Raw genomic sequence first — 57671 nt, 5'->3', positions numbered from 1 at the left:
CCAATTTGAAAAAGCATTCCAAGCAGAGATCGATCATTTTGTAGAATGTGTTCAGACAGGTAAACAGCCTATCAGCCCTGTGGAAGACGGCGTAGAAGTCATGAAAATTCTTCGCGGTATTTATGAATCCGCAAGCACAGGAAAGGAAGTATACCTATGAAACTTGGACTTAGCACATACAGCTTATATCAAGCTCTAAACAAAGGAACGATGACGATTGCAGATGTCATTGATTTTACTGCCGATCATGGCGGAGAACATGTAGAAATCGTACCGCTTGGTTATAACCTGACAGAACAGCCTGAACTGATTGATCTGATCGCTATGAAAGCCGCAGAGCGCGGTCTTGAAATTTCCAACTACGCAACCGGGGCCAATTTCCTTGTAGATCATGAAGAGGCATACCAGCAAGAAATTGCACGCGTGAAAAAAGAAGTCGATATTGCAAACAGGCTCGGCGTGAAACTAATGCGTCATGATGTAGCTTCTTCTCCCGATGTATCTATCGCCAATTTTAATGCAAATCTGGAGCGTCTTGCAGCTGCATGCCGCGAAATTGCGGAATACGCTGGCAAGTACGGTATTACAACAAGTGTGGAGAATCACGGTTATTTCATTCAGCACAGTGACCGGGTTCAGGCCCTGATTCACGCAGTGAATATGCCTAACTTCAAAACGACACTTGATGTAGGTAACTTCCTATGTGCGGATGAACAGCCGCTCGCTGGTGTGAAGAACAACCTTCCTTATGCATCCATTGTGCATATTAAAGACTTCTATGTACGCCCTGCCGGGCAAAATCCAGGCGATGGTTTTTTTAGATCCACTGCCGGTAACTTCCTGCGCGGAGCGGTAGCCGGTCAAGGTGACATTCCCATGCGCGATGTAATCGAATTAGTGAAGTCCTCGGGTTATGACGGATATCTTAGTCTCGAGTTCGAAGGCTTAGAAGACTGCGAATTTGGAGCACGTGTGGGTCTTGCCAATGTGAAGAGATTCTGGGACGAGGCATAAGCTTTTAAGTACTGAAGAACATGTACAATCAATAAGGAGGCATCAGCATGTCTTTTACAAATAAAATAGGAGTCATGTCCGACAGCTTTCAAGTCGGACTGCGAGAAGGACTGCAGAAATCCAAAGAAGTCGGTGCAGAAGGAGTACAAATCTATGCTGTATCCGGCGAAATGTCACCCGAGAACCTATCAACAGCTGCACGTAAAGAACTGAAGAGCTACATTGCAGATCTCGGACTTGAAATATCGGCTCTCTGCGGTGATCTTGGCGGTCATGGATTTCAAGATGCAGCGGTTAATCCTGAAAAAATTGAAAAGTCCAAACGCATTCTTGACCTCGCTGTAGAACTAGGAACGAATGTAGTTACGACACATATCGGTATTGTTCCTGATGATGTAAACGATCCGATCTACGCTGTGATGCAATCTGCCTGTGAGGAACTTGGCGTCTATGCGAAGAGTTTGAACGCCTACTTTGCCATTGAGACGGGTCCTGAGCGCTCTGCTCATCTCAAAGGCTTCCTTGATACACTCAGTACAAACGGCGTATCCGTTAACTTTGACCCGGCAAACATGGTCATGGTAACAGGCGATGATCCGGTGGAAGGCGTCAAGATCCTGAAAGATTACATCGTCCATACCCATGTGAAAGACGGCAGACAAATAAGACCCACCCATCCCAAAGAGGTCTATGGTTACCTTGGATACGAAGGCATGACGCATGAGAAAATTGCAGAAATGGCTTCTTCCGGCGCCTCTTTCCTGGAAGTTCCACTAGGCGAAGGCCAAGTTAATTTTGATGCGTACTTTGCTGCGCTGCAAGAGATTGGATATAAAGGCTATCTCACGATTGAGCGTGAAGTGGGTGCTTCACCAGAAGAAGATATTCGGAAAGCCGTTCAGTTTATTAAAAAGTATCGCGGGTACTGAATCTGAAGGCTGGCTTTCTGCGCTATGTGTGCGAAGGGTCTGGTCGATCGTCGTTGCCACTTGGAAAGGAAACTTCGTTCCCTTCCCAAATGACAAATACGACCGCTTCGCTTCTCCCTAGCCCCTTTCACCCCCTCCGCGCTGTAGCCAGCTTTTGATATGTTCCATACCTGCTCCCCTTTTCAGTAAACTGAATTTGGGGGAGTAAGTAATAAAGCGCGCAGGACCATGAGGTCCTGCGCGCTTTTTTTATTTTATCCAAAAGAAGGATATGATCGTTGTGCAAAATGTAAAGGGTACCTATAATTTCTTTGGAATGGAGCAAGCACTTAGAAAAAAAGTTCAAACGACCCTTCAAGAAGTCTTTGAGTTATATGACTTTGATTCCATGGATTCCACTATATTGAATGAACTAGACCTTTTGACATCAAAGTATGCAGGTGGCGATGAAATACGGAAAGAAATGTATCAATTCACGGATCAGGGATCTCGGAAAATTGGACTTCGATATGATCTAAATGCTGATACCTTCATTGTATTGAATTCATCAACTCATAGTAATATTTAGAATCACTAGTCTTATTAAGGCTATACCAGGCGTCTAATGTTTTTGGAGAAAACACATCTAAAGCTTTCAAGATGTGTGCAGAAAATTCCAACGGAGCTATTCCAGATGCTGTGATCAGTTTTCCATCAGTTACAGCAGACTCCATTTTGTAATACTTTTCTCCTGTATAAGTGGGACAGATCATTTTAAGGTATTCCAGATCATTGCTTGTATGCCCACGTGAATTCAGCAATCCTATCTGGGCAAGTCCCATTGTAGCACCACAAATCGCTGCAACCCATATACCTTCGCTTAAACACCTCTCTGCAATTTTTAGGAGGGGGTGGTGAATGGTTTCTGTCCATGTATCTCCACCGGGTAAAATCAACAGATCTGATCTTTCAATGCTACACTCATCCAATTTGATGTTAGGCAGTATTGTAAGTCCGCCCATTGTAGTTACTGGAGTCTTATCAATTCCCACGGTAACTATTTTTGATGGGGCCAGCCCCTTTTTATAATATCTTCCCGAGTTCAGTTCGGCAGTTAAATAGCCTATTTCCCAGTCTGCCATTGTGTCAAACACATAAAGATATACCGTATTATTCATTTGCAAGTTCTCCTTATTTTACAATTCATCAAGTGATACAACTATCCAGCGGTAATCAATGATTATCATCATTATAAAATAGCTTCACTGACATCCACTGTCAGTGAAGCTATTAAAGTTGATAATATTCCATTAACTCCGACACAACACCTACAAGTTTTTCCTTCAAACTCTGTGGTTCGATTACTTGAATGGATTTCCCGTAGGATAAGAGAAAATTAGGAACATAGGTATGAAGTGATTTTTCGTCAAGTAAAAAGATTGCTTGATTTGATGTACGCTCTTTCAGATGATGCCCCAAAAACCAATGCAGGCATAAGTCATCCAACGCCTCTGACCTACCTTCGATAATTAAAGCAATTAACCCGTCCTTGCCGACTAAATCAGGTAATAGATTTCGCAAAAAAAATTCCCTAGCCAAAAAAGCTTCGGAACGTTTAAATATGTTTTGAGTACGCTTGATTTGTAAAATTCGTTCTACCCGAAAGCTGCGGATCTCATTTCTCAGGTGGCAAAATGCAACAATATACCATTTATTGTTCCAGTAAACCATTCCATAGGGATCTATAACCCTAGTCTTGGGTTGATCATCACGGCCTGTGCGATAATCAATTTCTACAGAGAATTCGTTTGCTACAGCTTGCTCCAATTCCGCCAATACTGGCTGAATAGAAGGGTCTCCCTTACGGTTTATAACTTCAAATCCAGCTAAATGACGGTTGAGAACACTTTCCTGTTCCTGATTCGAATACATTTTCAATTTGGATGTCGCATTACCTAATGCCTCACTCAAAGGGTATCCGGCTTCTTTTGCAAAAACAGCAGCATGAAGAAGTGCTTTTTTTTCTTCAATATCAAATAGCAGAGGTGCTCTGATAAAATTATTCAGCAAGCTATACCCGCCATTATGACCAGTGTCGGATATTATAGGCACTCCACTGGCACCTAGCGCATCAATATACCGATAGACTGTTCTTATATTTATTTCTAACTTTTCCGCTATTTGTTTTGCGGTCATTTTAACGCCCGAATTCAGCATCCATAGGATTGCCAGCATATTATCGTTTTTCGGCATCACATATACCTCATCTTTTATTAGGACTTCTCTAAATTATTAGCTTAGTGAATCGCCTACATCCCTTTATTCATCAATCTTTCAGCCTTTCAATCCTCACCAATCTGCAATTTTTAACATTGCTGCTTTTACTCTCAACTCAACTTTCTGCTTTACCACAACTCGTGATACAGTTGACCGAGTATGATCTTAAACTAAGCTTCCCAATAGCTTAAAGAAAAAGCAACCGGTCTATTGATCGGTTGCTTACTTTTTCTAATTGAACTATCGCTTCTACGTTTACTTTAATGACTTTTCTCTACTTATCATTGCTTCAAATATTTTTTTGCCTGTAGAGTCTATCATAGTTCCTTGAGAAAGTTCTCTTTTAGTAATCCATTTTTTTAATTGAGCAAAATAATAATCCATAAGAGAATTCGAGAAAAAAGAATAATTTGATAGCAATACAACTCCTACACGGAGTTCCTTGTTGAAAGCTAGATAACTATTAAAACCAGATGTGGCCCCGTTATGCCAAAGGATACCTTTATCTAGAATTTTATCCTCACCCCAGCCAAAATAACGGTTTAAATCTCCGATCCATATAGGGAGATGACTTTTATGTAGTGTAGAGGCTACCAGGTTATCATCATTTAGATTGGCTTGGACAAATAAACTCAAATCTCTAACAGATGACTTAATCCCCCCTGCTCCTTCATATACAGAAAGGTCCCAATGAGGGACTCTTTTCCCAGTTGAAGCATACCCATTCAAAAACCTGCCATTCTGTTCTGAATCAAGCATAACGGCTGTCTCATTCATCTTTAATGGACTCGTTATATATTTTTTCAACAGTTCGTCATACTTACTTCCTGACACCTTACATAAGATATTTCCGAGTAAGCCCATACCCAAATTGGAATATTCAAACGAACCAATGCGATCCGTGTAGTCAGCATTAGATAAAAAAGCAATTAAATCTTCCTCGGTATAAATTGAATAAGGATTCGATCTTTTTTTAGACAAAACATGATTTGTTGCTAATACAGGTAATCCTGAGGTATGAGTAGCAAGATTTTTCAAGGTAATCTTATTCAAATAATCGTTTTTAGTGTTCTGCACGTACTTACCAACCATGTCATCCGAGGAAATCAGTTTTTCCCGTTCCATTTCTAATAAAAGTATGGATGTAAAAACTTTGGTTATGGAGCCGATTTCAAACAACATATTTTCAGGAGGGATCATACTTTTCTTTTTAGTATTACAAAATGAATAGTAATCAATATCTCCCTCCCTAATAATCCCGATACTAAGATGTAAATGTTTCTTATCTTTCGTGTAATCTGATACAAAATTATGTAAATCCTTCATTGTAAAAGTTACTCCTTCTAGTTTTATGATGCTTACATAAATCGAATGTTGAAATCACGTTAATAAACCTATTTTTGTATGTTAAATTATGTATTCGTTTCTATTTCCCTACATACCTGCCGGTTATCAAATTAAAAAGCTACGAAATAGTTAGCTATTAAGCTCTTTGTTTGATTCAAATCCGTGTCTGATCATAAATAAAATGAATCGTTTCCTCATCAGATGTATTCAAGAGAATTTAATAACGACGTCAACTCACTTTCATATCCTATATATGGTAAAATATTCATAATCGATTCAAAAAGGAGGAACATCATGCGTAAAGTTTTCGTTATGAGTATCCTTTTGCTCACCTTCATCCTGTCCGCCTGCTCTTCCAATGACTCTGACCTCAACGATGCAATTAAGGTAGCAAAAGAATACAAAACCACCGAGCTTCAAGCCGATAAACCAGAACCAAATGGAGAAATACCGATAGAGGACATTGAAGCTAAGGAAGATGCGATGAAACCGCTGACGAACTCTAGATTTTTTGAACGGAATAAGAAAAGCCGAGTGTATTCTCGTTCACTCCTCATTGCAAAGATCAAAGAAAGCGAAGTTGTGGTAAGTGATTTGAATTTTACCGAGAAAAATCAATCGGAGAATGAAATAGAGCTCGAGTATTCCGGTCTTATGTCATTTGCCGAAGAGAAAATTGAACTTGAAGGGATTATTACCTTATTACAGGAAAACGATGAATGGAAAGTAAACAATGATGTGTACAACTTTGAAGATCTTATACCGATCATTGACGAATCTATAAGTAAATAAAGAAAGGTAGGATTCTATGAGCCGCTCTTTTGTGTACTACCTGTGGGTAGCCATCATCGGATATCTCGCTGGACCTATTTTATACACAGCTGTACTGCGATTCTTATATCACGAGCCGCTTAGTCAGCAAGAACTATCGACACTTCTTACTTGGACCATCCCTACCTTTTTCACCGTAGGAATCTTGTTATATCTACTTTCCATCATCCTTCTCCGCTCCTTACGTATCTATAATCTACTCACCCAGACGGTGCTGTTTATTCTAGTTGGTATTCTGCCCGCTGCTCTGTTCACACTAGGTGCAGGAATGTTTAGCTATGCTGACATATCGTCACTAATCTCACCAGAAGGTCTGCTTTTTTTCCTATTCTTTTCGAGCATCGGAATTGTCTGCTCCTATGGTGTTTGGCTCGGACATAAGAAACTTAGAAAATCCCCCTTCTATGCTTTATCCGGGGTGTTAATCATCGCTTTTGCAATCCTTATCGTTGTACCACTTGGGTGAGTTTAGTCCATTATAAGAACAACCAAAATCCCCACAAGAAGGTTGATGTCAATTTCCTGACGCACCTTCTTTGCGGGGCTTTGAACCCATTTTTCACATATCTTCGTATGGCTCTGTGTCTACTCCATGAACATAATCACTTAACTGACTATAGATTTGAACAATCTGCTTCATCGGCATTCGCACCAGACCGCTCGAAGAAGGAGCTACAAATTCATGCATCCCGGCTAAAAATGGTTCCGGCTGAAATCCCCAATTTACTTTTGTCCTTTTTGTGTACTGTGCATAGACACCTTTTCCTACAAAACAAGCCACTTCCGGACGATACTTCTCAAGCTTCTGCTTCAAAATTTCTCGTCCTTCTGCATACTCTTCCTTCGTAATATCATCAATGCCAACGGTTGGTCTTGCCACAATATTGGTAAAACCATATCCCAGCTTCAGCAGATCCTGATCTTCTTTTGCCTCATATAGACGCGGTGTCAGTCCCGATTGATGCAAGATCCGATAAAAGTTATTTCTCGGATTGGCATAATGATGTCCAGTCTCGCCTGACTTAATACTCGGATTAAAGCCGATAAATATAATCTGAAGCCCATGCTCCAGATGATCGGATATGGGTTCCATCTGATATCCTGCTCCTTTATTTCTTGAGTCTGCTTATAAATCCTGGTGTTAATAGATTACCCAAGCGAGTCTAAAGATAACGTAGTTGGTTAATTAATACTTACAAAGAACCGTTCATTTCCCGTCCCACAATACTACCAAAATGCTATAATGTAACAAGTGTTTCTGAAAAATTCAGAAAAATGTGAACCTTTTTATAGAAAGAAGCTGAAGAATCTCATGATTTTAGACATCTTGCTTGAAGTAGTCCTACCCGTATTTGTACTGATTGGTGTAGGCTCATTAATGCAGCGCGTGTTTGAACTCGATCTGTATACACTCGCCAAAATCAACTTTTACTTTATTACTCCGGCTGCTGTGTTTATGAGTATGTATTTATCGGAAATGTCCGGTGAACTGCTTGGAACGATAGCCCTCTTTTATGCATTGTACTCCCTTATTCTCTATTTAATCGGCTGCATTGTGGCGAAATCATTTAAATTCAACAAAGGAATGAAGGCTGCTTTTAACAACAGTATTATGCTGGACAATGCAGGAAACTACGGAATGCCGATTAGTGCACTTGTATTCAAAGGCGATCCGCTTGCCGCTTCGATTCAGGCTTTTATTATGTCGATGCAGAGCTTGCTGACGTTTACATATGGGGTGCTTTCGATTCAAGGAGCACAGCTAAAAGGGAACTACCGCAGTCTTATTGTCGGGTTCCTCAAAATGCCTATCCCTTATGCTCTGCTGCTCGGTATTCTATGGAATGCACTGGATGCACCGCTTCCTACTTTTCTGTCGATGCCGTTAACTTACGCTCAGCAGTCCATGGTTGCCGTTGCTCTGTTGACCCTTGGAGCACAGATTGTAAAATATCCGCTTAGACTAGGAAGGATCACCGTATATGTCAGTATGTTCATTCGTTTGCTAATAGCTCCTGTCATCGGCATTGCACTTGTATATCTTCTCGGACTGGAAGGATTGACAGCACAGGCACTGATCATTGCTTCGGGTATGCCGACTGGCGTTAATGCTTCTATCCTAGCAGAAGAGTACCGAAATGAACCTGACTTTGCTGCTCAAACGGTTCTCATCTCTACGCTGTTTAATGTCGTAACGCTGATCGGACTCATTGCCATTGCTCGTACTTTTTAATAACTTGGCAAGCTCGTTTACTCCAAGCGCTTGGCATGTAAAATGTTAAAAAATCCTCTTCCCGTTTCATGGGAAGGGGATTTTTTGTGAAGAAGTCCGGCACCGTCTCTAATAGAGGTCGGATTCTTTTTATGTGAACCGTACTGCATTCATTAGGTCTCTAATGGTTTCGTACCTTCTCGATCATAAAAAAAGGGACCTTTCGCCCAGCTCACAGCAAGATGCATTAGAAGTTCAGTCTTTAGCTGTTCCCTGATCGCAGCATGCTGTTCCTGATCATATAGATTCGTCCATTCATGCGGGTCAGTACTCAGGTGATACAATTCACCTTTTGTTTCATGTACTCTTGATGCGGCCTGAGCGGCAGAACCTTCAATGTACAGAATCAGCTTCCACTCCGCTGTCCGCCACATATATGCTGGTGCTGAGTGAGGTGCGGTTACACCCTTCCCATGAAATTCGCAAAACGTACCGCGATGCCGAATATCACCTAATAGATCCACTCCGGGGAGCATGGGATTAGCTGAAAGTCCTGCTGCACGTGTCAACGTCGGCACAAGATCAACCAGTTCTGCAGGCTCCTGATCCACGGTTCCTCGCTTCTGCTCGGGTAGATAGGTACCTGATAAAATCAAAGGCACCCTCACACTGCTGTCATACAGATTATATTTGGTGAACCGATATTGCCGTTCTGAGAGCATCTCGCCATGATCCGATACAAATACAATGAGCGCATGTTCTAACCTTCCGAGCTGTTTCAGTTTATCTAGAGCAAGTCCGAAATAATGATCGAGCCAGGTACAATTCGCCCAGTATCTAAGTGTAGTCCTTCTCCGCTCTTCGGGACTGCGCTGCTCCCATACCTTTCTCTTATCCAGATAGGACTCACGACTATGTGTATTCAGTTTATCCGCAGCTGCGAGATGGGTATTCTCTTCCTCTGCCCAAGGCGGCTGCGGTATATCCGGAATATCTTTTATGTTATATAAATCTTCAAACTCTTTAGGCACATTGAACCCGGCATGCGGCTTGAGAAAAGACAGGTAAAAAAACAAAGGTCTATCTGAGTCTACTCCCTCTTCTAAAAACTGCAAAGCCTGATCAGCTACCCAGCCATCTCGATGCTGATTCATTCGGATTTGGCTTGTCATTCCGGTATAACCGTTACTATTTTCCTCTCCCCCGCCAAAATCCTTGGTCTCTTCATGATAGGCTTTCAGATCTTCTGGATGAGAGTCCCCCATCATCGTTGCACCCTGTTCATAATGACCACTCTCACGGGATAATCCAATCGATCTTACTTCGAAACCGCGCGAGGAAGGTTCTTCTACACCGTCACTATGATTCCAGTGCGTCTTCCCGAATCCAGCCGTTTGATATCCTGCGCGGTGCATCAGTTCGGGCAGCGGCTCAGATGGCAGCTTATCTTCCTCAAACAACCCGCCATAATTCGTTCGGACTCCAAGCTGTGACGGATAGTACCCCATCATCATGGAACTTCGGCTTGGCGCACACATCGGTGACTGGCAGACTGCATTTTGGTAGGTGATGCCCTCCTCAGCAAGCCGATCTAGATTTGGAGTATGAATATGCTCGTTAAATGTTCCAATACAATCCCAGCGCTGCTGATCTGTCATCAGAAAAATAATATTCGGTTTATGTTGAGACAAGTGACTCCCCCTCTCTTGGCTGCGCCTTACACTAATGAATAGCTGTTCAGATCCTTTCATTGAAGCGTTACTTCGTTCGATTTTTTTCATTCCCTAGTAACTTAAATCTATCGAATCCCCCTGTTTCCTGCAATTGCACATTTTTGTACTAACAGGAATTAAACTATGTTATGTTGGGATGAAGGCATTAGTATGAAATGAATACGACACTGGACTTATGATGAGGATGTGACTTTATTCCATGTTTTCTTGCTCGAATTGTTCCCCTACGGAACTGATCTATGAAATAAAAATGACCGGAGAACACAATCTTGCCGTCATAAAAGATATTATCCATCATCTTTTAGCCCAATCCTCGATCACGCGTTACACTTCTGATACACTGTTCATTCGCGAATCGGAACTAAACAGCCTAAATGACTTTTTTCAGGATCATATGCATTTGGATCATATCAAATTCCGTATCTTTGAGGAGAAGTGGCAACCTTTTCGTAATTGGACTATGATGCAATCCCTGCAGTGGGTAGATGAAATCATTATGCAAAAGCGAATCACCTGTTATGCCCAGCCGATTGTTAACAAAGAAGGATCCATCATGGCTTACGAAATGCTTGCTCGTTTTATTCACGAAGATGGGAAGCTCTTGTCTCCTTTTGAAGTATTTGAAGCAGCAAAAACTCGGGGGCGTCTATATGCTCTGGATCGTCTATGCCGAATGGAATCCGTACGCGCATCAGTCGGCTTGTCTGGATTTATATTCATCAATTTTATTCCAACGTCGATCTATTCTCCTGAGCATTGTTTAACCTCCACTATTCAGACGGCAGAAGAAATCGGTGTCTCTCCCTCCAAATTTGTCTTCGAAGTCGTTGAGACCGAAAAGGTAGATGACTTGGAACATCTGAAGAATATTCTCGGCTTCTACAAAGAACGCGGATTCAAATATGCACTGGACGATGTAGGCGAAGGATATAGTACGATCGAGCTTTTGCGAGAGATTAAACCACACTTTATGAAATTGGATAAGAAATATGTCCAAGGAGTGGCTGGGGACGAAAATAAACAAAAAGTAGCACAGATCATGCTCGAGGCAGCATTACAAGTAGATTCCGTTCCACTTGCCGAAGGTATTGAGGAAGACGAAGATTATGTATGGCTACGTGACCGGGGATTTCTCCTATTCCAGGGATACTTATTCGGACGACCTGCACCTATCCATACCTTTGTTTTATAATTCCACCTATTAAATCCCTGACGAGCCCATGTTCCAGATCACTGGATATGGGTTTTTACGTGTGTTCTGCAACGAAAAGAAATCTCTTCTGACCTCCTTCAATATGTGATAAAAGTCCTTGAAAACCACAAAATGATATGCGTTAAACAACACGAATTTACATGGATGAACCTTACTCAAGATGGTATGATGCAAACACATACTATCCCAACTTAAATAGTGGGCTTTATTAGATTCTCTGAACCCGTTCAGGATAACTCTAAAAAATGTCTGCTCTACTTTTTAATGAAATAGAAGCTCTACATGATAAGGAGGGTTATATATTTATGAAAAAGAAAAAAAGTTCTTCTCTGGTGATGCTCACACTCGCATTCTCCCTTGCCCTCAGTGCATGCGGAGGAGGAAATAGTACTTCTTCCTCGGGAGATCAAGTGAAGATCAGCTTCATTCACTGGAACAGTGATGCAAAAGTATGGAATGAAATTATTAGTAATTTTGAAACCGACAATCCTGGGATTGAAGTATCCATGCAGACGTTTCCTTCGGAACAATACCAGACTACTGCACAAGCGAAGCTAATGGATGGATCGGTTGGTGATGTATTTGCCTCTTTCCCTGGTGCCCAGTTTGAATCCTTGGCTAAAGCAGGAATTTATACCGACCTTACAGGTGAATCTTTTGTGGACAACTACAAACCAGATCTCATTAAATCTGGCGCTAAAGAAGATAAGCAATATGCTCTTCCCTACAATCTGATATATAACATTCCCGTATATAACGTAGGTTTGTTTGAGAAATACGGACTTACTCCCCCTGATGACTGGGAGGGATTCCTTGCTCTATGTGAAAAGCTAAAAAGTGAAGGGATCATCCCGCTCGCTTTCCCCGGCGCCGATATCGGACCTGGACAGTTTATGAACCCGATGATGATGAACAATGCACCGGACGAGGAGATTTTCGCTAAGCTAGAAGCTGGAGATGCAAAACTCACGGATGAATGGTGGGTGAAGACGCTGGCTCAGTTCAAAGAACTGAATGACAAAGGTTACTTCCAGGACGGAGCACTCGGTACGAACACCGATGGAGCGATTGCTCTTTTTGTTCAAGAAAAAGCAGCTATGCTGGCTACAGGATCTTATTCCATGTCAGCCATACTGGCAGGAAATCCAGACCTTAGTCTAAACCTAATTGCTCCGATCACGGTAGCTTCTTCCGAAGCCAAATATGAAGGCATTCATACAACAACCTTTATGCTGGGAGTGAATAGTAAGTCTAAACACCCGGAAGAAGCGAAAAAGTTTCTTGCCTATCTTAGCAGCACAGAGGTTGCGAGCAAGGTAGCCAATGAAACAGAGCAAGATGTTCCTGTAAAAGACATTGAGTATACAGCACCTGCTCTACAGGCGATTAGTGACTGGAGCACGAAAAACACCCGCTTTCAGCCGCGTTATCTCATCAAGAGTATCGAGATTCAAAAAGCCGTAACAAGCTCGATTCAGGAAGTGATTTCAGGTACATCACCGGAGAAAGCTGCTCAAAATGCACAGGTTATCGTGGATCAGCAGCTAAATCAGTAATTATGGGAGTACGTAAATCGATCTATTGGTTCTTCGTTCCCGGTCTGCTTCTTTATCTCACTTTTTTTATCTATCCCACTCTAAAGGGGCTGTATTATTCCTTCACGGATTGGGACGGGATGTCCGAAACATTGAATTTTGTTGGTCTTCGAAACTATGTACATGTAGCGGAGAATACGATTTTTCACAAAGCACTGGGTAATAATCTCAAATTTATGTTTAGTGTCGTTATTGTTCAGACCTTGGTATCCCTTGTACTTGCTCTGCTGTTAGTACGTAATACGAAGGTGAATATCGGACTACGGGCTCTTTATTTTTTCCCAACCATCCTATCATCAGCAGCTGTTGGTTTCATAGGAACTTATCTGTATGATCCTAATTCAGGTTTGTTGAATGCCGTGCTGAATCAGATTGGCTTGTCTTTTCTATCTAATAACTGGCTGGGGGACCCGTCCATCGCAATTTATTCTGTTGCAGGGATTCAGGCGTGGGCACATATTGGGCAGATGATTATTTTATTTGTTGCCGGCCTGCACGGGATACCTGAAGAATTGAATGAAGCTGCGAGGCTGGACGGGGGAAACCGCTGGCAGATATTCCGATTTGTGACTTGGCCTTTACTCGCACCTGCTGCGACGCTGGTCATTGCCTATACGACGATTCAATCATTTAAGGCGTTCGATTTGATCTATGTAATGACTCGTGGCGGCCCTTCTTACTCTACAGAAATTTTGTCAACCTATATCTATTCAGCAGCATTCCAGAATTACAATTTCGGACATGCTTCGGCTGCTTCTATTTATTTCTTAGCTATTATTGCTCTAGTCACATTCGTGCAATTCAAGGCACTCAGGTCCGACAAATTACCAAACTAACGAAAGGAGGAATTCTTTATGGTCTCTCGCTTACTCGGTAAGCTGCTTCTTCTTTTGTATGCAATCATTATTTCGCTTCCACTTTTGATGGTTGCTACAGCAACGATGAAAAACCAGCAGCAGTTCTATATGAATCCACTCGGCCTGCCTTCCTCCTTCTCGCTAGATAACTACCGTAACTTGTTTGTTGACCAGCCGATGATTGCCTATTTCAGCAACAGTATCATCGTTTCATTTACAACGGTACTTTTGCTGCTCATCTTAGCCAGCTTGATTGCCTTTGGACTGTATCGTCTGTCAAATAATATCGCAAAAGCGATCCTGGTTCTGTTTGTGGTAGGTCTCATGGTTCCTTCTCAGGTGAATATGATTCCAATTTACTCTTTTCTCAGAGATATTGGACTTACGAATAGCCGAACAGGACTTATTCTTGTCACGATCTCGCTACTCATGCCATTGTCCGTGTTTATGATTAGCGGGTTTATGAAATCTCTGCCAAGAGAAGTATTTGAATCTGCCAGTATCGATGGGGCAGGCGAAGGAAGAATGTATATGCAGATCGCCATCCCACTATCTGTACCTTACCTCGCTGCAACGGCTACTTTTTTATTCGTATCCGTATGGAATGATCTACTGTTCCCGCTACTGCTCATTACGGACAAATCAAAAATGACACTCCCGCTTGCATTGCTTCAGTTCCAAGGAGAGTATTCCACCAATTATCCGGGACTGCTCACAGGCGTAGTGATCATCTCACTGCCTATGCTGATTATGTTCTTGTTCTTGCAGCGCTTCTTCATATCGGGAATAACTGCGGGCTCATTAAAAGGATAATAAAATAAATACACACAAATACACAAAAAGACAAGCTAAGGAAGCAGATCTGTCGCTTGTCTTTTTGCGTATCTAATCTCCATTTATTACTTTGTATTCGTTAATTTCCTAATCTGGCTCGGCACAGTCTTGCTCTACCTGCTGACGGTACCGTGCAGGAGAAAAGCCAGCATAGTTCTTGAACGCCTTTGAGAAGGAAAATAGATCAGGGTAACCTACTGACTGAGCAATCTCTCCGAGCTTATAAGAGGTATGGATTAACAAGGATTCTGCTTCATTCATCCGCAGCTGCTGCATATATTTCATTGGCGAAATGCCGTAGGTTTTGTGGAATGTTTTCGTAAAATGGGTACGTTCTACTCCGACATAATCAGCTACACTTTTGATCGTGATGCCACCGGCGTAGTGGATTTCAAGATACTCTTTTCCTTTTTGTACCCAAGAGGGTTCTCGAACAATATCCTGGGTTACTGACCTTGGCACCGTCAGAGTAGCAAATACTCGCAATAAGAATGTCAGTCTTTCTAGATCTGAGTAATCTTTTTGTTCGTTGTAACAGGACTGGAACCATTCTTCCATCACATGAACCGTTTCCTCTCTCACACTTTTGCTGCGGTGAGGTCTTGCAGGACTCAGCCCCGTTCTCTCCAGAAGTGACAAGGCCTGCTTACCGTCAAAAGCAAAGAATATTTTGCGCAGAGTACTTGCTTCAGACGTGTAATATTCATGTGTTACTTGAGGAAACAAGCAAAAAAGATCTCCGGGATGGAGTGGATATATTTCCCCGTTCTGAATAAAGGCACCTTCTCCATCCAGTACCATCATTAAATAATAGTAAGGTGTGACGCGCGGTCCAATATGATATCCAGGCTTTGTCTGATTGGCTCCGAGACGAATGGGCCAGGCTGCGCTCGCCTTCTCATAAACCGAGGGATTAAAGAAATGGATTTCCAAAAATTCATGATAATCTTCTTTCATGTTTTGAAACATTGTATCCCTCCCCATACCACAAAATGATAAATTTAACTCCCCTTCTATTGCTATGGTTTCAACTGTAAATCATTGTTAATATTATTATACTATTCCTACCTACTTAGTTGTCATTATTTAATTTCATCATACCGTATCAAATCTGAAAAAGAAAAGTGTTCCTTTAAAAGAAATCGTAATCCCATAGAGATCATCAATATTAAACAGAGGAGATTATAATCATGAGTGAAACGAAATCCGTAGAGTTTGGCTGGTTTATTCCTACGAATGGAGATGGCAGATATATTGGAACAGCGCTCGAAAGAGAGCCTTCTCAAGAATATTTTATACAGGTTGCAAAGGCAGCAGAGAAAGCAGGTTATGAGTTCACCCTTATTCCCGCTGGTGGCGATTGCTGGGATGGATGGATTGTAGGCTCTTGGGTGGCTGCACATACGACGAAACTGAAACCGCTGATCGCGATGAGACCTGGGCTTATCTCTCCAGTACTTGCCGCACGTATGGCATCTACGCTAGATCAAATGTCGGGAGGCAGAGCTCTCATTAATGTGGTCACTGGGCATTATCCAGCTGACCTTAAAGCAACAGGAGATCCGCTACACGGTAGTCATGATGAACGATATGAGCGCACGAAAGAATTTTTAGATGTAGTTAAAGGGGTATGGGGTGAAGACGGTTCAGGCAGTGGATTTGATTATGAAGGACAACATTATCAGGTCGAGGGCGGCGTAAGTAAGCCAGCTGCTCTCCAGGATCCACATCCTCCTCTGTATTTTGGCGGAAGTTCGGTTGCCGGAAAAAAGGTGGCTGCTGAAAGTGCAGACGTGTATCTGATGTGGGGCGAACCTCTGGAATGGATTCAAGAGCAGATTGCGGAGATGGAGCAGCATCTTAAAGATCTGAAAGAACGAACGGGTATTTCTCGCACACTCCGCTACGGCATTCGCGCTCAAGTCGTTGTCCGAGAAACGGAAGAAGAGGCTTGGAAAGCAGCATGGAATATCTTAAGTAAAGTAGAACCGGATCAATTAAAGAATCAAGAAAAACTACATGCCAAAACTGACGCTACCAATCAAAAACGCCAAATGGATCTATATGAACAGTCGAAGGATCAAGATTATATCATCGGGCCAAATCTCTGGTCCGGTTTGTCAGCGGTACGTGGCGGCGGAGCGGTCGCTTTCGTAGGTACACCAGAACAAGTGTCTGACCGTCTGATCGAGTTTGTCGATGCAGGTGTAAGTTCCTTCATTCTATCGGGATATCCTCATCTGGAGGAAGCAGAGATTACAGGGGAACTGCTGATGCCTGTGGTGAAAAGAAAACTTGCGGAGCGTGCGATTAGCGTAACGATTTAATTCTTTTTCGAGTACTTGAGTGGATTACTTCTAATCACCTTCTCGTTCCATATCACTATAGGTTTGCTAATTGTTATACAATAATTCTTGATCATCTACTGACACATAGTGTACTATTTCAGTGATATTTTATGGATAATTTTTACAGTAAAATGCTATACTAAATAATGATTTAGTCAATCGCGTTTTAATGTCTCACATTTGATCTAAAGGAGCTAAGCTGATGAAATTGCTAACCATGCATCAATTAGCAAAATGGATATGTATTCTATGTGTAGGTACGCTCATATTCAATGGTTTCTTGTATTATCAATTTCAAAAGCAAGAACTCCTGTACAGTCTTGTTCCCGCCATTGTGCTAGCCTTAATTACAGGTATGTTCTTACTCACTGCAGCTAATAAAAAGGCTTGAGCATTTTAGTAAAAAGCGTCTCCCATCCGTTAGGTTAGGAGACGCTTTTTACTATGATTTATCATTATTCTCTTTTTACGAAAAAACCTTCTTACACATATTCTTCCACTGAATTGCTTCTTGTTCTCGATGTGCCTCTGCAAACTCCTCTGCAATTGCTTCAAATTCACCTTCTATAATAAGAAGAGAATCGGGACTGTGTGTCGATATCATCCGCTCATAAGCAACCACTGCCTGATCTACCCCTTGATGGACCATCACTTCCGCAAGAGGTCTTGCAATGGCATAAGGAATATCTTTCGGTTCTTCTCCAAGCACAATATCCATCAGAGTTCTATTCAGCACCTGTAACCCTATATGATCAGCATTACACATTAGAATTACCGCAGATCCTGTATCCGGCAACAAAAGAAAGTTCGAACGAAAACCTGTATCCCTTCCACTGTGTGAAAGTACTCTTGCTCCCTTATAGTCACCCATAAACCAAGCACAGCCCACATCACTCATCTGCCCGCCCCAACCTGTCTCTGCATGTGGTGACCACATTTCCTGATAACTTTTTCGGTGTAGGATCGGTGTGGACTTTGTGAAAGGAGTGCTCTTCCCTGCTGCACCAGAAGCTGCCAAATGTACAAGAGCTGCCTCGCACATCTCCTGTGCACTCGATAGAAGAGTCGAACTTGGCCCATGAGCCCGGTGATAAGGGAAGATCTGGCTCACACATGTCCCGTAGCTCCCTTTTGCATCAAAAACATGGGGACTAGCGATCTGCTTTGGATTTACATTCCGTTTATAAAAATCACTAAGGTTCATCCCCATCGGATTCAAGAGATATTTTTTCATATAGGACTCAAAAGATAACCCCGAAATTCGGCTGATGAGATGACCCAAGATTTCATATCCGATGTTGCTGTAACTGAACTGCTCTCCAGGAGCCGCGTCCAGGCTCTTGTCACGAATCCCGCGTACATAATGCTCAAGCGCATATTCTTCATATACAGGAGAATGCCACTCATAATCCTCTTCATCCGGCATGCCGGAAGTGTGGCTCAGCAGCTGGCGAACCGTAATCTCACTCGCCCTGTCATCCTTCATCAGAAAATAAGGAATAAGATCTGCAATCTTACTATCTAGAGAAATGGCTCCCTGCTCTACAAGCTGCATGACTGCACTTGCTACAAAGGTCTTCGAGACGGAAGCCGTATGAAACAAGGTATCCCCTTTTACGGGTTCACTTGTCTCTATATTTTTCACACCATAGCCGTCTGCTACGATGATTTCATGTTCATGGACAATGCCGACAGCAAGCCCAGGCACACCTGTATTTTTCATAAATTGCTGAATGATCTGATCTGCTCTTTGTTTCTTTGTCATCAATATTTCTGCTTTCATTCTTCCTCCGATTTCTGGCCATAACTATGGCAATGTATCTGTATTTTTTCCGTCTTTCTGTACTCGATGGACTCGCTCTGTAAACTTGCTGCATTGGTTATAAAGGATCAATGGGTACACCCCTCTTCGTTTTTTTAGTAAGTCTTACTTTAGTAATAATATACCAATTTACATTTTATGGCATTGTATTAAATAGATATAATTAAACTCTACGAATCGCCTCCACCGATACGTATTCCACTACATGTAAGGTTGTGAAGTAAGAAGCATCTAGGATAAAATAGGATAATGTTTATTTATATGGAATAATTATACTTCGTAAATCGTCATTAACAGCACCCCCTGTAGAGAAACTTACATAAGTAAATGGAGGACGAATGCATGAGTGAAAAACGTGTTATTACTGCCGAAGATCTGTACCGCCTAGTCTGGACCAGTGATCCATCCGTATCCCCAAATGGTGATCGTATTGCCTATGTATCTAAAAGGGTCAATCCGGACCGAGATGGTTATCACTCTCATATCCGCATACTTGAACGAAACAGCCACGTAGATATGCCTTTTACCAATGGAGAACAAGATAGCAATCCTCTTTGGTCTCCCGATGGCAGCAAGTTGGCCTTTTTACGTAACAAAGAAGGGCAACGTCAAATTTGGACAATCGCTGTAAATGGAGGAGAAGCGCAGGTTGTTACCTCGGCGAAACATGGGGTCAGCGGATTTCAATGGTCACCGAACAGTTCGCAGCTGCTGTATCGTAGCCAAGCTCCTTCTGCGAAAGAAGAGTCTTCTATAGAAACCGACTTAAGTAATACATCAAAGACCACCCATCCTAAACCGTTGGAAGAAGAAATTATAGATCGCTTGCGATACAAAGCAGACGGTGGCGGCAGGTGGAATGGCCGCAGATCTCACTTGTTTGTACATACACTTGGAAATACGGAAGCAACTCAGCTAACAACGGGTGACTACGATATTGGCGATTTTTGCTGGTCACCGGATGGAAGTCAGATTGCATTCACTTCAAGTATAGCGGAGGAACATAGTCTAGAAGATCTCGATCTCAGTCTGATGAATGACGTCTATGTCATGACAAATAGCGGAGAAAATCGCCGTAAATACACATCGTCCAATACAACCATTTATTCGGTTTGTTTCTCTCCGGATGGACACTCTTTAGCCGTGTTTGGAAGTGATCATTCCCACCTTAATGCCACTCATGCCGGACTGTACATTAGATCATTAGAAGAGGATGCTGCTTGGAAACCGTTAACCAAGTCGTATGATATCCAGCTAACGAACTCCATGGTGTCAGATATGCGTTCCGGTATTCGTTCCAATGGTCCTGTATTTAGTGAAGACGGTGCTTACCTTTACGCTCTTGTTACTCGTGAAGGCGGCGTTCATCTAGCAAAAATTGCCGTAAACGGCGAAGGATATGAATGGGTGTCGTATGGTAAGCGAGATATTTATCAATTCGAATTGTTGAAAGACGGTCATTTTATCCTTGCAGCAGCAGACCTTACTCATCCTGGTGATTTATATGAACTCGATCCTGAGACTGGGCAAGAGTACCGACTTACACAGCATAATGAAGAATTACTAAACGAGCTGATCATTGCTACACCCGAAGAATTCCAAATGGAAGCTTCTGATGGCGCTTCTCTTCAAGGATGGATTATGAAACCGGCAGGTACGAAAAAAGGAGACAAAATCCCTACCGTGCTTGAAATTCATGGTGGGCCGCATGCCATGTATGGATACACCTTTATACATGAATTTCAGTTGCTCGTGGCAAGAGGATACGCGGTAATCTACACCAATCCGCGCGGCGGGTATGGATATAGCCAAGAATTCGTGAGTAGTGTACGAGGCGATTATGGCGGAAGAGACTACCAAGATTTAATGGAATTTACCGATTATGCGGTTGCTCATTATGATTATATTGATGAAGAAAGACTGCTTGTTACGGGAGGAAGCTACGGCGGTTTTATGACAAACTGGATAGTCGGTCATACGAACCGCTACAAGGCAGCGGTAACTCAGCGTTCCATCTCCAACTGGATTTCATTCTATGGGGTAAGCGACATCGGTTTCTTCTTCACCGAAGATCAGATTGGCGGGAATGTTTGGGAGAATACGGAACTTTTATGGAAACACTCCCCGCTAGCTTATGTTCACAAAATAGAGACGCCGCTCCTTATTTTACACGGTGAGGAGGATCTTCGCTGCCCGATCGAACAAGCAGAGCAGCTGTTTAATGCCTTGAAACGTTTGGGCAAGAGAACACAGTTTATTCGTTTCCCTAAAGCTAACCATGACTTATCGCGCGGCGGTCATCCAAGACTTCGGGTAAAACGCCTGAACCATATTGTTCGCTGGTTTGATGAGCATAAAGATCTGTAGGATCGTATCGCAAATCAATTATTTAATCATTAGGAATCATCCCCTCTTTTAACCAAATAAACGAAAAGGATAGCCAGAACAAATCTTGTTCTGGCTGTTTTTTCTACTATAAAAACACATCGTACATTGTAAGTCTCCTAGATCAACTGTTTGCCTGCTCCGGCAATGATTTGTTTGACCTTCATTTCCAGGTTGATGATGCTCTCTTTCTGGGCAACAATCTCCCCCGCAATCGTTGCCAGCTTTGTTAGCGAGGCGAGCACTTCTGCGCCTTCTTTCTTCTTCACAATGACATTGAAGTTTTTCATTTCTGCGGTGAATCGCTTTTTCGCTGCACTCATATTACTTTTCGTTGATTTGATCTGAACTTTTACAGGGTCTTGTTGAGCGAGTGAGTTTTTCACCTTTTTGACCGCTTCATCACGGGTTTTCTTTGCTGCGCTGAGCTTGTCCTGCTTTCTTCGAATATCTTCTTTTGCCAAGATAACCGCTACTTTTGTCGTATCCACTTGTGCTTTTACGGCAGCAGTCAGTTCCTTGTTTTTTATTTTTCGAGCGAGAGCCAGCTCTTTGGTGAGTGAAGAGTATAGGGTGAACAGCGGTTCATATCGTTTCTTTGTACTGGTCACATCTTGATTAAGTGTCGCGATTTTGTCTGCCTGATGCTGCTTTAACCGAGTACGCAGTCTAGCTTCCGCTTCTTTGTTCTCATAATAGATGGCTGAGGTCTGCTGCGAAAGAGAAGTATCTTTTTGCTGTAAGCTCACAAGATTCGCTTCTTGCTTCGTCAAAGCCTGGGCGATAGAAGTCGTTGATAAAGTTTTTGTCTGCGCGAGCATCTTCTTACCGGTAATGGACAGTTCAAAACCGGCCGCTTCTACAGACGGCATCACCGTCATTGTCATAAGTAAACTGGCAGCGAACAAGGAGATGACTCCTTTTTTACAAATCGATAGTAACCTGCTTTTTCTGTCCCTAGTCTTGTTGCTATTCCGCTCCAAGAGACCGCTCACTTGTTCCTTCTGCCTGCTGCATTCCTTTTCTTTTATCACTTGATTACCTCTTTTCCGGATCAACATAAACGCAAAAAAACCCGCAAGAAGAGGCTGATTCGCCTTCTCTTACGGGTTCTTCCCATATATGTTGTTCCTGTATAAATTTTCTTATCCTTTTATATATACTGTATTCTCTCTCTAACCGTCAAGCTAATCTAGCTCTGTTTAACCCTTTTTTAACTATTTTTCTATTTCGAAAAACTTTTTCTATATTTCTTTTTACTGTAACCCTTCAGGAAAATCCTCCAGCGACCAGATGATGATCTCTCCATTAGTAAGAGTGACCTTGACGAGATAAGGATAACCCTTCTCATTATACTCTCTATATACACTAAAATCCTTTTGATTTAGGATAATACTCTCTTTATCCTCTTCTTGCGTTACCCGAGTTTCCCCTGCCAGTTTAGCCATAAAATGATAGTAATCCAATGTAGGATCGTTCGCATTCCGATCTAGCACAAAGCCGGTGTTTTCGACATTTCGTGTAATCGTCATGGAAGTAATATCAGTTGGAGTCATACGTACTTGATCGGCATACCCTTTTTCCTCCAGCCAAGCTTCAAGCTGCTTATACGATTTATTCCAGTTTCCATTATAATTATTATTTCTATTTTCAACATTATAGAATTCGACATATGCCCAAGCCATTTGATCTCTTGCCTTACGCTGTTCTTCATAACTCGCATTCATCATTTCTTGAATAAACAGCGCTTTAAACTCTTTAATTTCATTTTGGTCCGTAATTTCAATCCGGCCACCTCCATATGGACTATCTAATATGATTCGGGAGGTCGGATTCTCATCCAGTTGTTTTAATTCATAGGTCAGCTCCTTATAATACGAACTCTCCATAATTGGTTTCAGATAATCCTCAAATTCCGAAGCCGTAATTCTATATTTACGTATAACCCGGTGACCGTTCTTCAGTTCATACCCAATGGTAACGTCAATAGTGTCACTGGTATACTCTTCATTTTCATCTAGTTCTCCTCCCTGATGTTTATTCACTAGAGTCTGATGGAGATTTATCACAGCCGCAACGTACTCTTCGTCTTCTGTAAAATAAGAACTTAAATTAATTTTCTTCAACTGTCCTGAAGAATCATATTGATTAGCAAATGAAAAATCCGAATCACTATACAGTACACTTTTTACATCCGCTTGTTCAGGAACACGCGACTCATATCCACCGATACCCGATACAGGAATATACAGAATAGCCGCCAGCGTAATCAGGTAGATTACACCATGTACAAGTACCTTCCGCGAAAACACCAACCAAGTACGATGAAGGAACATCTGCACAACAAGATATCCGAATCCCCCTCCAACGATATAGCCGATAATCAGCATTCCTCTACTGTTCTCTCTCATGCCAGACAGATAAAGACCCGCAACCAAGGAGCAGAACAACATGATGAGAATGATAAATAAAGGGGTGAGAAAACGGTATACGATCGTCTGACTTGCCGCTGCCCCGTCTCTTTTGCGATAAAGAAAATATCCAACTCCCAAAAAGAAGAGGGCAAGTACGAGATACATCGTAAGTTCAAACCAGCCAAAAGGTTCTCTTGAGGCTCCCGCAATTCGGAGCATAGGGGTTACTTTTTCTAATGTGAACAAGTTACTGTACCCATTTTCAAAATAATAATCATGAAATCCGAACAAAAACTGACGTATATGCATTATACCTAGCACCATGAGCCACGCTGGCGTAAATAACAGCCCATAGGTTAGGACCATCTGAATCAGCGTTTGTCCAAAACATATCGCCAGTAAAATAGTAAACGCACATACAAATAGCCCCAGGATCGTGTATATAATCCCGAACTCCCATACCGCCGTAAGATCATATATGTAATAATCGGCGTAGGGTCGGATCAGCGCCGAAAGAACAGCCGTTATCCATACCGGAACCGTAATGAGTACAAGTGCACTGCATAGGTGCGATGTTAACAGCTGGCTTCTTGTGATCGGCAGTCCATGGTAGAGATCCGACGGCGCCTTCGCGTGAAGATAACGAAAGATAAACGTTCCTGCAAGCACGGGGAAAATGAGCAATAAGACAAGAGATATTCCGTTTGTTACTTCGTATAATGAGTTCAATTGTTCAACCGGCTGACCTTCACGAACAGCAAACAACATAAGGAATGGAATGAAAAATAGTAGGGCAAGCAGATATAAAATTCCAATCCATCCATACTGTTTCAGGTCTTGACGAATGATGGCTTTATTGAAGTACGACCTTATGGATGTCATAGCCCACGTCCTCCATTTCATAAATAAATATTTCTTCCAGTGTTAACGGCAGTACATCGAGTAAGTAAGGTTGATACGCTTCAAACACCTTCCTCACTTCTTTTTCATTCCCTTTTACAATAAAAGTTTCTACACTGCCTCGTTTCTCGCCGTGGAGAATGCGTACGTTGTTAGCAAGTGACTCTTCATGAGAATGATCTCGAAAAGCAACCTGGATTTTATGTGTATCTGCTTTCAGATCATCAAGATCCTTCTCTACAATCAGCTGACCGTGATGCATAATGCCGACATGATCGCATAAATCTTCAATTTCTCGCAAGTTGTGAGAAGAGATGATGACGGTAAGTTCACGTTCCGCCGCTTCCTGGAACAGCAGGTTTTTCACCTGTCTACGCATCACCGGATCCAGACCATCGATGGGCTCATCCAGCAGTAAAATATCCGGCATACAGCTGAGCGCCAGCCAAAAAGCAGCTTGCCGCTGCATCCCCTTGGACATCCGGTGCAGCTTACGTTTCCTATCTAGTTTAAACACCGAATCTAACTGCTGATAACGCTCATCACTCCAACTGGGATAGATTCTTTTATAAAAAACAGCCATCTGATCTAAAGAGGTCTGCGGGAAAAAGTAAGGGATATCCGACATGAAAATAATCCGCTGTTTCAGTGCGTTATTCTCATATACAGGTGCACCTTCAACATTCACGCTCCCCTGATCCGCTTGATAGATACCTGCTATTGTCTTCAGTAATGTCGTTTTACCTGCCCCATTCGAACCTAACAATCCAAAAATACTCCCTTTTCGGATGGTCAGCGACAATTGATTGACTGCCGCTTCGGTCTCAAACAGTTTGGTAACTCCAGATACCTCAATCATGGTTTTCCTCCTGTTCTTTGATATGAATCTCATTCTTTACACTGTTATAGAGAAGTGTAATATCTGAGTCTTTGATGCCTAGATACACCGCTTCTGTAAAGAGCTTCCGCAGCTCTGTCTTTACTTCTTCTCTCCGCTTATCATCCGGTCTATGTTCAGGTTTAGCAACGAAACTTCCTTTTCCTTGCAAAGAATATATGTAACCTTCTCTTTCCAGTTCCCGGTAGGCTTTCTGGATTGTGTTGGGGTTTATCGTAAGTTGTCCAGATAAATGCCTGACGGAAGGTAATTGTTCATCTGGCTGCAATACACCCATCATGATCATCTCCTTCATTCTCTCGATTAGCTGTTCATATATCGGCTTGCGACTGCGCACATCTAACTCAAACATGTGATGCCTCCTTTCTTAACAGGTTGTTCTCGCCCTAATCTCTGTTGACTGAACTAACTGTACTACAACTCATAATACAGTATGTTTTGAACTTGTCAATCTAAATCTTCCGGTAGAAAGTGAAAGTGCTATAATAATAAGATCAAGAATTTACCCTCGTTATATCTCGTATGTACAAGATATATCACCTTACTAGAGGAGATGAGCTATATAATGACCTCACGTGTTCTCATCGTGACTGCAGTAGAAGCGGAGCAAAAAGCAATTGAAAATGGCTTACCTACAGGGTTATCAGCAGATGTTCGGGTGATTGCAGCAGGAGCCGGACCCGCAGCGGCGGCAACTGTAACCTCTGCCGAACTTGCCAAGCATAAGTATCACCTCGTCATTAATGCCGGGATCGGCGGCGGCTTTCCAGCAGAAGCCGAGGTAGGCTCAGTTGTCCTTGCGACAGAAGTGATAGCAGCTGACCTAGGCTCTGAAACTGCAGAAGGATTCCGCAGTGTAGATGAGCTAGGTTTTGGCAAATCAAGTGTGCCTGTAGATCGTACCATCGTTCAAAGATGGGCCGAGGTACTTCAGGGCGAAGAAACCCATGTTTATACAGGGCCCATTCTTACCGTGTCTACCACAACAGGTACAAAATCTACAGCCGATGAACTGCAAAGACGCGTACCCGGTGCTGTCGCAGAATCAATGGAAGGTTTTGGCGTGGGGACCGCGGCAGCACATTTTGGAATCCCTTTTGTCGAGATTAGAGCCATATCCAACGTTGTAGGACCGCGCGACCGTGAAGCATGGCGAATTCCTGATGCACTAAGAGCACTTACACTGGCCAGTTCAAAGCTATTGGAGGTTTTATAAATGAAAATTGTATATTCCCCGTGTCCAAACGACACGTTTGTATTTCATGCACTCGTACATGGACTCGTTCCGAATACACCTGATTTTGAAGTGAGATATGCAGACATTGATATAACGAATGGTCTGGTAACAACGCCAAATGAGTATGATATTTTAAAAATCTCATATGCTGCCCTTCCTTGGCTGTCAGATGAATATCGCTTAATTCCTTGTGGAGGAGCTCTCGGCAGAGGAAACGGTCCATTGGTGCTTACAGCAAATTCAGATACAAACCCAAGTTCACTGCAAGGAAAACGAGTGGCTGTTCCAAGTGAACGCTCCACTGCCTACTTGCTGTTCCGATTATGGGCAGCTCAAAATGTTCCTGGCGGCATCGGTGAAATTGTAGTGATGCCATTTGATCAGATTATGCCAGCTGTTCGTGATGGACAGGTAGACGCTGGTCTCGTCATCCACGAGGCACGTTTTACTTACCCTTCTTACCATCTTCAGCTGATGGCTGATATGGGAACCTGGTGGGAAGCAGATACGGGACTTCCTATTCCGCTCGGTGCTATTGTTGCCCGCCGTTCCCTTGATCCTGCGCTTATCACATCTTGGATTCAAAGCTCCATTGATTATGGATGGAAGCATCCTGAAGCATCTCGCAGCTATATTCTGGAACATGCGCAAGAAATGGACGAGCACGTAGCCCAGCAGCACATTGACTTATATGTAAACGAGTTTACTAGAGAGCTTGGCGATGAAGGTTATCATGCGATCGAAGCTCTGCTCGGCCGTGCTGCCAAAGAAGGACTTGTTCCTGAGATCGATTTTTCTTCCCTACGCAGTTAATAAAATACAAAAAGACAGTAGGCGAACTAGTTTAGGCTAGTTTACCTACCGTCTCAAGCTTTACATATAAATTACCTACTCCGTCTGAAGCTCTGCATCTAGATTACCTACAGTCTGAAGCTCCACTTAAAGTGGAGTTTTTTGTCTTCTTATAAGCAAAAAGACTTTTCGAGTCTGGATTAGATAGAAAATGTCCCATCGGCAGGTTCATATAAAGGCAGAATTAACGTAAAGGTTGACCCCACCTCCGGTACACTATGTACGGTAATTGATCCCTCGTGATCTTGCGCAATTTTTTGACATAACGAAAGTCCAAGTCCTGTGCCCTCATCTTTCGTTGTATAAAAAGGATTGAAAATCTGCTGTAGCATTTCTGGTGGTATACCACTGCCCGTATCTTGAATCCGAATGATTGCATTTTGTTCTAATCTGCTGATTTCAAGGTTAACCTGCCCGGGCGTATCCATAGCTTCCAGTGCATTTTTAACTAGATTCAACAGCACTTGCACGATCTTGTCTCTGTCCATATATATGTAAAGTGAATCATCCTGAATATTTAGCAGCAGTTCATGTCCACGCGATATAGCATCGGATTCTGATAATGATACTACACGCTCCACACATACTTTTAGCGATTCTGCTCTCATATTGCTGGCATGCGGCTTTGAAAATTGCAGAAATTCTGCTGTGAGTTCCGTTACCCTCGTAATCTCACTCATGATTACATCATACCAAGGCTTAATGTTATAGGATTGTACTTTAGAAAGTTGAACAAATCCTCGAATCGCGGTTAGCGGATTACGAACTTCATGGGCCATTCCGGCAGCAAGTTCACCTACTACCTTCATTTTCTCTGAACGAAATAAATCTTCTTCGCGCTGAAGCCATTGTTCTCTGCGAATACGAAATAGCTTGTCCTCTGCCCTTTGAATTAATTGATTAAGATCATCCGTCTCTTCAGGATAATGTGTAATACTGAAAGACACCTGATAACCGAGTTCATCGGGTTCCAGCAGCTGTGCAATATGCGAGGGAGTGTAACATTCTGAGGGGATGAGAATCGCATACCGATCGCCGGCATATCTCGAAATTCCGAATGCGTTAGGAAATATAGACTTAAGCGCTTGTCCAACGGTAGATAAAGCTTCATTACCGCTTTCGAGTCCATCATGATTAAAAGATTTAAAGTTCTGAAGATCAAGCAGCGTCAGGTAAAAGGAGTGTTTCTCTTTAACAAGTTCCTGTATCTGATTCATATAACCAAAATAATTAAGCAGTCCTGTCAAAGGATCATGTGCGGCAAGATAGTTATTTTCCTCAAGAAGCTTTTGTTTCTCTGCTTCCCCGCGCAGAACATGATGAAACACAATGACAACAACGACAGCAGAGATGAGATCAAATATAGTTACAAAAAGGGTGTAAGTATCAATGGGGACATAGGTCAGGCGAACGATCGTGTACTCTAAAATAAGCAAAATGGAGATGGGTAACGTTTTGCGATAACTTTTTTTCTCGTCAAAGACACTCAACATCAATATATAATACAGTATAACGCACCAATTCAGCTGTGTAGAATAATGAAATAACCCTAACATCAGCCATTGGATTTTTTTAAGTATTGGAAATTTGGCATCTAATAAAACACTGCTCAAAAACAAAGCCGCAAACAAAAACATAAACGGCTCATTATGAGATGTATCCAACATACAAGAAGAGATCATGATAAAGAAACAGCCTAAAGGAAAAAAGATTAATTTAATTCGATGTATTAACAACAAGCCGCACTCCCTCATGCATGTACTTTGGACTCGTATTTCCATTTATTGGACAAACATAATCTGTATTATATACTACTATTCCGAATTTTACTGCAGAATAATGACAAATAAACGTAAAATACACTGTTATTTTGCATCCCAAGTAACCTGCTCGAAGAACGGCTTCAAGTATTCTCTACATCACATTCTTTTTCCCTCTCTTCTCTTTAAGTTCAAACGTATTAAATCCCTCCTTTAATTTCTGATGAATCTCTCTAATCTTACGTACATCTTCAAAAGAATATCTACGGCTTCCTCCCTTCGTTCGGGCCGGAAATACAAGCTGCCTCTCTTCATAATATCTAATTTGTCTCTCCGATAGTCCGGTTAACTCCTTCACCATACCAATGCTCATAATTTGATTATCCAATAGAACCACTCCCCATGTTATATTTTATATCATTAACAAGAAGAAATATTCCGTATGTGATTTTGTTTTTTTGATTATGGCAATAATTGTATGTAATTTTTCATTGAAATTCAATATCTATTATAAAATAAAAAACTATGTTAGATTACCTCCCAAAAAATATCACAAATGCTTCTTTTTTTGCTAACATCAGCTATATGACAAACACGCAAAAGGAGCTGATCCCTAATGAGTAAATCGGAACGCCCGCAGGATATGTCCAGAAGACAGTTTCTGACCACGGTCGGAAAAGTTGGCGGATCTCTTGCTGTATTTAGCCTCATGGGGACCATGGGCTTACTTTCACCCGAAACCATGAAAGCTCAAAGCTATACCCCGCCTGGGCAAAATGATCTTTCGCTCACTGGCCGAAAAGGTAAAAAAATCATTATTCTCGGAGCCGGGATCGCAGGCCTTACGGCAGCTTATGAATTAGAAAAAGCGGGATATGATTGTACCGTTCTGGAAGCAAAGCCTTTTGCAGGGGGACGAAACTTCACGGTTCGCCGCGGCACCTCCTTAGCTGAGATCGGTTCAAAAGCTCAATTTGCCCAATTTGACCCAGATTCCTACCTGAATGCAGGTCCCATGCGAATTCCTCAGTTCCACTCCACGCTTGAGTACTGCCGAGAATTTAACATCCCGATCGAACCCTTTAATAACGTGAATGAAAGTGGCTACTACTACAACGAAAACGTGGGTAGCTTGTCTGGTCAAAGGATTCCAAAACGTGCGGCCAAAGCGGATGTCAGGGGCTATGTTTCCGAGATGCTGGCAAAAGCCGTTAACCAGTCTGCACTTGATCTGCCTTTGACTTCCGAAGAGAAGCAGAAGCTTGTCGACTATCTGAAAAGGGAAGGCGATCTAAACGCAGATTTATTCTACCGAGGTTCTTCTCGCGGCGGTTATAAAGAAGCGCCTGGCGGCCATCTGGATGCAGGCGTTGTCCGTGACCCTTTTGACCTGAAAGCCATTATAAACTCTGGTTTCGGTAACTATTTTGGTAATGAATACGGATATGATCAGCAGATGATGATGTTTCACCCCGTTGGAGGCATGGACAAAATTGTACAGGGTTTCGAGAAACGACTCGGCAATCGGGTTAAACTCTCAGCAGAAGTCACTGAAATCCGGCAGTCTGCTGATGGAGTCCGCATTCGTTATAAGCAAAAAAATAAAGAACTAGAACTCACCGGCGACTACTGCATCTGCACGATCCCTCTCTCCGTTTTACGCAAAATCCCAGCAGACTTCTCTTCAAAAATGGCAAGTGCCATTGCTACAACCAAATATGCTTCTGCCGGCAAGATTGGTTTGCAATTTAAGCGCAGATTCTGGGAGGAAGACGAGCATCTTTATGGCGGCAGCAGCTTAACGAACATGGACATTACCCAAATCTACTACCCTCCTACAGACTATATGAGTAAAAAAGGAGTCCTCCTTGGCTACTATGTAACAGGAACGAACGCGGACAAGCTTGGCAGTATGAGCTATCATGAACGTGAGAAACATGCCTTAGCTCAAGGAGCCAAGATTCATCCGCAGTATATAAAGGAATTCGAATCGTCCTACTCTATTGACTGGAAACGTGTCCCCTTCCAAGAAGGAGCCTGGGCAACGTATAGCACAGAAGAACGAGCGGGAATCTATAAGACGCTGTGCGAACCAGATGACCGAATTTATCTGGCAGGTGATCATATCAGTCATATTGTCGCGTGGCAGGCAGGTGCAATTGATTCTGCGCGGTCGGTTGTAGGACATATTCATCAGCGGGTCATGCAGGCGTAGATCAGCGGCCACTTAGGAATTTTAAATAAGAGGAGGAAATACAAAATGAAAAAGACAATCCAAAGGATCATGCTCGCGGGTGTACTGATGGGAAGTTCCAGTATGACTGCATTCGCTGAGAATGCACCTATAGAAGTTAAAGGGACCGTGGTTAGCGTCACTTCCACTCCCCCCGTTTCAAGCACGCCACGCCCAGCGGTAACCACCGATTCCAGTGTAACATTTTACGGCAACCCTACTTCTTCGATTTCTAGTGGAACCATTGTTCCTGAAGGAGCTGCATACCTGTATACGAGTGGTACTGTTCCACCCGTGCTGAATAAAGAGGGAAGCACGATCTATGAGCGGTATGGAGATACCAAGACTCAAGCTGTCGGCGTATTGAAAACCATTGAAAAGCAGCTAACAGATCAAGGACTTTCTATGAAGAATGTCGTATATCTCCGTGCCTACCTAGTGGCAGACACTGCAAAGGAGGACAAGTTCGATTTTGCGGGGTGGAACGAAGCCTACGGTGAATTTTTTAATAATGAGAAAAATCCGGTGAAACCTGCCCGTTCTACCGTTGGTGTTGCTGGACTTGTCAGTTCCGATTGGCTCATTGAAATTGAGGCTGTTGCGGTTTACCCGAAGAAATAAACCTGACTACGAAGGAGAGATGAACGATGCTTCAAAATATAGGAGTTACCGGCATCATTATGATCCTTGTCCTTGTTCTGATTTTATTCGGTCCTTCAAGACTTCCTGAACTTGGGCGAGCCGTAGGACGCACCTTATTCGAATTCAAATCCTCCGCGCGTGAGCTTGTAGGGGATAGCAAAGAGGACGAAGATTCTACGAAGAAAATAGACTAGGTATTTTTCTATATATCCTTCTTATAGATCCCCTCTAGCGATTCAATGCCAGGGGGATTTTCCTTTTCCTTCATCTGATATACTTAAAGTAGTAAGGACTTACTCTATTTAAAGGAGAACCAAATATGCTGCAAGAGAATCAAAAGCCTGAAGAAAAATTACAGCGCTACGGAGTGAGTTATCTTCCTGAATGTTATCTGGAACACTTATATCCTTCCGAAGATGCCTACTACCCCTTTTCTTACGAAGGAGTTACGAGTCATATACAATTCTCAGAAACAGAAATTACACCTTCACTACAAAGTGTGGAATCTTGGATGCCAGAGTGGATGACACAGATCAGTGCATTCCCTATTTACTTATGTGTGGTACTCCCCGCTTATTCAGAAGCAGAATTTAAAATCAAATTTGATGAAATGAGAGCTACCTACCAATTATCTAAAGGAAGAAGAAGCTCCATTTTCGTTGTGAAAGCACTGGGTGAAGAATTATTCCGTAGATTACTCCCCATCATCTTATCCATTGGAAGTAACAATGATATAGCCCTCTGGTCAACTCGTACCCATGCTTTTCAAGTAGTGGAGAAAGAACTAATCTATAGAAAACAAAAACGCAAGAAAAAGTTGACGATCGAAACCAAAGCTACAGATTATGAGATGAAGGTCGTTCTTGAGCCAAATACTTCTGTATTCTGGGTTGGCCATGATGCAGACGACCTTCATCTTCTCTCATCGGACCCTCAAATGGCAACTTACAATCGTCTTTGCTCCACTCTACCTGCTACTGTCTTGACCACCCTCGAGGAGCTATCTGACTAATAACCTTATCTAAAAAACCTGAATACGAAACAAAAAAATCCCCTTCACAGAAAACAGGTACATGACGCTGTTTTCTGTGAAGGGGATTCTTATCCATATACACTCTGGTTTACCCTACTCGCTTCGAGTAAGGAACGCTTTTGTCCGCTCCAGCTTCGGATTTCCAAAGATCTGTTCTGGAGTTCCTTCTTCTGCTATCTCACCTTGATCCATAAAGATCACGCGGTCCGCTACATCACGAGCAAAATTCATTTCATGCGTAACAATGACCATCGTCATGTTCTCATCTGCGAGTTTACGAATAACGCGAAGTACTTCTCCAGTCAGCTCAGGATCGAGCGCCGAGGTAGGTTCATCAAAAAGCAGGATTTCCGGGTTCATCATCAGCGCTCTGGCAATGGCAACACGCTGTTTTTGCCCGCCTGATAGATTAGCAGGATAGACATCCCCTTTATCAGAAAGACCGACTTTAGCAAGCAGATCGGCTATCCGTGGCTTTAACGCTGCTTTGCTTTCTTTTTTCACCACTTTCGGGGCAAGTTCCAAATTCTCATTGACTGTTAAATGTGGAAACAGGTTAAAGTGCTGAAATACCATTCCCATGCGAGTCGTAATTCGCTTAATCTCTGCCGCACTCACATACTTTCCATCCGATACAAAGGCTTCACCGCCGATACGAATGCTTCCTCCACTAACTTGTTCTAGATTCACTAAACTGCGAAGCATCGTACTTTTTCCAGAACCCGAAGGGCCTATTACAGCGACTACTTCTCCCGGCTTCACATTAAAATCTATCTTCTTCAACACATGCAAATCACCAAACGATTTTTGCAGATTCGTTACTTCTATCATATTTGTCATTACACGACATCCCTTTGTTGTTTATTCAAATTTGTACTTTCTCTCCAGCGCTTTGAAGACCAGCGTCAGCACAAGTGTCATTAATAAATAGATAATGGCGGCAATCGCAAAAGGCACAATCGTGAAATCTCTGTTCACCGCAGTTTGTGCAAAATGGAGCACTTCCGGTACAGCTACTGCATACAGTAATGCTGTATCTTTTACGAGTGTGATCGATTCATTTGCTGTAGATGGAAGAACTACTCGAATCATCTGCGGTAAGATAACTTTGGTTAGCGTCTGGAATTTGTTCAGTCCGAGTACCTGCGAAGCTTCATACTGTCCCTTATCGATCGACAGCAAGCCACCTCTGAAAATTTCCGCAAAATAGGCTGCGTAGTTCAGCACAAAAGCAAATCCTGCAGCAACCGCACGGTCCATTACGAGATGCTCTCCTACAACTGGCAGCATCGGCAGACCGTAACAGAAGAACAGTAGTTGCAGCAGCAGCGGAGTGCCTCGCATCACATAAATGTACGTATGTGCAAAAGCCGACACCAGCTTAAACTTACTGTTCGCCATCAGTGTGAATAAAAATCCAATCGGAATGGACAAGATAATTGCTGCAAAAAATAGTAAAAGAGTGGTCCGTGCACCTTCTAGCATCGGAAGTGTAATACTCCAAAGATAATCTAATGTCATATTCTCAGGCTCCTAAGTAAAAAGAAAACCGGATAAGAAAATCCCCGGTTTTCAATCCTATTAATGAATTTCTTAAATCAGGTCTAATATGAATGCTATAAGCGTTATTTATGAGTTCAGCTAGGCTTAGCGAAGCACCTTATCTTCACCAAACCATTTTTCCGAAATCGTAGTAGCTGTTCCTTCTTCAATTAATTCGTCTAACGCGGTCTGAAGACTCGTCAGCAATTCTTCATTCCCCTTCTTCACACCGATTCCGTATTCTTCTGGAGACAACGTTTCATCCAAGATTTTATACGTTCCCTCTTCAAGAGACATATAATAGTCAGCTACCACTTCATCGATGATAACCGCATCCAAGCGGCCGCTCTTCAGATCACTTAGAGCAAGTACATTATCGGGGAATTCGGATATACTTTTGATCTGATCTTTGATTGGATTTTCATTCAATGCATCCGAAGCAGAAGAAAGATTTTGCAGCCCTACTTTTTTTCCAGCGAGATCAGCAAGTGATGCAAGTTGTGAGTCAGCCAGCGTTACTACAACCTGACTATTTGTAAGATAAGGTTTCGTGAACAACACTTTGTCTTTGCGATCCTCTGTAATCGTATAGCCGTTCCAGATTAGATCAATCCTTCCACTATTCAGCTCAGATTCTTTTGAAGTCCAGTCGATGGGTTGGAACTCTACTTCTTTACCCATTTTTTTGGCTGCTGCTTTCGCATAATCTATATCAAATCCGACAATCTCATTATCCTTGTCCCGAAACCCCAGCGGGGCGAACTTATCGTCAATACCAATGACAATCTTATCTTCCGCACTTCCGCTTGTATCACTTCCGCAGGCTGCAAGAATAACCACCATCAAACTTAAACTTAATGTTATCCATAATGACTTTTTCATGTTGTTTCCCTCCGTTATATCTATATCAAAACGCTTTAGTTCGCTACCATGTTACCAAAGTAAAACTATCATATCACAAAATAAGTGAAGCTGCCAAGAGGGAATGAAGAGCTGGAGTGCTCCAGTGGTAGATGAGGGTTCGGATCGTCGTTGGATTTGAAGTGCTTCAGAGACAGATGGGGGTTCCGATCCTCGCCAAGAACTGGAGCGCTTCAGTAGCAGATGAGGGTTCGGATCGTCGTTGGATCTGGATTCGCACGGTTGACTCTCATAGATGTAAGCATCCAGCTCCAAATACGAACGCTCCGCTTCTTCACCCCCATTCTGCCTCTTCCGCTCTTGGCCCTTCTCTTATTTTTAAAGAGCAGGGAGATGAGGTATTGTTCCTCTATACCTCACTCTAAGGAAGGAACAACACTTCAGCCTTTGGTTGTAGGCTATACAAAAATAAAAAAAGATAGAGATTCAGAATCGCTCTGAAGTCTCTATCCTTTTTGTTACATGCCCTTGCTTTGCTATTCCTACTAAGAGTTTCGTACTGTCACAATATAGCTTTGGTTCGCATCTACAAGGAAGGAAATAAGTCCGTTACTCAGGTCTGTCTTGCTAACTTCCAATCCGTCTGTTGTTCTTACGACAAGGGTATCTGCTTTCATTCCTTCTATACAAATGGTGCAAGTACCCGATTGATCGGGCTTTATCTCTGCTTCTTTCAGCTTGCCTTCAGACCAGGAAATAGCAACTTCGTAACCTCCGCGTGCGCGCAGTCCACGAACACTTCCTGCCGCCCAAGCATCTGGAAGAGCCGGAAGAAGTTCGATATATCCCAGATGGGATTGTAGAAGAAGCTCAATAATTCCTGATGTTGCCGCAAAGTTGCCGTCAATTTGGAATGGCGGATGTGCGTCGAACATGTTCGGGTACACGCCGCCGCTTTCATAGCGTTCGGAACCATCTCGTACGAGCTGTAACAGATTCGAAATAAGGCGATGCGCCCGGTTTCCATCTTTGAACCGTGCCCACAGTCCGACTTTCCAACCAAGACTCCAGCCCGTCCCTCCATCGCCGCGCCGCTGCAGCGATACTTTCGCAGCTTCCATTAGCTCCGGTGTATCTTTTACTGTCAGCTGGCGGCCTGGGTATACTCCGAAGAGATGAGAAACATGTCTATGCTCCACATCTTCGTCTTCATAATCATGAAGCCATTCCTGCAGCTGTCCATACTTCCCAATCTGCAGTGGAGGAAGCTCATCCCTACGCTGCTGAAGCTCTTTTGCAAACTCCTCGTCTTCACCGAGAATTGCTGTCACTTCGATAAGATTCGTAAACAGATCATAGATTAAAGCCAGATCCATCGTTGCTGTCGTAGTCACCTGATGAAGCTCCCCATTCACGCGGAAGCGATGCTCCGGTGAGGTCGAAGGTGCCGTATACCAAGAACCGTCTTCTCCTTGAATCAGCCAATCCAGACAGAACAAAGCGGCTTCTTTCATGATCGGATACGCTTTATTTCTAAGGAAATCGGTGTCTTGTGTAAATACATAATGCTCATATAAATGCTGGCACAGCCATACGCCGCCCATCTGCCATAATGCCCATATCGGATCCCCATGTCCAAAAGCACCAACCGGTGCAGTCTGTCCCCAAAGGTCAGAATTATGGTGAGCTACCCATCCGCGTGCGCCATAGTTAATCTCAGCTGTCTTCTTACCATTAACGGAGAGTCTAGTAATTAGATCAATTAAAGGTTCATGACACTCGGATAAATTCGCCGTTTCAGCTGGCCAGTAATTCATTTCGGCATTGATATTCAGCGTATAATTACTACTCCATGGTGCTCTCGTTTCGTGATTCCAGATTCCTTGCAGATTGGCAGGTTGTGTTCCTGAGCGTGAGCTTGAAATGAGCAAATAGCGGCCATATTGAAATAAAAGCTGAACCAGATAAGGGTCTTTCCCGCCATATTTTACGATACGCTCATCGGTAGGCAGATCTTCTGATTCGAGAGCCGGTCCAAGATCAAGCGTTACCCGATTATAAAGCTCCTGATAATCTTCCACATGACGATTCCGCAGGTCTTCATATTCATACGCAAGAGCTTTTTCCAGATCATTTCGTGCATGGAGAGACTCATCTTTGCCTTCTTTTCCCGGAGAGCGATCATAACCGTTAAAGCTTGTTGCGCAGCTAAAATAAAGAGTTGCCTGATCTGCACCTTCCACCCGAATCCCGGTGGCATGAGTTCCCGCGCTTCCTCCCTTATGGCGAACTGCTACTCTTCCTTCAAAGCGCATTGCATCCGTCTCACCTGGTTTGCCATAACGAATTGGATCATCGGCCGGATAATAACTTGGATGCACAACCTCAGGCGCGTACCCTTTGATAATCGCTTGGTTCTCCTCAGCTTCTGTTTCATGACGAAGAAGACTGCTAAGACTCGCATGGAAAGACAATCTTCCCGGTACGCTTGCTTCTAGATGGACAACGATGACCTGATCAGGGTGGGACACAAAGATTTCCCTTGTATATGTTGTATCTCCAATACGGTATGTAGTTTTTGTTATTCCATCCGTGAGATCCAGTCTCCGGTTATAATCTGCTGTAATATCTCCATGATCAAACGTAATCTGTAAGTCACCAAAAGGCAGATAAGACTGCGTATAAGCCCCTAGCATTTCCTTCGTCAGCTTGTCTGCTTCAGCATATTTCTCTTCCTTTATAAGCTGTCTCACCTGCGGAAGCACTTCTTTGGCACGAGGATTATTCCAATCTTTCGGCGGACCTGACCATAATGTATCTTCATTCAGTTGTAAACGTTCCTGCTCCACACGCCCAAACACCATTGCCCCTATTCTTCCGTTCCCAATCGGCAGTGCTTCGGTCCATTCCTTAGCAGGACGGTTATACGTTAAAAACATATCGTCTCCTCCAATATAATCACTATTGTTATTGCAGATAATCTAAAACGTTTTAGAACATCTGTAAACCTTTATTGTCAAGGCAATAAACCATGCAAATCTCGTCTTTCATGTAAGCGGATTCCACTCTACTAGTATCGTCCTAAAAATTAGTTCAAAAAGCAAGTCTTTACCATAAAATATTTTAGAAAGACAGCTAAAAGAATTCTTCAATTGACAAAAAAAGGCCAATCCCACGGCGGGAAATGACCTTCCGATTTAATCTAATATACTTTATGAATAACATCTTCAAAATCAGGTTCCTGCATCTCTACGTCTGCAAGTTCACCCCATTCGCCAAGCTGAGCCAGAATTTGCATCGTACCTATACGATTCCGATTCGCTTCTACCGTAATTGTTCGCTCGGTACGGCCTATTATCTTCACCGCTTCATGATGAAATCCGGCCAGACTTGAACTCTGAATGTCTTGAAGATACGAAACTTTTATAATAGTAGGCAGACCTATATTCTCTCTTAGAGATTGCACCGTGCCATCATACGTAAGCTGTCCATGGTTAATGACCATTACCCTGCTGCATAGCTGTTCGATATCATCCATGTCATGGGTTGTCAGCAGAATCGTTTTACCAAAGTCACGGTTCAGCAGTTTCAAGAAAGATCGAATATTCCGCTTTGCATTTACATCAAGCCCAATCGTTGGTTCATCAAGGAACAGAATATCCGGATCATGAAGCATCGAAGCACCTAGATCGGCACGCATCCGTTGTCCAAGCGACAATTTGCGTACAGGTGTATCCCAGAATTCTTTCAGGTCTAGAAGAGCTGCAAACTCTTCTAGCCTTTTGTGTTTATCCTTATCATCCACACGGTACATTTTGGCGAGGATATCATAGCTGTCTTTTACCGGAAGATCCCACCACAGCTGACTGCGCTGACCAAACACAACTCCAAGACGTCTTACTACCTGTCTTCGCTGCTGATGCGGATTCATTCCATTTACCCGTACCTTTCCTGAACTCGGATGAAGGATGCCGGTTAACATTTTTATCGTCGTCGATTTTCCTGCACCATTCGGACCGATATAACCTACAAATTCTCCAGGTTCGATCTGGAAACTGATATTTTGAACGGCATGTTTGACCGTGTATTCTCTAGAAAATAAAGCGCGGAGTCCCGCAAAATTCCCGTCTTTCACAATAGGCGTTTTGAACTCCTTATGTAAGCCTTGTACTTCGATCATACCTGACTCCTCCTTAACTACCTGTGCTCTGATATTTTGTCATGCCAAATTTCCAAAAACGCAGGCTGAGGGCGAGAAAGCCCATCGCTGCCAATAGAATGATGAGAAAAATCCACGCCCCCCATTCCCCTCTCAAGATATAAAGGGCAGGAACATAATTGACTAGACCTACTGGCAGCACAAAAAGGAGCATCCCGGCAAGCCAATTCGGATAAAGGGAGAGCGGAAATCTTGCAGCCGTACCCGCTGCATCTTCCGTAAATGTCTGGAGTTCGCTGATTCTTGTCGTCCAGAATCCAATTGTCGCAGTAGCAAGGCCAATGGAAAATAAAAGAACAGCCCCCGTCAAGACCACCAATAAAGACTGCGGTACAGCAATCCATCCAATCTGGCCGCTGCTCATCATTCCATGAATAGACCAGCCAAAGACAAATCCTCCTTGCAACCACTCCCCAAGCATGATACGAAAACGCTGCGGCAGTAGAGTGATAAGAACGGGTAGTGGTCTTGTTAGCAGCTGGTCCATATCTCCGCTGACTAAATATTTTTCAAGATGATGTACTTCGTTCGCAATGGAGCGGTACACCGTTTTTGATAAAGTCATGATGGAAAATAGATAACCAACCTCATAGATATTCCAGCCTTGAATGGCTCCAAACCGATGAAGAACAATCGCAATCATCAGAAATTCAGCAATTTGAATAAAAGCGGCGAGAAAAGAACCGAGAAAGAAATTGAGTTTGTATTGCATGGAACTTTTGATGCTCGTGCGGATCAGTAATACGTAAAGTTCTAAGTAGGTGCGAAGTGGATAGAAAGTGTTATGTTTTTGTGATGAATGTGTCTCCGTCTCTGTGTTCATCCTCCCTGCACCTCCACTTTTCTGCGAAGATAGTAGGTAGCAAGAAAACAGATCAGGGTGAGTATTAGCATCCGTAGCAGTGTTCCCATTAGTAGAGAGCCATCCTCATAACCGAGGTAAATGCGAGTCGGTACATACATAAGATACGGATAGGGTGACCACCAGGCAATTGTTTGAAGAATTTTAGGAAGCCATTCAATAGGGATAAAAAATCCCGCAAGTAAATTAATAAGTGCATGGTTCGCCCATTGCAGCCAGCTTGATTCCGTAGTCCACATCGCGGTAACCCCAATGAGATAATTGATACAGATTCCCATGTAACCAGCACCGAGCAAACTTGCCGCAGTTAAGACATACGTCGCTCCGTTATCTGGCACCCTGAGCTTGAAGGCAATGAGATAGACGAGATAGATGGGAATGGATTTGTACAGAAACTGATAGAGAATCTGCCCCCATTCTCTAGACATGAGATGCGTAAAGAGATGAACGGGTCTCATCAGATCCATAGAGATATGACCTGTTCTTACAGACTCCGGGATACCGAGGCCATTCGTAAGAAAAGACGTTACCCAAAGAGATGCTTGCGTAAATGCAATGTAACTGACCATCCCCTGCGTTCCGTATTCTCCTAGAGAGCGCCCTTCCCCAATTCCAATCCAGATACAGGCGTACAGATAACCGAATAAAGCACTTGCGACATTGTGCACCATATGTGCACCGCGGTACTGTAAGTTTCTTGCATAGGCCTTACGGGCCAGGGTGAAATAGAGCATGAATACACCTCCGATAAGCTTGGTTGAGACGCCAGCCGTGCGTCTACTTCAGACAAGGTGAAATGCGAGAAGGGCACTATCATACCAAATATGGAAGGTAAATACAATTGTTTTTTGCAGGTAGAAATTTACGTCATAGAACTTTAAAATACACAAAAAACCACCGGGTCCAAGTTGTCTAATGCTCTCTACAATATCTCTTCCTGCGCTAGTAACAGAGCTTTAGAATCTACGCAGAAGAGATGAAAGCAGCAGCCTTCCTTCGTTGGCCCGATGGTCTTATTTATTTTATTACGATCATTTCGAATCAATTATAATATCTTTAACTGTAAAACTTATTTATTTGAATAGAAACTACAGATCTTTCTTTCGGAATCGCAGGACTCCCCATACAAAAGCAATCGCAGCATATAACATCGCATAGATTACAAAGGTACCCGTTGGAACATCTCCAATGAAAAATCCAGATAGAATCTTGCTTACATTAACGACACTGCCTAGTTCATCAAGACCGATGAGCCCATGCATCATTTTTCGCTGCAACGCATCCACTGGCATAATGATGGACATGAGTCCCGAAATATTAGACAGCGTATTACCGATTTCTTCTGCGCCAAAGGCCTCAAAAATCCCGATCTTCTGTACCTTCTCCAGCATGCCGCCAAGCCAGCCCGCTCCAAATAACATGGTTATAAACACACCGTTTCCGAGCGATGAAAATTTAGTAGAACCGAGCATCGTAAGTGAAACGAGCAGAACAATAATGAGAGCAAGCAAGAGCAGTGCCTTAACATGAACCATAAAGGCTTTAGGGATTGCTGCATGGATATCCGTAATGACCATAATTGCTGTATATAAAATCAGCGTATAACAGCAGAGCAGCGTGACAAATCCGAGCCACCGCCCAATATAAAACTGTGTTCTTGATATCGGACGTGTAAGCAGAGCCTGCATGACTCCTTGCTCTGCTTCCCCAGCGATCGAAGAGAATGAGCTAAAGATCGAGAGCAGCGCAATGACAAAACCAGCAAAGAAGAAGCCGATCATCATCATGAGAACTCCCGTCGTATAGTTAGTAATGATAGAATTGCCATCCGAAAATCCCCCAAAGCTCTCACTTCCTGCGACAGCATCCGCAATAAACCAGTAAGCAATTAGGAATAGTATCGTAAGAATCATAGCGAGCACCATAACCCGCTTACGAATCATCTCTTTCCAGGTCATCTGCATAATGAGCATCATACGTCTCGTTCCCCCCGATGACTAAGCCCCTTCACTGCCGTTAAGAACCAGTCTTCCAATTTACCGCTCTCTTTCCCAACTTCATAAAGCGTAAGCCCTTGTTCAATGAGTAATGAATTAATCCATCCCGCCTGTTCTTCATTCTGTAATTCGGCTTTGAGCCAGACCGTATCATGTCCTGAAATAACAAGCTCTTGCTGCGCCGTATTAGTAGAAGAGTCCGGCTTATGTAGCGTTTCTACTTCAAATTCAAAACCCGTTTCATCCTGAAGCCACGTTCTCACAAGTGGTGTATAACCGCTTACCTTAAATCGATAGGTTACTTTTTGCTGAAGTACATTCCCTATATCGCCCGTACGCAGAATCTCCCCATTATTTAGAAGTGCAATCTGGTCACATACCGCTTCTACATCTTCAAGCATGTGGGAGTTTAAGAAGATGGTCTTACCTTCTGCTTTCAATTTCATCAGAATCGAGCGAACCTCTTTACGTCCAACAGGATCAAGGGCTGAAGAAGGCTCGTCCAAAAAAATAATATCAGGATCACTAACAAGCGCTGCCGCAAGTCCAAGACGTTGCTGCATACCTTTAGAATAGTTCTTGATCTTGCCCTTTCCCCGGCTCCCAAGTCCTACCTCATCAAGCAATTTTGGAATTCGCTCTTTGGCTGTTCTTGTATCTACTCCACATAGTTTTGCATGAAGTTTAATTACCTCTTCTCCTGTCAGCCATTCTTGATACCTGAATAACTCCGGCAAGTAACCAATTCGCTTCTTCGCTTCCAGACTATGAATCGGATGTCCAAAGATGGTTGCTGTTCCCTCTGTAGGATGAATCAGACCGACCAGCATTTTTACAAAGGTGCTCTTCCCTGCTCCATTCGGGCCGAGGAAGCCAAAGGCTTCCCCTTTCTGAACGGTGATCGATACATCACGGCATCCACGACCATTATCGAACTCTTTCGTCAATCCTTCAGTATGAATAGCTGCTGTCACTGATTCATCAGCTCCTTGATTTCTTGGATCATTTTCTCTTTTGTATCGAACAATGTGTACCCCTCTAAGCGATAGACCACATCATTTTTAGTCCATGTAGCCGTATAATTAACAATCTCTTCTCTACCTGATTCTCCATAGTAATTGTCACTTTTCTGTTCTAAAATGACAGAATTGCCGTCCACACTTATTTTCTCAGCATTGCCATTAGTAATTACTGGAATAGGAAGTTTTCCGTTCAATATCTGTTCCGTTTGGATTGCTGACTTCATTCGATCTGGCAATAGCGGAAAGTTCAGCACTGCTTTTACTGCGTCTTCAACTGCCACAGAAGAGTCTACGTTAACTGTCGGAATTTTTTGTTGGTATAGAGATGCGCTTTTTTTATTATCATCTGTTTGATAGATCTGGTATAACATTGCAGGAATCTCGAATGTAATAAGCTTACCATCTAGTGATTCTGGCATAAGATGATCTGCTCCCAGTCGTTTCATCGTTGCATTTACTTTAGGTATATCCAGCTTCATCGTTATCGTCTGTGAACTGTTAGCAATTCCAGAATGTTTCGGATCAATCAATTCATCAGTTACGGCTTGTAAACCGATCATATTTGCGATCTGCTCTGCTGTCTTGTTCTCCGTTTTGAAGTACTCCCCAGATTCACTCGTAAAAGTTCCATACTTATTTATAAACTCTTGCTCCCCGGCTCCTTCTGAGATCGTGTTAAACAAGTTCATCAATTCCCCTTCATCTACGGATGTAACTTCCTCCATTCGGAATTGATTCAGGATCGCAGCAAGTGCTTTATCACCAATAGGTGTTGCTACCATCACGCCGGCAATCGCTGCAGCAGTTGCAATACTAATCCACTTTTTCGCAGGATGTCTTCTCGCTTTCTTTCTCTTCGGCTTATTACCTTGGTTCCTATTCACTAAATTTTGTTCTTCTTCATTTATCTTCATTTCTCTCATCTCTCCTTTGATTGTATTTGTGGAAACTCGATTTGTTTGATCTATTTCTATCTCTTCTGATTTCTTCATATCCAGTTGGCTCGACGCCCAAGTTGCCCATTTGGGGCTCATCTCCTCTTTCTGGAGCTTGGATGTGAGCTTTTCCCATGCTTCATCTATCCGTTCATTTTCGTTGTTATCTTTTATAGAGGTCATGGATTCATTCAACTCCTTATCATTCCATATTCTCGTGAGGCAAAGATCCTAAGTCACCGATTTTCTTAGTACTTTCCGTTTCAATTTATTCGTTGCCCGGCTCAGCATGGAGCCGACAAGAGGCGGTCTTACGTTCAGTTCCTCGGCAATTTCAGCGTAGCTGTAACCGGAGTATTTTAGCATCAGCACCTTACGATCTCGTTCAGGCAGTTCTTCCATCCACTCCCGAACTTCTTCTTGATCCATGCGCCTTAGCACCACTTCTTCTCCGGAGGCTATCTGCTGCCCCATATCATAATGTTGCTCCTGTTTATCTTTTAATTTGCGTTCTCTAATCTGTTTACTTATATAGTCATATCCGATGCGAGTCAGTACACGATGTAACCATGCACCCATTGCGGCCGGATCGTCAGGCGGATTACGGTATAACCTGATAAAAACTTCTTGCGCAAGATCTTCCGCCGCGGCTTCATCCTGAACTAGTGCAACAAGTTTACGTCTCACAATCGGATAATGCTCTTCAAATACGGTGCGGAAAATATCGATTTCCGGTCCTTCCATACGTTATTCGTCTCCTTTCAGCTGCAGCTATCTATAAGACGGACCTTATATTTATTTTGTAGCACTTAAATTAATTTTCAACATATCTTTAGTTGCTTTGATGAATTAAGAAATGGATTCACTTATTATAAAATATCGAACATCGTAATTCAGCGTTCAAATAGATTGATAAGATGGAGATGTAGAAAAAACCTCGAATTATAGAAAATATGGAAATTTTCTGGAGAATAACTCACTGAAGAGAAGTGTAAGATTAGTTCTTTGTTAAACTGATAACAGGGGCAATAACAGGGCACTCAGCTCGTCCAGATAAGAAGAAACCAAAAAACACACTCATCGTAAAACTTCCTAAAACAACTATAATTCGACATAATCTGATAGATTTATAAATCACTTTAGATATGAGGGATAAAAAATGTTCAGTTCAACGTTGACTATTCATGCTACAGCTATTATTCATCCAACAGCAGTAATCGGAGAGAATGTTACCATTGGGCCATTCAGCATTGTTGAAGAAGGAGTCAAAATCGGAGATGGATGCAAAGTTGGAAGCCATGTTCTTATTGGTTCACACACACAGTTAGGGAAGAATAATCAGATATTTCAAGGAGCTATAGTTGGTGCAGTCCCACAGGATAAATCATGTAAAAACGGTGGAGATCGCCTGATTATTGGTGATAACAACACAATAAGGGAGTATGTAACAATTAGTAAAGGAACACACAAGAGTGATGGTGTAACACGTGTAGGAGATGGCAATCTCCTTATGAATTACGTCCACATCGGGCACGATGCTATATTGGGTAATCACATCGTCATTGCTAATAGTGCTCAATTAGCGGGTCACGTGGAGATTGAAGATTATGTATTTATTGGCGGCCAGGTTTGTATTCTTCAATTCTGTAAAATTGGTAAGCTTTCCATGATCGGAGGGATGAGCGGTGTTTCCCAAGATATTGTACCTTACTCTCTAGCTAACGGTGAACGTGGAGATATATGTGGTGTAAATATTCTCGGGTTAAGGAAAGAGGGCATATCCAGAGATGAAGTGAAGATCATAAAAGAAATACACTCTATTTTATTTCGCCAGAAGTTATCACTTGCTAAATCTATCGAAGCGATAAATGCCTTACCTCCGTCGGAATGCAAGCACCATACACTTCAATTTCTAAATAAATCGACACAAGGGATCGCAAGAATGAACGATAAGTTTACTCCTCCTAATAACAATTGACCTTTGCCTTGTTCATTTCAGGCTACTCAAAAAAAGCTGCGAGGAATGCTCCTCAGCAGCTTTTTTCGCTTACGTACAGTAGAACTTCAAACCCTAATAAATCGTCCGGTTCTGTTCATCTGCAATCCCTGATTTACGATAGAAATACGTATTAATAATATCTCGCCATTCTTTAGCATGCTTATGCTGATGTTCAAGTCTTGCCATCACACCCGCATAACGTTTCGCATCGATCTTTCCTTCCAGACTGCTCCACTGCTGAATAAGATTCTCTACTCCTTCTACTCCGGCAAAGTGAGTATCATAAATATGTTGGATAACTGTGCTTCCCGAATGCAGCTTATGTGTATACGGCACATGATGGAAGAAGAGCAAAAGCTTATCCGGGCAGGTCACAAGTGACTCATATCGTTCGGCATTTTCCGGGAAATATTGACCTGTGTAGCCTGTGCCGTTTTTTACCGTACGATTTACCCCAATCCCATCGCAATCGGCAAAGTGATACGTACCCCAGACCGAATATTCATATCCATCAACGTTAGGCCCATAATGATGCTCTGGATTGACCATCCAGCCTACTCCAAGCGGTGAGGTATAACTTTCATAGATCCCCCAAGACGCAGCAAGCATGGAGCTTACATGTTCTACAACATCGGGGTCATTTCCAAACGTCTGATGGATCCACTCCGAGGTGATCTGTTGTTCAGACAAATCTGGATTCCAAGTCAGTCGTCCGTACCCATACAAATTCGCTTGGGCAAGCGTATGTCCTGTCCAGTTGTCATCATCCCCGACATTAATTACAGCTGAAATCCCGCTATGCGAATACGGATACAGTTCGCCAGACACTACTTTCTTAATCTCGGATTTGGCACCTTTGGCGTATGTATCAAAATCAAGTATCTCTTTCCACTGCGGAATCAGATAACAGAGATGCCTTTGCTGTCCCGTGTATTCCTGAGTGATCTGGAATTCCAGTATTTGATTCGTGTTCGGCATGGCACCAAGCAACGGAGATACCCCTTCACGTACTTGGAAATCCATTGGTCCATTCTTAATCTGCAAAATTACATTATCTTTAAACTGTCCATCCAGCGGTTTGAAATGATCGTATGCAGCTCTTGCACGATCTGTTGTTCGATCCCGCCAGTCTTGCAGGCAGTTATATACAAAACAGCGCCAAATCACGATTCCGCCATAAGGTTCCAGTGCTTCAGCGAGCATATTCGAGCCATCTGCATGGGTTCTTCCATACGTAAATGGTCCGGGTCTGTGCTCCGAATCTGCTTTGACTACAAATCCGCCGAAATCTGGTATCACCTTATATATTTCTTCCGTTTTCGTCTTCCACCATGCACCGACTCTTTCATCAAGAGGATCTGCTGTCTCAAGTCCTCCGAGTTGAATCGGGCTCGCATAATTGACACTTAGGAATAATTTAATTCCGTAAGCTCTAAAGATCCCAGCTACTTTCGCTACATCCGGTAAAAACTCTGACGTAATCAGCTTCGTCTCTACTTTATGGACATTTACATTATTAATAGAAATTCCATTGATCCCAATCGAAGCCATCATCCTTGCGTAGTCCCGAATCCGCCCATCATTTTGCACAAACTGATTATCTTTGAAAAAAATCGACCGTCCTGCATATCCTCGTTCGATCGAACCGTCCATGTTATCCCAGTGGTTCATCATGCGGAGTGGGTTCCTCGGATTTTCGATAACATCTAGCTGAGTAAGTGTCTGTCCCTCTGACTGCAGAAGCCGCAGCAGATGGAACGTTCCATACAGTAAGCCCTTCTCTGTTTTTCCTATAATATATACGGATTCACCTTCTTCTTGCGGCAATGACCTCAGGGCAAACCCTTCCTCCCCCAACTGCTGAGAGAGTTCCTTTGTCTGTAATGCTTCAGGCAAATCTTCCGCAGAGACCATAGCAAGCTGAATATACGGACGATGAGCAGTATCAGATAGGTTCGCTGTCGTTGTTAGTTCAGGTTCATCTCCGGTCATCTGGAGAATAGCGTAACGAAGTTCCCGTACGGCGGACTCTACTGCTTCTCCTGATGCGGAGCTATGTCTTACAATCCTGGATAAACAAGGTGCATCCTGTCTTTTCTCATATCGTAACCAACCTTTGTCGGCCGAAGAATAAGGAAGCTGTTCCAACTCAGTCATGAGGTCACTCATCCTCTCTATTTCTGAAAGTTTTTAAAGCCAATGAATGGACTATGAAATGGATTCAATTAGACAAAATAGTGCGGATATTTCTCTAACAAGAAATCTTGTTCCACCACAGCGAGCCGCAAATGATTCTCCATAATTTGAACAGCCTGTGACGTTTCTTTGTTCACAATCAGTTGATAAATCTCCTTGTGCTGAGAAATGATATTATCCCAGTTCAAGTCTTTGGACAATCGGAGCAGACGCAGACGATTGAAATGAATATTGAGCTGCTGCAGCATTTTCCAAGTTCGTGCTTTTCCTGTACCCTCAAACAAAATCTGATGGAACTCTTCATCAAGCTCATAAAGTTTGTAAACATTGTTTCTGCCTGCGCAGACGTCCTGCAAAGCAATATTGGTTTCCATTCGAAACCTGTATTCTTCATCAAAAGATTCACATGCAAGAGCTACAATCTCTCTCTCAATTTTCTCTCGTATAAATCTTCCTTCTTCCACATGCGCAAGATTAATCAGGGATACCGAGCTTCCACTTTGCGGCACAATATCTAGCAGCTCTTCTTCTGCCAGTTTCATAAAAGCCTCGCGTACAGGAGTCCGGCTTACATTCAGTTCCTCTGATATCTCTTTCTCGGAAATTTTCTTTCCAGGTTCCAGTTCCAAGTGCATGATTTTATCTTTCAAATAATGATAAGAGTAAGCCCGAGTAGACCCTTTGAGCTTCTGTTCTGTAGACATACGGTTCCCTCTTTCTTCTCCAATACTTATATCTATCTCTAGTTAGCTACTATGTCACAGCACCTTAATGACTGGAGATGCGGGTATAAAATAAACCGGAAGATCCGGAAAATGATCTCGAATCTGCTGAGCAACTGCCTTCATTCCCGGCTCTTCACTAGCTGCATGACCAATCAGGATTTGTGATTGCGGGCTTCCTTGACTCACCGCATCCTGTACATATTCGGGTGTTTCCCACTCAGGACCTTCTCCTGCTATTAGTAAATCGATTCTTTGTTCCGTGAATAAAGAAAGCGCGATATTACTTCCGCCCCGATAACCGGCAGTAAGAGCAATTTCACTACACTTTTGTTCACTGTCTCCAGCAAAACGAACATAAGGAAGATCAAGTCTATCTTTCAGATGTTGAACGATCTGCTGCACGCTGAGCGGCTCGGGAAGGGTAACCAGACAAGCATACTTCAGATGGCTATATTGATGATACGTATCCCAGTCTAACGCTTGTAGAAGTCCATGCGTGATGATATCGGGAACCGCTTGATGCGGGCCATCATGATATCGGTATAAGATCATTTGGTGTGATTCGATCTGTTCCTTTTTTCTTAAAATAACAGGATTCTTTAGTTCCTTTTCTGCTCTGCTCCCATGATGTTCATAAAACACACCTTCATGGGTGATGAAAAGATTTGCTCCAAGCTGTGCTGCTTTCTCAATAGCTTCATGAGAAGCAACAAAGGAAACAGCCACTCCCTGAACCTTCTGGTTCAAATTCCCCGTGATAAGCCCATCCACCGTAGAACCTTCAGGTCCAGATGCAAGAGGAAGCACATCCATTACTTCTTGAACGGTCAATGACAAATGATCACCTTACCTTCTGTGACTTAGATCAGAAAAGAAAATTATTTTACCTTCATAATCTTTAAAATTGCTGCCCTTGATCAATACGTTAGATCATAATCGAAGATTTCAGAGAAAGTGCTTTTATCTTTTACCCTACCTAAAAAACCGTTTACAAATTTGTTGTGAAAAAAGTCCGCTTCATTTATACAGATGCTATGCACCTTTCAGTAAAAAATAAGCGAACAATGAAGTTGCAACAAAATCATTAATTTCCAACCACTAACCATACTAGTATGTTAGTTGGATTTATTGTAATCCTCTATTCCCTTTTATTCAATATATTTCTTTAATTTGGAACATCTTTGTTGATGTTCATCCATCGCTTTACTTTTCCACAAAAAAAGCACCCTTAAGAATCTTGTATCCTAACCCTATGGTTAGTTACGTATTCTATATGAGTGCTGCCTTGATTATTTTGCATGAATTAGACTATCCGCCATCTTCACCATCTCTTCTTCACTTAAAGCTTCACTTGCGTTATCTTCCATAAAGTATGCTGTGGAAGTTGATTCATCATACCAAGCGATTTTAGTATTAAAGTAAGTATTACTTGGATCCTGTACAATCACGGCTTCCTGTGTACCTATCTTTATTTTCCTGCTTATCGCGCCAGCTGGTTGAGGTACGTTCATTCCGATAGCATACGAGGCAAGGACTGTAAGGCTGTACGGTTCCTCTTTTGTAGAAAAATAGAGAATGACGCCACCGGACTTACTCCAATGCAGAGTCTCTGCAGATATTTTCTCTTTGCTTCCCTTTGCCTTTAAACTCAGCCTTTGAAGCAGCTTATCATATTCGGAACCTTCTCCATCTCCAGCTGAAGGATATTCTGGCCAAATCGTTGCGTAATGAAACGTGTATCCTTTGGACAAATAGGGGGGGGATATCAGATCTGGTGCACTTGTACTTTTTGCTTTCTTATAATACTCGTTAATATCGTAATATTGGATGGGTTTATACTCATAAAGAATTTCATTTGGGCCAAGATAGGCTTGCAAGTCAGCCTCTATGGGAAAATACGCTGTGAGTTCACCGGGTTTGGCTTCTGGTTTCAATTTCTCTATCCGTTTAGATTCTTTTGAATAATAGTTACGATCTTTCATAGGATATGTGTCAACGACGACTTTCCCCTTCTTATTATAGATTTTCGCAAATTCCTCGGCAGCATAGGTTGTTACCGAAGCAATACACACACAGAAGAGAAGGAACAAAGACACTGTTTTCCATCTATGGTTACTTTTTTTCTTCATTGTTGAGTTCGTGATCTGATCTATAACACGAGGGACAACCGAAATCTGCTTAAGTTCTTCGTCCGTTACACTATGTCGCCTTATGCTTTGGTTTTCATTAGTGAAAATGTCCATTCCTCCTCATCCTCCCGCTCCATCCATGTTTTTTTCACTTTCATCTTTGTTCTGCTGATTCTTTTTCGTACAGCTTCTGAGCTGGTTCCTGTTATCTCCGATATTTCTTGATAGGTTTTTTCGTGAAATACATGAAGAATAAGTAGACTCCGCTCCGCATGACTGAGACTGAGAAATACTTTTTCAAATGCAGGACTATAAATACTTCGCTCATGAACATCCGTATTTGTTTTGCTTCGCTCCTCCATAAAAAGCAAAGACTTAGCCTTCTCATAAACTTTTCTTTTTCTCAAGACATTAATACAGTGGTTATAAGCAATCTTGTACAGCCAGGAATTAAAACTATACTTCGATTTGTAGGAATCAATCGACTTGTACGCCTTAAAGAAAATCTCTTGGATCGCGTCCTCCGCATCTTGTTCGCTGTTCAGAATCCGACTGCAATAGATGAATATCTGCCTTTCATATTGATGTACAATATAACTGAATTTCTCGATGTCTCCGGCCTTCACGTCAGCTATGTATTGTTCCATTCGCTCCAGTGCCCTCTCCCCCTTTCTGCTTGTTTATCTATATAACAGTTGTGAACTTAGAAAACGGACACAGTAAACTAAATATGTAAATTCTCTTTAAGTACATTACTTCTAAAAATGACCCCTAATACGTTGCTATGCCGCTAAGGATAAGGGGGCTTTATTTACATTCATCACAACAAAAAAAGAACCTGACAATCTATCAAGGCTCTCATCTCCTGCTTGTATTAATACTCCAGCTTGTAAACTACTTCCCCCTCGATTACACGACCATCTGCTGCAAAACCTAACTTCTCATATAAATGCTTTGCCCAAGTATTCTCTGGTTCAAAGATGTAAATTACCTTATGCTTTTTATCCTCTTTAATCCTGTCGATTAACTTCTCCATGGCAGCCTTACCATAGCCTTTTGACTGATACTTCTCATCAATCATTAAACGGGAGATCCAATATTCCTTATCCTCATAATCTATACAGTACATCGTAAATCCTACTAAAATGTCATCGTGGTAGATCGACAAACAAATACACTCCGGAAATGCCTTAGCCTGTGCTATAGAAAACAAATTCGTTGCTACAAACTCTTTCTGTCCATCTGCTACACCAAGCTTAATAACATCAAAAAGGTTATTTCTATCGATCTCCCTAAATTCGATCATATTCTATTCCCCCATAAGTTATCAGTTATCCCGAATTGTTCGTGAACGGCCCTGCCCGTTAGTTCAACTTTATACTATTTGAGAAATCCTCTCTATTTTGGTACATCATGTCATAATTAGCGACACTCAGACAAGGAAATAATTAATTAAATTCAAACTTTCCTGATCAGCTGCAAAAAAAGAACCTAAATTTAAAATTCAAGGTTCTCAAAAAGTAAATTAGGCTTAAAGAAAAACAGATATCGCAGAGTAGATTAATAACAAACACATAATCAATCGATTTAACTTATCATGTTTGGTAAAAAGTTTTTTGAACAACGAACCAATCCTGCCCATAAAATCAATGCTATCTCCCGCAGTAGAGTCTTTTATTTAAAAGTAAAAAATAAAAAGACGGCAACCCATAAATGGTTACCGTCTCCTCTTGTTGATAGAGCTATCGTTTTCCGATATTAAGCTCTTTATTCAGTTGTTGTCGTTTCTGAAGGATCAGTAGAATCTGTAGATTGAGTAGTCTCTTCTTCCTCAAGTTTATTGATTATCTTTGCATTGGAACGCAGATCGGACAACCATGTTGAAGAAAGTTCACTAACTTGTTGATCTACTAGCAACTTACGAATCTCTTCTTTTTTATCTTCAAGGGTTGGATCTGTAGCTTCTTTATAATCGGTTTTCTTAATGATATGGTAACCATGATCGGACTTGACTGGTTCACTGATCTCATTGATTTCCAAGGAGAAAGCCGCTTTCTCGAACTCTTCTACCATTTGACCTTCACCGAAGAATCCAAGGTCTCCGCCATTTGCTGCAGAAGCTGTGTCTGTAGATTTCTCGGATGCCAGGGTTGCAAAGTCTGCTCCTCCATCTAGCTCTTTCTTAATCGCTTCAGCTTCTTCCTTCGTTGCTACAAGGATATGGGAAGCTCTTACCTGCTCTGGAGTAGCAAACGAATCCTTGTTCTCCTCGTAGTACGTGCTAATATCTTCGTCTGTCACCGTTGTTTGCGGCTCTAAAATTTTACGGATTTTCACTTGTATTTCTGTGTTTTCCTTGAGGTCGTCAAGTGTCATGCCTGATTGGGCAAGAGCTGAATTTAGGGCTTCTTCACCGCCAAATTGCGTCTTGAGCGATTCAATCTCAGCGTTCACGTCTTCTTCCGTAATAGAGACGTTAGCCTCCGCTGCCGCTTGGTCAATGAGTTCCATAGTAATCATATTATCAAGTGTGGACGTGCCTCCGAGTGCTACCAATTCGTTATATAGGTCATCCTTCGTAATCTTGGTACCGTTGACTGAAGCCACGGCTTCATTGTCTCCTCCGAACGGAGGCTTGATCAGTACGATAATAAGAATTACAGCAAGAACTCCTGATACAATCATCCAAACTAAGCTGCTCTTGCCTTTTGTAGTAACCTCAGAATTATCATCTGCTAACTTCTCCGCATTTTCCTCTTGTACTACTGTCTCTGGAGATGTTTCTTGCTGTGCTGTTTCCTGCTCTTCAGTTAAAGAATCTTTCTTTTCTTCTTCATTATCGTTTTGTAATGGCTTATTATCCAATTTTTAAAATCTCCCTTCGCGATTTCCTTCTCACTCTATTAAATATAAAGGTTTTATAAAACAAAACATTAAAATAACATAAAAATTTTAAAAGATATCAAATTCAATAACTTTTCACCAAAAGATAGATACTAGACTATTCCACTCGAGTTCACTCTTTCGAAAGAAATTTGATAGAAATTAGTAATAAATAAAAAAGACCTTAACAAGGTCTTTTTGCACGTTTGTCAGATAAATAAGCACACCATTAATTCCTATACGTCAAATTCTAAACTATGAATCTTCCACTCCTCGTTAACCTTTATAAAACTTAAATGTAGGAATGTTGGAGGACTTTCAGGTTCACCATTTATGTTGGTATAGAATTCTCTTATAAAGATATGAAATGTATTTGATTCACGATCATATTCATACCCCTGGATTACCCAATCATCGAATTGAGTCTTTTTTTCATTATTAAATAAGAGCCATTCATAACCCTGAGCGTTTTTGGCGTATAACTTGTTATCTTTTTCTTCAAGCACGATGTCGTCTGATAACAATTGGCGAAGTTTGTCTTTATCTCCTGTTGTGTGAGCTTGAACAAATTCCATTGAAATATTACTTATAAAAGCATAGTTTTCTTTTTCTATATTATAATTATCAATCTGTGTATTCAGCTGCTGAATCGTTTGATTTAATTCTTCTATCTTTTTTCTTTTTCATTTAATGTTTCCGTAAATTTTGTTTTTTCTTCTTCAAGTTGACTCTCATACCCTTCTAATGAATCATCTTTCTGAGAACAAGCTGTAAGCAGCGTAAAGCTACAAATAGCTACTATCAATAATTTCCTCATCAGATTCCCCCACTTTCTCACTTCATTAGAAAATCACTATTCCAAAATGACAAAGCTCGAAAAAAGAAAATACAGCCCTAAAATAAGTACAAAAAACACTACCACATTAAATAAGAGCACATTAACTGACCTTCGATTCTTATACAAAATCACTGCTATAAAACTTGCGATTATTGATAATATTGAAAACGTAATGCTAAGTAGAGTAGTTAAAAACATCGACAACAATGCAATGATCCCTAGAATATATGAGATCCGAATTACACCAGAGCTCTCTCCCCTTTGACCTTTCATGGTTACCTCGCTTCTAAATTCTAAAACACACCCTTATTTTACCATATTCAGGACTTAAACAACCTAAAAAAAGCAGCCGGACATTGAATCGGATGCTCTTTCTCTAGACAGAGATAATAAAGATGATACCTTCATTCTTTTTTACCATAACTTTTTAACATTGTTTCAAATGCTTTATTCCGTTTAACACTACCAAACCCAACAGAAACTCTTTCTACAGAATGATTTTTTAATAACGGGATATAATCATCAATATCCATATTCATTGCCGACGAATGTATGAATTCAGCTAGTGCAGGGGCTTCTCCTAAACTACTAATATCCTTAAGCCCTTTCATGTCTTCAATGTTTATTTTCTTCAATTGAGACAACCCTTTTAACGCTGGTAGTACTTCGACATTTTTAAGTGATTGAAGGAACAAGGATTGCAGTCCGGTTAAACTAGAGATAAACGATAGATCCTTAAGACCACGAATCAGCCATAGCTCCAGGTGCTTGATATTTTCCATTCCTTCGATAGCAGAAAAATCTTTTATCCCACCAAGCTTAATATCAAGTGAAGACAATTTTTTCAGAGATGTTAGAAACTCTATATTTTTTGTTGTTATCGACCTCAACGTAACATTCTCAAGATGATTAAGACTACTGATCGCATCAATGTTTTTGGTATGTCCTTCGATATATATATTTTTCAATTTACTGAATCGTTCAAGAACTGATAGATCAGGTTTTTTAGATTTCGTCTGACCTAAAGTAATAGACTCCAAGCTGTCAGTTACACGGTTTAAAATTTCAAAGCTATCCAAGTTGGAAATACCGATATGTAGTTCTTTCAATTTATTAAGCTGGGTAATCGTATCTAAATTCGTTACCTCGCTCACTATACAATCTAAAGTTAAGCGACTCACATTGTGCATTATAGAAAGAAAGCTTAAATCACTGTTATAATCTCCATAAATCCGAAGTTCAACATCATCTCTTTCAGAGAATAATATATTATTTAATAATTCTAATGTGTACTGATCAACTGGATTTGAGAACTGGATAATCTCTAAATCTTTATAAGCCAGCAGCTTGTACACTTCTTCTTCTGACAGTTTATTAATGATTTCAAGCCTACCTTTGGAAAATTCGCTAAACATGTTTACTTTTCTGTTAGGTAAAGACGCGAAATTTGGGTAATAATCATCTTTTATAGGCTTATATATCATTTCCTTGAATAACGTTTTCCAATTTTGTGTATCTAATATGGCATTCAGGGCATCTTCCAGATATCCTGCGGAGTATGCGATGTTCTCTGAATACTTATTCAAATCTTCTTTTGTAGCAATACGAACAAAATGCTCACTCGCAGTAACTACCTCAAAATCATCTATTCCATCTCGAATATAGTACTTAGGAATATATAAGTCTGTAGGTAAATCTGCATTTCCGATAACATCCCAATAACCATCATCTATGTTTACAATGGTTGTTCTTAAAAGAAACACGATGTCCTTACTTAAGATTTCTTGCACATCTAATATTTTATCGCGACTGACAAAATCGAAGGCAATTAGAATGTCATACATTTCTCCAATCTCAACTACTTGTCCATACCCGTAACGATTTTCATCTAGTGAAATAGTAAAAATATCACCAATATTCACTTTCTTTTTCCTCATGATTCATTCTCCATTATCTTTCAATCCTATGTTCGCTTCATTTTTTTCGTGAATCTGATTTCGCGCATTTTCTAACAAAAAAACCCCTTCGCTTTCGGCGAAGAGGTTTACTATGAAGCGGGTGATGGGAATCGAACCCACGCTATCAGCTTGGAAGGCTGAAGTTCTACCATTGAACTAC

At 42.0% G+C, this 57671-nt stretch carries 56 protein-coding genes (1 of these 56 running past the window's edge); 22 read left to right on the top strand and 34 right to left on the bottom strand.

What is annotated here, in order from left to right:
* The 4 genes from H9647_RS21075 to H9647_RS21060 all read left to right on the top strand — a co-directional run.
* Positions 1-160: the 3' portion of a Gfo/Idh/MocA family protein gene (locus tag H9647_RS21075; protein WP_191803746.1), read on the top strand. 905 nt of this gene lie to the left of the window's left edge; 160 of the gene's 1065 nt are visible here — the last part of the coding sequence; the start codon falls outside the window, past its left edge; it ends in the stop codon at positions 158-160.
* Positions 157-1014 carry a sugar phosphate isomerase/epimerase family protein gene (locus H9647_RS21070; protein WP_191803744.1) on the top strand — a complete coding sequence of 286 codons (858 nt, stop codon included), beginning with the start codon at positions 157-159 and terminating at the stop codon, positions 1012-1014. The genes H9647_RS21075 and H9647_RS21070 overlap by 4 nt, the downstream gene beginning before the upstream one ends.
* Before the next feature lie 47 nt (positions 1015-1061).
* Positions 1062-1943 (top strand): sugar phosphate isomerase/epimerase family protein, encoded by an 882-nt coding sequence (locus H9647_RS21065; RefSeq protein ID WP_191803742.1) that lies wholly within the window; start codon positions 1062-1064, stop codon positions 1941-1943.
* Positions 1944-2223: 280 nt separating this feature from the next.
* Positions 2224-2511, top strand: a complete 288-nt coding sequence (locus tag H9647_RS21060; RefSeq protein ID WP_191803740.1) for an ATP phosphoribosyltransferase regulatory subunit — start codon at positions 2224-2226, stop codon at positions 2509-2511.
* Here H9647_RS21060 and H9647_RS21055 read toward each other — a convergent pair.
* The 3 genes from H9647_RS21055 to H9647_RS21045 form a co-directional block, all read right to left on the bottom strand.
* A complete protein-coding gene (locus tag H9647_RS21055; protein ID WP_191803738.1) occupies positions 2474-3100 on the bottom strand; it encodes a type 1 glutamine amidotransferase family protein in 627 nt (208 codons plus the stop codon). The genes H9647_RS21060 and H9647_RS21055 overlap by 38 nt on opposite strands.
* A 112-nt stretch (positions 3101-3212) precedes the next feature.
* Positions 3213-4175, bottom strand: coding sequence for a helix-turn-helix transcriptional regulator (locus H9647_RS21050; RefSeq protein ID WP_191803736.1), 963 nt, complete (start codon positions 4173-4175; stop codon positions 3213-3215).
* Positions 4176-4454: 279 nt separating this feature from the next.
* On the bottom strand, positions 4455-5525 hold the full coding sequence (locus H9647_RS21045) for a serine hydrolase domain-containing protein (protein WP_191803734.1): 1071 nt from the start codon (positions 5523-5525) through the stop codon (positions 4455-4457).
* Between the two features lie 315 nt (positions 5526-5840).
* Here H9647_RS21045 and H9647_RS21040 point away from each other — a divergent pair, with 315 nt between their 5' ends.
* Both H9647_RS21040 and H9647_RS21035 read left to right on the top strand, forming a co-directional pair.
* Positions 5841-6338, top strand: a complete 498-nt coding sequence (locus H9647_RS21040) for a hypothetical protein (protein ID WP_191803732.1) — start codon at positions 5841-5843, stop codon at positions 6336-6338.
* 31 nt (positions 6339-6369) lie between these two features.
* Positions 6370-6843, top strand: coding sequence for a hypothetical protein (locus H9647_RS21035; protein ID WP_191803730.1), 474 nt, complete (start codon positions 6370-6372; stop codon positions 6841-6843).
* A gap of 93 nt (positions 6844-6936) precedes the next feature.
* Here H9647_RS21035 and H9647_RS21030 read toward each other — a convergent pair whose 3' ends face one another.
* A complete protein-coding gene (locus tag H9647_RS21030) occupies positions 6937-7470 on the bottom strand; it encodes a mismatch-specific DNA-glycosylase (RefSeq protein ID WP_191803728.1) in 534 nt (177 codons plus the stop codon).
* Between the two features lie 219 nt (positions 7471-7689).
* Here H9647_RS21030 and H9647_RS21025 point away from each other — a divergent pair, with 219 nt between their 5' ends.
* On the top strand, positions 7690-8610 hold the full coding sequence (locus tag H9647_RS21025) for an AEC family transporter (protein WP_191803727.1): 921 nt from the start codon (positions 7690-7692) through the stop codon (positions 8608-8610).
* A 152-nt stretch (positions 8611-8762) separates the two neighbouring features.
* Here H9647_RS21025 and H9647_RS21020 read toward each other — a convergent pair whose 3' ends face one another.
* Positions 8763-10370, bottom strand: a complete 1608-nt coding sequence (locus tag H9647_RS21020) for a sulfatase family protein (RefSeq protein WP_225229464.1) — start codon at positions 10368-10370, stop codon at positions 8763-8765.
* 202 nt (positions 10371-10572) lie between these two features.
* Here H9647_RS21020 and H9647_RS21015 point away from each other — a divergent pair, with 202 nt between their 5' ends.
* The 4 genes from H9647_RS21015 to H9647_RS21000 all read left to right on the top strand — a co-directional run bounded on the left by H9647_RS21015 (position 10573) and on the right by H9647_RS21000 (position 14800).
* Positions 10573-11514 carry an EAL domain-containing protein gene (locus tag H9647_RS21015; protein ID WP_225229463.1) on the top strand — a complete coding sequence of 314 codons (942 nt, stop codon included), beginning with the start codon at positions 10573-10575 and terminating at the stop codon, positions 11512-11514.
* Positions 11515-11840: 326 nt separating this feature from the next.
* Complete coding sequence (locus H9647_RS21010) at positions 11841-13091, top strand: ABC transporter substrate-binding protein (RefSeq protein ID WP_191803723.1); 1251 nt, start codon at positions 11841-11843, stop codon at positions 13089-13091.
* 2 nt (positions 13092-13093) lie between these two features.
* Positions 13094-13966 (top strand): carbohydrate ABC transporter permease, encoded by an 873-nt coding sequence (locus H9647_RS21005; RefSeq protein ID WP_191803721.1) that lies wholly within the window; start codon positions 13094-13096, stop codon positions 13964-13966.
* 18 nt (positions 13967-13984) lie between these two features.
* Positions 13985-14800, top strand: a complete 816-nt coding sequence (locus H9647_RS21000) for a carbohydrate ABC transporter permease (RefSeq protein ID WP_191803719.1) — start codon at positions 13985-13987, stop codon at positions 14798-14800.
* A gap of 108 nt (positions 14801-14908) precedes the next feature.
* Here H9647_RS21000 and H9647_RS20995 read toward each other — a convergent pair whose 3' ends face one another.
* Positions 14909-15790 carry a helix-turn-helix transcriptional regulator gene (locus H9647_RS20995; protein WP_191803717.1) on the bottom strand — a complete coding sequence of 294 codons (882 nt, stop codon included), beginning with the start codon at positions 15788-15790 and terminating at the stop codon, positions 14909-14911.
* A 221-nt stretch (positions 15791-16011) separates the two neighbouring features.
* On the opposite strand from H9647_RS20995, the gene H9647_RS20990 reads away from it, so the two are divergent.
* Both H9647_RS20990 and H9647_RS20985 read left to right on the top strand, forming a co-directional pair.
* Positions 16012-17148 (top strand): LLM class flavin-dependent oxidoreductase, encoded by a 1137-nt coding sequence (locus H9647_RS20990; protein WP_191803715.1) that lies wholly within the window; start codon positions 16012-16014, stop codon positions 17146-17148.
* A 223-nt stretch (positions 17149-17371) separates the two neighbouring features.
* The gene (locus tag H9647_RS20985) at positions 17372-17560 is read left to right on the top strand and encodes a hypothetical protein (RefSeq protein ID WP_191803713.1); all 189 of its coding nucleotides are present in this window, start codon (positions 17372-17374) and stop codon (positions 17558-17560) included.
* 75 nt (positions 17561-17635) lie between these two features.
* Here H9647_RS20985 and H9647_RS20980 read toward each other — a convergent pair whose 3' ends face one another.
* Entirely contained in the window at positions 17636-18952 is a 1317-nt protein-coding gene (locus tag H9647_RS20980; protein ID WP_191803711.1) for a serine hydrolase domain-containing protein, read from the bottom strand.
* A 381-nt stretch (positions 18953-19333) separates the two neighbouring features.
* Here H9647_RS20980 and H9647_RS20975 point away from each other — a divergent pair, with 381 nt between their 5' ends.
* Positions 19334-21358 (top strand): S9 family peptidase, encoded by a 2025-nt coding sequence (locus tag H9647_RS20975; RefSeq protein ID WP_191803709.1) that lies wholly within the window; start codon positions 19334-19336, stop codon positions 21356-21358.
* 137 nt (positions 21359-21495) lie between these two features.
* Here H9647_RS20975 and H9647_RS20970 read toward each other — a convergent pair whose 3' ends face one another.
* The 4 genes from H9647_RS20970 to H9647_RS20955 form a co-directional block, all read right to left on the bottom strand.
* Positions 21496-22410, bottom strand: a complete 915-nt coding sequence (locus H9647_RS20970) for a hypothetical protein (protein ID WP_191803707.1) — start codon at positions 22408-22410, stop codon at positions 21496-21498.
* A gap of 222 nt (positions 22411-22632) precedes the next feature.
* On the bottom strand, positions 22633-24672 hold the full coding sequence (locus H9647_RS20965) for a DUF6449 domain-containing protein (RefSeq protein WP_191803705.1): 2040 nt from the start codon (positions 24670-24672) through the stop codon (positions 22633-22635).
* Positions 24644-25549, bottom strand: coding sequence for an ABC transporter ATP-binding protein (locus H9647_RS20960; protein ID WP_191803703.1), 906 nt, complete (start codon positions 25547-25549; stop codon positions 24644-24646). The genes H9647_RS20965 and H9647_RS20960 overlap by 29 nt, the downstream gene beginning before the upstream one ends.
* Positions 25542-25940 carry a GntR family transcriptional regulator gene (locus H9647_RS20955; RefSeq protein ID WP_191803701.1) on the bottom strand — a complete coding sequence of 133 codons (399 nt, stop codon included), beginning with the start codon at positions 25938-25940 and terminating at the stop codon, positions 25542-25544. The genes H9647_RS20960 and H9647_RS20955 overlap by 8 nt, the downstream gene beginning before the upstream one ends.
* Before the next feature lie 213 nt (positions 25941-26153).
* Here H9647_RS20955 and H9647_RS20950 point away from each other — a divergent pair, with 213 nt between their 5' ends.
* On the top strand, positions 26154-26804 hold the full coding sequence (locus H9647_RS20950; RefSeq protein WP_225229462.1) for a futalosine hydrolase: 651 nt from the start codon (positions 26154-26156) through the stop codon (positions 26802-26804).
* A complete protein-coding gene (locus H9647_RS20945; RefSeq protein ID WP_191803697.1) occupies positions 26805-27638 on the top strand; it encodes a 1,4-dihydroxy-6-naphthoate synthase in 834 nt (277 codons plus the stop codon).
* A 179-nt stretch (positions 27639-27817) separates the two neighbouring features.
* Here the strand turns inward: H9647_RS20945 and H9647_RS20940 are convergent, their stop codons facing one another.
* A complete protein-coding gene (locus tag H9647_RS20940) occupies positions 27818-29170 on the bottom strand; it encodes an ATP-binding protein (RefSeq protein WP_225229461.1) in 1353 nt (450 codons plus the stop codon).
* A 421-nt stretch (positions 29171-29591) separates the two neighbouring features.
* Positions 29592-29810, bottom strand: a complete 219-nt coding sequence (locus H9647_RS26055) for a MerR family transcriptional regulator (RefSeq protein WP_191803866.1) — start codon at positions 29808-29810, stop codon at positions 29592-29594.
* Between the two features lie 243 nt (positions 29811-30053).
* Here H9647_RS26055 and H9647_RS20930 point away from each other — a divergent pair, with 243 nt between their 5' ends.
* The 4 genes from H9647_RS20930 (at position 30054) to H9647_RS20915 (ending at position 33324) form a co-directional block, all read left to right on the top strand.
* A complete protein-coding gene (locus H9647_RS20930) occupies positions 30054-31652 on the top strand; it encodes a flavin monoamine oxidase family protein (protein ID WP_191803695.1) in 1599 nt (532 codons plus the stop codon).
* A gap of 45 nt (positions 31653-31697) precedes the next feature.
* A complete protein-coding gene (locus H9647_RS20925) occupies positions 31698-32291 on the top strand; it encodes a RidA family protein (protein WP_191803693.1) in 594 nt (197 codons plus the stop codon).
* A gap of 26 nt (positions 32292-32317) precedes the next feature.
* Complete coding sequence (locus H9647_RS20920; protein WP_191803691.1) at positions 32318-32506, top strand: twin-arginine translocase TatA/TatE family subunit; 189 nt, start codon at positions 32318-32320, stop codon at positions 32504-32506.
* Positions 32507-32631: 125 nt separating this feature from the next.
* Positions 32632-33324, top strand: coding sequence for a hypothetical protein (locus H9647_RS20915; protein WP_191803689.1), 693 nt, complete (start codon positions 32632-32634; stop codon positions 33322-33324).
* A 114-nt stretch (positions 33325-33438) separates the two neighbouring features.
* Here the strand turns inward: H9647_RS20915 and H9647_RS20910 are convergent, their stop codons facing one another.
* From H9647_RS20910 to H9647_RS20900, 3 genes are all read right to left on the bottom strand, one after another.
* Complete coding sequence (locus H9647_RS20910; protein ID WP_318245347.1) at positions 33439-34185, bottom strand: amino acid ABC transporter ATP-binding protein; 747 nt, start codon at positions 34183-34185, stop codon at positions 33439-33441.
* Positions 34186-34206: 21 nt separating this feature from the next.
* Positions 34207-34866: an amino acid ABC transporter permease gene (locus H9647_RS20905; protein ID WP_191803687.1), complete on the bottom strand. Its 660-nt coding sequence runs from the start codon at positions 34864-34866 to the stop codon at positions 34207-34209.
* A gap of 126 nt (positions 34867-34992) precedes the next feature.
* Positions 34993-35730: an amino acid ABC transporter substrate-binding protein gene (locus tag H9647_RS20900; RefSeq protein ID WP_404822644.1), complete on the bottom strand. Its 738-nt coding sequence runs from the start codon at positions 35728-35730 to the stop codon at positions 34993-34995.
* Between the two features lie 170 nt (positions 35731-35900).
* Between H9647_RS20900 and H9647_RS20895 the strand changes: the two genes are divergently transcribed.
* Entirely contained in the window at positions 35901-36173 is a 273-nt protein-coding gene (locus H9647_RS20895) for a hypothetical protein (RefSeq protein WP_191803683.1), read from the top strand.
* A gap of 120 nt (positions 36174-36293) precedes the next feature.
* Here H9647_RS20895 and H9647_RS20890 read toward each other — a convergent pair whose 3' ends face one another.
* The 8 genes from H9647_RS20890 to H9647_RS20855 form a co-directional block, all read right to left on the bottom strand.
* Positions 36294-38687, bottom strand: a complete 2394-nt coding sequence (locus H9647_RS20890) for a glycoside hydrolase family 95 protein (RefSeq protein ID WP_191803682.1) — start codon at positions 38685-38687, stop codon at positions 36294-36296.
* A 263-nt stretch (positions 38688-38950) separates the two neighbouring features.
* On the bottom strand, positions 38951-39928 hold the full coding sequence (locus H9647_RS20885; protein WP_191803680.1) for an ABC transporter ATP-binding protein: 978 nt from the start codon (positions 39926-39928) through the stop codon (positions 38951-38953).
* Between the two features lie 13 nt (positions 39929-39941).
* Complete coding sequence (locus tag H9647_RS20880) at positions 39942-40790, bottom strand: ABC transporter permease (protein ID WP_191803678.1); 849 nt, start codon at positions 40788-40790, stop codon at positions 39942-39944.
* Positions 40787-41563, bottom strand: coding sequence for an ABC transporter permease (locus H9647_RS20875; RefSeq protein WP_191803676.1), 777 nt, complete (start codon positions 41561-41563; stop codon positions 40787-40789). The genes H9647_RS20880 and H9647_RS20875 overlap by 4 nt, the downstream gene beginning before the upstream one ends.
* A gap of 354 nt (positions 41564-41917) precedes the next feature.
* Positions 41918-42805, bottom strand: a complete 888-nt coding sequence (locus H9647_RS20870) for an ABC transporter permease subunit (RefSeq protein ID WP_191803674.1) — start codon at positions 42803-42805, stop codon at positions 41918-41920.
* Positions 42802-43800 (bottom strand): ABC transporter ATP-binding protein, encoded by a 999-nt coding sequence (locus H9647_RS20865; protein WP_191803672.1) that lies wholly within the window; start codon positions 43798-43800, stop codon positions 42802-42804. Before H9647_RS20865 ends, H9647_RS20870 begins: the two co-directional genes overlap by 4 nt.
* A complete protein-coding gene (locus tag H9647_RS20860; RefSeq protein WP_191803670.1) occupies positions 43797-44966 on the bottom strand; it encodes a hypothetical protein in 1170 nt (389 codons plus the stop codon). The genes H9647_RS20865 and H9647_RS20860 overlap by 4 nt, the downstream gene beginning before the upstream one ends.
* A gap of 48 nt (positions 44967-45014) precedes the next feature.
* A complete protein-coding gene (locus H9647_RS20855; protein ID WP_191803669.1) occupies positions 45015-45527 on the bottom strand; it encodes a sigma-70 family RNA polymerase sigma factor in 513 nt (170 codons plus the stop codon).
* Between the two features lie 415 nt (positions 45528-45942).
* Between H9647_RS20855 and lpxA the strand changes: the two genes are divergently transcribed.
* Positions 45943-46761, top strand: coding sequence for an acyl-ACP--UDP-N-acetylglucosamine O-acyltransferase (lpxA, locus tag H9647_RS20850; RefSeq protein WP_191803666.1), 819 nt, complete (start codon positions 45943-45945; stop codon positions 46759-46761).
* Positions 46762-46854: 93 nt separating this feature from the next.
* Here the strand turns inward: lpxA and H9647_RS20845 are convergent, their stop codons facing one another.
* The 10 genes from H9647_RS20845 to H9647_RS20800 all read right to left on the bottom strand — a co-directional run bounded on the left by H9647_RS20845 (position 46855) and on the right by H9647_RS20800 (position 57490).
* The gene (locus H9647_RS20845; RefSeq protein WP_191803664.1) at positions 46855-48939 is read right to left on the bottom strand and encodes an alpha-glucuronidase family glycosyl hydrolase; all 2085 of its coding nucleotides are present in this window, start codon (positions 48937-48939) and stop codon (positions 46855-46857) included.
* Positions 48940-49007: 68 nt separating this feature from the next.
* Positions 49008-49682: a GntR family transcriptional regulator gene (locus tag H9647_RS20840; RefSeq protein WP_191803662.1), complete on the bottom strand. Its 675-nt coding sequence runs from the start codon at positions 49680-49682 to the stop codon at positions 49008-49010.
* Between the two features lie 54 nt (positions 49683-49736).
* Complete coding sequence (locus H9647_RS20835; protein ID WP_225229460.1) at positions 49737-50534, bottom strand: Nif3-like dinuclear metal center hexameric protein; 798 nt, start codon at positions 50532-50534, stop codon at positions 49737-49739.
* A gap of 458 nt (positions 50535-50992) precedes the next feature.
* Positions 50993-51946, bottom strand: coding sequence for a hypothetical protein (locus tag H9647_RS20830; RefSeq protein ID WP_191803658.1), 954 nt, complete (start codon positions 51944-51946; stop codon positions 50993-50995).
* Positions 51913-52479: an RNA polymerase sigma factor gene (locus tag H9647_RS20825; RefSeq protein WP_191803657.1), complete on the bottom strand. Its 567-nt coding sequence runs from the start codon at positions 52477-52479 to the stop codon at positions 51913-51915. Before H9647_RS20825 ends, H9647_RS20830 begins: the two co-directional genes overlap by 34 nt.
* 227 nt (positions 52480-52706) lie before the next feature.
* Complete coding sequence (locus H9647_RS20820; protein ID WP_191803655.1) at positions 52707-53138, bottom strand: GNAT family N-acetyltransferase; 432 nt, start codon at positions 53136-53138, stop codon at positions 52707-52709.
* A gap of 461 nt (positions 53139-53599) precedes the next feature.
* Positions 53600-54697 carry a peptidylprolyl isomerase gene (locus tag H9647_RS20815; RefSeq protein WP_225229459.1) on the bottom strand — a complete coding sequence of 366 codons (1098 nt, stop codon included), beginning with the start codon at positions 54695-54697 and terminating at the stop codon, positions 53600-53602.
* Between the two features lie 254 nt (positions 54698-54951).
* Positions 54952-55290 carry a hypothetical protein gene (locus H9647_RS20810; protein ID WP_191803653.1) on the bottom strand — a complete coding sequence of 113 codons (339 nt, stop codon included), beginning with the start codon at positions 55288-55290 and terminating at the stop codon, positions 54952-54954.
* A 92-nt stretch (positions 55291-55382) separates the two neighbouring features.
* Positions 55383-55532, bottom strand: a complete 150-nt coding sequence (locus H9647_RS20805; RefSeq protein WP_191803651.1) for a hypothetical protein — start codon at positions 55530-55532, stop codon at positions 55383-55385.
* Between the two features lie 425 nt (positions 55533-55957).
* Positions 55958-57490, bottom strand: coding sequence for an Imm26 family immunity protein (locus H9647_RS20800; protein WP_191803649.1), 1533 nt, complete (start codon positions 57488-57490; stop codon positions 55958-55960).
* Positions 57491-57671 lie beyond the last annotated feature (181 nt).

It is taken from the genome of Paenibacillus gallinarum (assembly GCF_014836635.1).
Lineage (GTDB): Bacteria > Bacillota > Bacilli > Paenibacillales > Paenibacillaceae > Paenibacillus > Paenibacillus gallinarum.
The sequence above is the reverse complement of the archived record's forward strand: the minus strand, read 5'-3'. Positions and strand labels throughout refer to the sequence as shown.

Coding starts and splice junctions, on each gene's coding strand:
- H9647_RS21070 (WP_191803744.1), top strand. CDS start 157: ATGAAACTTGGACTTAGCACATACAGCTTATATCAAGCTCTAAACAAA.
- H9647_RS21065 (WP_191803742.1), top strand. CDS start 1,062: ATGTCTTTTACAAATAAAATAGGAGTCATGTCCGACAGCTTTCAAGTC.
- H9647_RS21055 (WP_191803738.1), bottom strand. CDS start 3,100: ATGAATAATACGGTATATCTTTATGTGTTTGACACAATGGCAGACTGG.
- H9647_RS21050 (WP_191803736.1), bottom strand. CDS start 4,175: ATGCCGAAAAACGATAATATGCTGGCAATCCTATGGATGCTGAATTCG.
- H9647_RS21045 (WP_191803734.1), bottom strand. CDS start 5,525: ATGAAGGATTTACATAATTTTGTATCAGATTACACGAAAGATAAGAAA.
- H9647_RS21040 (WP_191803732.1), top strand. CDS start 5,841: ATGCGTAAAGTTTTCGTTATGAGTATCCTTTTGCTCACCTTCATCCTG.
- H9647_RS21030 (WP_191803728.1), bottom strand. CDS start 7,470: ATGGAACCCATATCCGATCATCTGGAGCATGGGCTTCAGATTATATTT.
- H9647_RS21025 (WP_191803727.1), top strand. CDS start 7,690: ATGATTTTAGACATCTTGCTTGAAGTAGTCCTACCCGTATTTGTACTG.
- H9647_RS21020 (WP_225229464.1), bottom strand. CDS start 10,370: ATGAAAAAAATCGAACGAAGTAACGCTTCAATGAAAGGATCTGAACAG.
- H9647_RS21015 (WP_225229463.1), top strand. CDS start 10,573: ATGACCGGAGAACACAATCTTGCCGTCATAAAAGATATTATCCATCAT.
- H9647_RS21010 (WP_191803723.1), top strand. CDS start 11,841: ATGAAAAAGAAAAAAAGTTCTTCTCTGGTGATGCTCACACTCGCATTC.
- H9647_RS21005 (WP_191803721.1), top strand. CDS start 13,094: ATGGGAGTACGTAAATCGATCTATTGGTTCTTCGTTCCCGGTCTGCTT.
- H9647_RS21000 (WP_191803719.1), top strand. CDS start 13,985: ATGGTCTCTCGCTTACTCGGTAAGCTGCTTCTTCTTTTGTATGCAATC.
- H9647_RS20995 (WP_191803717.1), bottom strand. CDS start 15,790: ATGTTTCAAAACATGAAAGAAGATTATCATGAATTTTTGGAAATCCAT.
- H9647_RS20990 (WP_191803715.1), top strand. CDS start 16,012: ATGAGTGAAACGAAATCCGTAGAGTTTGGCTGGTTTATTCCTACGAAT.
- H9647_RS20985 (WP_191803713.1), top strand. CDS start 17,372: ATGAAATTGCTAACCATGCATCAATTAGCAAAATGGATATGTATTCTA.
- H9647_RS20980 (WP_191803711.1), bottom strand. CDS start 18,952: ATGAAAGCAGAAATATTGATGACAAAGAAACAAAGAGCAGATCAGATC.
- H9647_RS20975 (WP_191803709.1), top strand. CDS start 19,334: ATGAGTGAAAAACGTGTTATTACTGCCGAAGATCTGTACCGCCTAGTC.
- H9647_RS20965 (WP_191803705.1), bottom strand. CDS start 24,672: ATGACATCCATAAGGTCGTACTTCAATAAAGCCATCATTCGTCAAGAC.
- H9647_RS20960 (WP_191803703.1), bottom strand. CDS start 25,549: ATGATTGAGGTATCTGGAGTTACCAAACTGTTTGAGACCGAAGCGGCA.
- H9647_RS20955 (WP_191803701.1), bottom strand. CDS start 25,940: ATGTTTGAGTTAGATGTGCGCAGTCGCAAGCCGATATATGAACAGCTA.
- H9647_RS20950 (WP_225229462.1), top strand. CDS start 26,154: ATGACCTCACGTGTTCTCATCGTGACTGCAGTAGAAGCGGAGCAAAAA.
- H9647_RS20945 (WP_191803697.1), top strand. CDS start 26,805: ATGAAAATTGTATATTCCCCGTGTCCAAACGACACGTTTGTATTTCAT.
- H9647_RS20940 (WP_225229461.1), bottom strand. CDS start 29,170: ATGTTGAGTGTCTTTGACGAGAAAAAAAGTTATCGCAAAACGTTACCC.
- H9647_RS26055 (WP_191803866.1), bottom strand. CDS start 29,810: ATGAGCATTGGTATGGTGAAGGAGTTAACCGGACTATCGGAGAGACAA.
- H9647_RS20930 (WP_191803695.1), top strand. CDS start 30,054: ATGAGTAAATCGGAACGCCCGCAGGATATGTCCAGAAGACAGTTTCTG.
- H9647_RS20925 (WP_191803693.1), top strand. CDS start 31,698: ATGAAAAAGACAATCCAAAGGATCATGCTCGCGGGTGTACTGATGGGA.
- H9647_RS20920 (WP_191803691.1), top strand. CDS start 32,318: ATGCTTCAAAATATAGGAGTTACCGGCATCATTATGATCCTTGTCCTT.
- H9647_RS20915 (WP_191803689.1), top strand. CDS start 32,632: ATGCTGCAAGAGAATCAAAAGCCTGAAGAAAAATTACAGCGCTACGGA.
- H9647_RS20910 (WP_318245347.1), bottom strand. CDS start 34,185: ATGACAAATATGATAGAAGTAACGAATCTGCAAAAATCGTTTGGTGAT.
- H9647_RS20905 (WP_191803687.1), bottom strand. CDS start 34,866: ATGACATTAGATTATCTTTGGAGTATTACACTTCCGATGCTAGAAGGT.
- H9647_RS20900 (WP_404822644.1), bottom strand. CDS start 35,730: ATGGTGGTTATTCTTGCAGCCTGCGGAAGTGATACAAGCGGAAGTGCG.
- H9647_RS20895 (WP_191803683.1), top strand. CDS start 35,901: ATGAGGGTTCGGATCGTCGTTGGATTTGAAGTGCTTCAGAGACAGATG.
- H9647_RS20890 (WP_191803682.1), bottom strand. CDS start 38,687: ATGTTTTTAACGTATAACCGTCCTGCTAAGGAATGGACCGAAGCACTG.
- H9647_RS20885 (WP_191803680.1), bottom strand. CDS start 39,928: ATGATCGAAGTACAAGGCTTACATAAGGAGTTCAAAACGCCTATTGTG.
- H9647_RS20880 (WP_191803678.1), bottom strand. CDS start 40,790: ATGAACACAGAGACGGAGACACATTCATCACAAAAACATAACACTTTC.
- H9647_RS20875 (WP_191803676.1), bottom strand. CDS start 41,563: ATGCTCTATTTCACCCTGGCCCGTAAGGCCTATGCAAGAAACTTACAG.
- H9647_RS20870 (WP_191803674.1), bottom strand. CDS start 42,805: ATGATGCTCATTATGCAGATGACCTGGAAAGAGATGATTCGTAAGCGG.
- H9647_RS20860 (WP_191803670.1), bottom strand. CDS start 44,966: ATGACCTCTATAAAAGATAACAACGAAAATGAACGGATAGATGAAGCA.
- H9647_RS20855 (WP_191803669.1), bottom strand. CDS start 45,527: ATGGAAGGACCGGAAATCGATATTTTCCGCACCGTATTTGAAGAGCAT.
- lpxA (WP_191803666.1), top strand. CDS start 45,943: ATGTTCAGTTCAACGTTGACTATTCATGCTACAGCTATTATTCATCCA.
- H9647_RS20845 (WP_191803664.1), bottom strand. CDS start 48,939: ATGACTGAGTTGGAACAGCTTCCTTATTCTTCGGCCGACAAAGGTTGG.
- H9647_RS20840 (WP_191803662.1), bottom strand. CDS start 49,682: ATGTCTACAGAACAGAAGCTCAAAGGGTCTACTCGGGCTTACTCTTAT.
- H9647_RS20830 (WP_191803658.1), bottom strand. CDS start 51,946: ATGGACATTTTCACTAATGAAAACCAAAGCATAAGGCGACATAGTGTA.
- H9647_RS20825 (WP_191803657.1), bottom strand. CDS start 52,479: ATGGAACAATACATAGCTGACGTGAAGGCCGGAGACATCGAGAAATTC.
- H9647_RS20820 (WP_191803655.1), bottom strand. CDS start 53,138: ATGATCGAATTTAGGGAGATCGATAGAAATAACCTTTTTGATGTTATT.
- H9647_RS20810 (WP_191803653.1), bottom strand. CDS start 55,290: ATGGAATTTGTTCAAGCTCACACAACAGGAGATAAAGACAAACTTCGC.
- H9647_RS20805 (WP_191803651.1), bottom strand. CDS start 55,532: ATGAGGAAATTATTGATAGTAGCTATTTGTAGCTTTACGCTGCTTACA.
- H9647_RS20800 (WP_191803649.1), bottom strand. CDS start 57,490: ATGAGGAAAAAGAAAGTGAATATTGGTGATATTTTTACTATTTCACTA.